Source organism: Streptomyces sp. NPDC054783 (genome assembly GCF_053611725.1).
This window is the reverse complement of record NZ_JBSHAY010000031.1, coordinates 1-53,992: the sequence shown is the minus strand read 5'-3', so window position 1 is coordinate 53,992 and position 53,992 is coordinate 1. Positions and strand designations below refer to the sequence as shown.

The window sequence follows — 53,992 nt, the reverse complement described above, 5'->3', positions numbered from 1 at the left end:
ACTCCGGTCGAGACCGCGTGGACAGGACAACCATGGCACCTCCGCCCGCAGCACCATGGGCTCGGGCGCCCCGTCCGACAACACCGTGCGCCCGCCGGTCGTATCAGAGGAAGGGACACGCCGTCATGACACCCAGCCGTCGCTTACGCCAAGGCCGCGCCACGGCCGTCACCACCGTGGCCGCCATCGCCATCGCCACAGGACTCACGGCCACCGGCTGCGACGCCGCCCACCGGACGCTGGACTGCGTGCGCACCGCCAATGCCATCGCGGACAGCGTCTCCGACCTTCAGCAGTCGGCACGGGACGCGGCGCTCGACCCCTCCAAGGCCGACACCTACTTCGCCCCCATCAACAAGAAGCTGAAGGCAATCGGCCACCAGACCGACAACGTCGACGTGAACAAGGCCGTGGACGACCTCGGCCAGGCCGTGGACAACGTCAGCGCGTCCATCAAGAACGGCGACAAGAGTCCGGACCTCAGCCCGGTCAAGGACTCGGCGGGCGAACTGACGAAGGCCTGCACACAGTAGCGGTACGTGCAGGACGGCGTACGCGCTCTTGCACGGATGTGCCAATCAGCGCGTTCTCCTTTTACGTCGTCTGACGGCGATGGCCTTTCGGCCCGCCTCAGGGTCGGCGAGCCCGTACGTCGCACCAGGGAGCGAGATCCGGGTAGCGGGGGCGAAGGATTCCTCATCGGGGTCGCCGGAAGGCGGCCTCATCGACCAGAGCAGGTCCATGCCGTCGACCTTGTCGTACGTCTCCAACTGCGGCCGCATCGCGGTGTGGCCGACAATGCCGTGGTCATCCGCGGCGAAGGTCGCCTGTGCTCGCCAGACCCTGCCGTCGTAAGCGGTCGCCGAGGGCCCCACGACGACGCCCCGGTCGTGGTTACAAGGTCCATGATCTTGATGTGTACGGGCTGATCGGCCAAGGCCACCGGCGCGTCTACGTCGGTGGTTACCCCTGCTCCCACCGCCTCAGGAATGATCCATTAGGTTCGCCACTGGTAACTGCGGGAGTCAAGTCGGCGCCGCTTCGGCAGGCTTGGCTCGGCCGTGATCCCGAGATGAACGGCCCGTGGGTAGCAGCCCCCCGTTCAGGAGCTGGAAAGAGCGACTGCGTCACGTCGGCATTGGCGAGTCGGCCAGCGCGACGACGCGACGGGCGAACGGTCACCAGCCGGTGAGCCACGGCTCCTTCGTCCAGCCGGGGACGGCCTTCTTCTGGGCCCGTAGCCTGGCCAAGGGGGTGAGGAGCGCCCTGTTCGGGCGGGCTTCTGAGTGCTGGGGAAGACGTTCGAAGTCGCGTGCGTCGCGTCGGGCGTTGTGTGCTTGTCGCGGAGGGAGCTAACCCGCCATGGACGGGGCGTAGGGCGCCAGGGGTGGGGCGAGCTGGATGCCGGGGGCCAAGCCGAGTGCGACGAGGGCATCGGGCAGGCCGCGGCCGACGCGAGCCGCCTCCAGCGTGCCTTGGGCGGCCAGTTGGCGGCAGCTGGCGGCGATGATCTCGAACAGGTGCTGCACCCTGCCCGGTCCGCGGGGCAGCAGCTGGCCGTGGAAGTCCTCGTGGTGGGCGAGAATGAGTGCGGCCAGGCCGGCGATGTGTGCCGAGGCCGTGCCGGTGCCGTCCAGGGCCGTGTAGCCGCCTTGCGGGGCGCAGGACAGGACCGCCACGCCGGGCGCGGCTGCATCGACTCCTGGGCCGTGGCAGCTGAACGGTGCCGCGAAGAGCCCTTCTGGGCTCAACTGCGGTCCCATATGGGTGGCTTGGGAGGTGTCCTGCGGGTAGGTACCGAGGGCTCCCAGCGCGCCCACGGCGAATACGGTGGGCAGCGAGGCCGGGAAGGAGACGGGCCCGCCGGTGTCCCCCGCCGGGGCCACGCAGGCGATGCCCGCCGAGTTGGCGTCGGCGAGCTTGCGGGAGAGCAGTGCTGAGGGGTACGGGACCGCCACCGCCACGTGGGCGATGTCGACCTCGTGCTCGATGCAGTGGTCCAGGGCAGCGATCAGGTCACTGAAGTGCCCGTCGGGCATCACCTGGCAGACCTCGATCTCGGCGTCGACCGCGATGCCGATGACGCCCTTGCCGGTGTCCGCCCCGGCGATGATGCCCGCCGCATGGGTACCGCTGCCAAGAGTGTCGTGCGCCCAGCCCTCGTCCGAGCCGCGTACGAGGTCGACCCCGGAGCGCACCCGTTGCCTCAGATCGGGGTGTTCGGTGCTGACGCCCGATCCGATGGCCGCGATTCTGATGCCGAAGGCACGGAAGGTGGGGGGCAGCCGGTCCACTCGCATGGCTTGCTGGCCCCAGCCGTACTGCTGCCGCTGCTCCAGATCAGGGTAGACCTTGGTGAGTGGGGTGAGGGTGACGAGGTTCTCCTGGGTTGCCGAGAGGTCGGGGCGGGGGATCCAGCGGTCCGTGTAGTCGCCCGTGGGCCGCACGTACAGGGACTGGATGGACTCCGCCGTGTCCGTCGCGAGCGTGATCGTGGCCGTCCCGTCGGTTCCGGTGATGCCCTGGGCCGGCCAGGTCGCACCGATGAGGAACACCCCTGCGCCGGCCAGCGGTTCGCCGTCAGGGCCACAGACACGCAGCGCGATCTCGACGGGTTGCTCCAAAGGAGTGACCAGCCCCGGGTCGGGCAGCGGCAGCAGCCCTGCCGGGGGCGCGGATACGGGCCCGGTCCCGGCCAGCGGCAGGTCCGGTTCGATGTGCACGTGCAGCGACCGCATCGCCGGCACCTGGGCCTCGGCCGCCTCGACCACCACCAGCTCTGGGCAGGCCGGGTATAGGCCGGCGACCTTCAGCTTCTCCGACGGCCGGAGCCTTCGGACGACCGTGACCTCGGGCATCTGCTCCAATTGGTCGCACACCGCGTCCATGCCCAGTTCGTGAACACCCGGTGGCAGGAGCTGCTGCGGCAGGGGCGTGACCATGTACCGCACCCTGCGCGGCTGCACCGTGATCGGTGACGGCGCGCCCGTACGGCGTGGTTGTGCTTCCATGCCTTCGGGTCCGGGCCCACCGGCCCCCGAGCCCTCTGATCCGCTCTCGCGGTTGTTTCGGGGTTTGCTCCCGGGCCTTTCCTTGACCATTACGTCCACCTTCACCACGCCTCTGTCGTTCTTGGTTCCTGATCCGGTGCCGGGCGGCTAGCGCTTCCACGGTGATGCGGTGTGCCCAAGAACCAGCCTTGAGCACACCGCATCGCGCGCCGCCGGATGTCAGCCGATGCCGAAGGACTGACCCATCGGACCGAAGCCGAAGCCGGGCTGCTGGTACTGCGGGAACTGCTGGCCGAACGACTGGGGGCCGTAACCGCCGCCCCACTGCTGCTGGCCCGGCATGCCCTGCTGGCTCTGCTGGCTCTGCTGGAGCAGCGTCACGATCGCCGTAGGCAGTGCCTGCTGCACGGACTGCTCCACCGCGCTCCGGACGCCCTGCTGCAGCGTGTGATGCAGCGCGAGGGCGAGGTAGGGGTGCGCCTGGTGGGCCATGCCCTGCTGCTGGAGCTGCTGCTGGACCTGCTGGATCTGCTGCAGCGTCTGCTGCATGCGCTGGGCGATCTGCTGGCTCGCCTGCTGGCAGGCCTGCTGGATGGCCTGCTGGACGACCTGTGCGAGCTGGCCCTGCGGGGCGCCGATCTGCTGGCCGAACTGCTGCTGGGGCTGCGTCCCGGTCATTACCGACATGAATGCTCCATTCGATGCCATGGGAAAGCCAACATAAGGAATGATGTTGGCCTTATCGGAATAAAACCGACGTGTCGAAGCTAAGTTGACGAGGTCGCGACCGCAATCGGACGGGTGGCTCGTGGGGAGGAACCCCCCGATCGGACGCGACCGGTGAACCGTTGGTGGAGCGGCAGGATGGGCTGCCACTGATGGCGCCGGCGGGCGATCGCTCACCCGATCGGGCCCGTAGGCGTCGTGGACGAGACCTGGCTTGGCCCGCGAGGCGCAGGAGCGTGCCGAGGAGGACTGCAGGCACCGGGAGGCCGCTGAGACCGGCAACCAGGCCGAACAGTTCGTCTGCTCCATTGCGAACCCCATCAGGGACAACCCGGACAAGATCCTGGCGGACGCCAAGAGCGAGACGGAGGGCGCGCTCACTGAGCTGAAGGTGAAGCCGGAGGGCGAGGACACGGCCGTGATCCGGCAGGCCATGGAACGTGCGGCCGAGGCGGCGCAGAAGGTCGGTACGGCGACGTACGAGCGGTCTCGCACCGAGAGCACGACGATGTCGGCGACCCGACGCTTCCACGACGGCCGCCTCGACCAGGTGGGGAGCGGCCGCATGAGTGGTGTGAGTCAAGCCCATGCCGTTGATGTCGACCTGGGCCGACATTCCCCGCGCGGGCTGGCGGACAGCCCCCGTGCGCCAGACCGGGTGGGTCTGGGCAGGGGGGCGCGGGGCCGGGGAGGCGGCTCAGCTGACGTGGCGCGTCCGCCGCACGCGGCGGACGCCGAAGCAGGCGCCAAGCAAGGCGGCGACGACGGTGACGGTGGCGCCCGCGGTGACGTCTGCCCTTGCGGTCGCCGCGGGTATGGCGGCCGCGCGCGGAGGCGCGGCCGTACCGCCGTAACCGCCTCCCTCGCCGGCCCGGTCGTAGGCGGATTCCGGGAGCTTGTCGCCGTATTTCGCGTGTACCAGGCGCTGATAGGCGGCCAGGGTCACACCGGCCTTCCCCACCGCGCGCCGCGCGTCGGGGTCGAGCGGCAGCACACGGCCGTCGCGCACCACGTACCAGGCGTCGATCTGCGGTTCCCGGAAGACGGTTCCCATGCCGTGCGCCCGGCTGACGTACTCGGTCTCGTCACCGCCGGTCGCGATGTTGACGACCTTCCACCCCTTCGCCGTCCGTACGGTCCACACCGAGGCGACCTGGCCGTCCGCGGAGACCGCCCTGCTCGCGACGAACTGCGGGTCGGCGACGGGGGCGCTCGGGCGTCCGGCGACGAACCTCGGGTCGAGGAAGTAGACGGTTACCGACGGGCCGAGCAGGTGTGGCCGGGCCGCGCTCTGCGCGATCGCGCCATCGCGGGCGAAGAAGCGCGAGAGGGTGAGGAGGGTGGCTGGGGTTGACGCCGCCTCACGCGCCTGAGCGGTGTCGGCGGTGGTGAAGGGCGGGGGGAAGTCGTCGGTGGCCGCCGCGTGCGCGGTGGTGGGGGCGAGTCCGCCGAGGGCCGCGGTGGCGGCGAGCATCGCGACTGCCGCGCTCTTGCGGACCGGGCTGCCGTCGGCGGGCACTTGCCAGTTCCGTGTGCGGCGCTTCGGTGGTGCCGGGGTTGGTGACGTGCCGCTCGATGACGTCTGGATCGGTGACGTGCGGATGGGGGGCATGGGGTCACGCTCCGATCCGGTAGAGCGAGTGGGTCCACGTGAACGAGTTGTTGTTCACGTAGAAGTCGTAATCCCCCCAGTTGTAGCGGTAGTTGGAGGGCCACGGGTCGCCCCAGTAGACTTGATCGTCTGAGGTGTCGTAGCCGTAGAGCACATGCATGTGCCCGCCCCCGGAGCTCCACTCGATGCGTGACTCGACGGGGCGGCCGGCGTTGATCTCCTGCTGCACGGTGCTGAAGCGCAGATAACCCCTCATGTACGTACCGGGGTTGATGCCCATCCAGTCGAGGGCGTTCTGCACGTCGTCCAACGCCGCCTGCCAGTTGCCGCAGGTGGTGCCCTGAGGTCGATTGAAAGCGGCGTCGCAGAACTGGTTCTGGGTGTAGTCGCGCCCGAACCATGACGCGATGGTGTCGCCGCTCGCCGCCCAGCACCAGTTGCTCTTCTCCTGCGCCTGCATGGTGATGTTGAGGCGCTTGGCTGCGGGAGCGGCGGTGTGAACGGTGGCCCGAGGTGCTATGTGCGGAGCGGAATGCTCAGCGGCGTGAGCGGTGGCCGTCGGCACGAGGGCCGGCGTCAGGGCGGCGACGGCCGCGAGGACCGCGGACGCCAGCGGTCTACGGTCACGGGTGGTAGGGGACATGGCGTTCCTCCCAGTCAGAGTGGGGGTGGAGGAGCGCGTCCGGACGCTGCGACAGCAGCATCGATCTCTTGTCGGGTTCCGGTCAATGAGGTTATCCACAGGGCTGGCCGCGAAGTGAACCACACCCGTACGGTTGTGAACGCACAGCAGGTACCAGCAGGTGGTAACGCACGTAGCACCCCGTTCCGGGACGGGGACAGTGAATGTTCACAGTTGAATGATCAGAGGGGGTGGGGGAGGGGAGGGGCTCAATGCCAGCACACGGTTCCGATCGCCGGGCCACCCCGCGTCCCGGTGACCCAGCCCTCGGCTCGTCCCGTCGCCTCACCCTTGAGGCCGAACTCGCCGAAGCCCTGCGCACCGGACCGTTCTCCGCCGCGCTCCGGGCCGCGCTTGCCGCACGCGGGCTGGCTCTGCAGCGTGTGCAACACCGGCTCGCCCAGCGCGGCATACGTGTCGGTGTGACCAGTCTCAGCTACTGGCAGCGCGGTGTGCGGCGGCCCGAGCGGCCCGAGTCGCTTCGTGCCGTCACCGCGCTTGAGGAGGTTCTGGAGCTTCCCCCGCACGCCCTCACTCGCCTGATAGGCCCGCGTGCCACCAGCGACCATCCACCGGCCCGCCCGTATCGCACCCTCCTCGAACCCGCCGCCGCGCTCGAGTCGCTGCTGGCGAGCCTGGCGGCACCGGCGGACGGTGGGCTGCACACCGTGATCCACTGCGAACACGTTCACATCGGTGCCCATCGAGAGCTCGCCGCCCGCGACTCGCAGCACGTCGTACGGGCCCACCGCGATGGCGTCGACCGCTATCTCGCCATCCACCACGGCGACCCGGGATGCGATACGGAACGGGTTCGGGTACGAGGTCTCGGCAACTGCCGGGTCGGGCGGATCCGGCGCCATGGCGCTTCGGGGGTGATCGTCGTTGAGCTCCTCTTCGACGGGCGGTTAAGAGTCGGGGAGACCGCCGTCCTGGGGTACCGCTTCGAGGACGGAACCGGCGCGCCCAGCCATGAGTACGTTCGCGGCTTCACCTACGGCGGCGGTCAGTATGTCCTCCAGGTCGGCTTCGACCGCGCCGCCCTGCCCGTCCACTGCCGCCGCTTCGCCCGCTCCTCGGCGACCGCCCCTCGCGAGGCGGTCGCCGATCTGACACTGAACGCCTATGGCTCGGTCCACCTCGTGGAGCAGCAGATACGGCCGGGCGTCCTCGGCATCACATGGGAGTGGGACTAGGGTGGTATATCGAACATGCAGGTCACAGCCACTCATTGATGGCCGCTACGAAGACCGTCGTCTCGTAGCGGACTGCGGCAGAACCGGTGGCAAAACGGCAGGCGGTGCGGTTTCACGAGTACGGCGGGATCGATGTGCTGCGGGTGGAGGAGGTGGAGCGGCCGGTGCGGGGTCCTGGGCAGGTGCTGGTCGAGGTCCGCGCGGCCGGGATCCAGCCCGGGGAGGCGCACATCCGCACGGGCGCGCTGCACGAACGCTGGCCGGCGGCGTTTCCCTCCGGGCACGGCAGCGATCTGGCTGGTGTCGGGACGATGCCGGTGCGTTCTTCGGTGCGGCCGAACACCTTCGCGGCGTGGACGTCGTAGGCGGCGAGGTAGGCCAGGGCACCAGCGCGTCCGTAGGTGCGATTGACGCGCATCGCCCTGGCCTTGCCGGGGGCGAGGGTGGGGTGGCAGCGGCACCGGGTCTGGATGGAGGCCTACTCGTCCGCGCTGATCACGTACTCGTCATCGCCGTGCTGTTCGCCCTGCCAGGTGCGGGCGTACAGGTCCAGCACCCAGGCGGCCTTCAGCCGGAAGCCGGGGCTGGTGGTGAAGATCCAGGAGCGGCGCTGCCAGGGCTTGAGCGCGTCCTGGGCCAGCCGGCGACGCACGGTCGACGCCGACATGAACGGGGCGATGCCCCGCCGGGCGGCCTCGCGGGCCAGTTCCGGGCACGGCCAGCGTGAGAGCGGTACTTCACTCTCGGCAGGCAGCCGGCAGGCCGGCGACTTGACCTCGTCGGCCTGCAGGGGTGTGAACGAGGAGGGACGGCCGCAGCGTTGACGGTCTTTGAGCCCGGGCAGGCCTGCCCGGGCGAACCGGCCACGCCAGCGGCGCACGGTGGCCACATGCAGCCCCGTCTCCCGGGCGATGCATACGGTGGAGCGTTCATGCGCGGCGTGCAGCACCACCTGTGCACGCACCCGCAGTCGGTGCTCGGTCTTGTGGCCGTAGGCCATCTTCTTCAACCCACGCGTTCGGCGGCACTCGGGGCTATCGGACAGGGGGTGCGGACGGGCATGGCGGGCTAACCGATCGGCCGAAGTGGATCAGCGGTACCCCCGCAGCCTGCCCCGCCCGTCACCGCCCGCCCCCGCAATGACCGGTGCAAGAGGCCACTTGGACAGGGAAAACGCAACTTCGACATGGCCCGCTAAAAGGAGCTACCTTCACCTGGTCTTCGGCGATCGCCCACGGTCGCACAGGAGTTCCTTCAGGCTCAGCCACCCGCGACGGGATGAGTTGGTCACGCCCCACGAATCCTCGCCCCATGCATGAGCCACCGAACCGGGTTCACACCAGGCACCCCAACCAGGGAGAGACGCATGCCCCATCTTGCTCTTTACACATTCGGCGTCCTGAAGTCACCACTTGCCGATCCCGCACCTCTCACGTGCGAGTTCTACGACATTGGTGAGGCCGTTTACCGGAAGATCAGTCAGCACGCCGGATACCTCGCGCGTGCTGAAGCGGCAGACGGTGACCGGGGCGCGCTCTTCGAGGCAGACTGGGGTGCATGGGGAGAGTTTGCCGTACCGACTTGGTACGGCAAGGGCCGTACGTTGGAAACCACCGCCCTGGCCGCGACCCTCTCACTCTGGACCGACCTGCGCCCCGCCTTCGACGCCGTCTACACCGGTCTGCACCGTGAGGCGCTGAACAGGCGTTACGACTGGTTCGAGAGGACAGGGCACCCAAACTACGTGTTCTGGTGGGTCTCCGACGGCGTGATACCCACCTGGCGGGACGGGGTTTCCAGGCTGGAGTACCTCCACGACCACGGCTCCGCGCCACACGCCTTCACCTTCCACGACTCGTTCGCCCCGGACGGAACTCCGACCAGGATCAAAGGCATCGGGCCGAAGAGCGACCAGGTTCGCTGACAAGGAAGCCTGAACGACTGGGTTCGCTGCCAAAGGCCTCGATCGAATGACGGCGAACAGATGCGTCTGCGCTACGGCGGATCCGCTACTACCTGGGGCTTCGCCCTCTACCTCGCGAGCACCGATGAGCACCAAGACGCCACCCTGCCGACCAACGGCTTCGCCGACACCCCCAACGACGCCCTCGACTGCGCCTGCGGCCTCTACCTCACCGACCCCAGCACCTGCCCCTCGCACCACACACAACACAGGCTCCACAGTCAACCCCCGAAGGATTTACGGAGCCGACCACTAAGTCGTCAAGTGGACGGAGTCGATGCCTGTGTAGTTGTGCCGACTGTTCGATTGCGGGCGCAAGGGGGAGCTTCGGTGGACGTGGTGCGCATCATGGAGTCGCTGGCCGGACAGGGGGTCACGGTGCTGTTCAAGGCTGACGCCGGGCGCATGCGCGAGGGCATGGAATCGGCCGATCATGCGGGCGGCGAGCTCCGGCTCGGTCTCGCAAGACGGTGTCCTCGTCCAGGCCCGCGGCCCGCATCGCACGTCCACGTGCGCGGGATGTACAGCTCCCGGTCCACCGCCGCGTGCCCGCGCGCTCCCGCGTGGACGAGGTAGACAGCGACCTGCGAGTTCTCGATCCTCCCGGCAGTACCGGTGTACTGGCGCTGTACACCCACGGTGTACGTGCCCTTCTTCACGTCTCCGGTCCCATCGACCACGAGCACCGCGTCCTCATGGTGCAGGCGCGCGACGACCTATTCGCGCATGTTGCAGGCGTCCCACTTGGCCCGGCCGAGCAGGCGCTGCATGCCGTCGGGGTGGCTTCCCCGGCCCGCTCGGCAATGCTCCAGCAGTTATTGCGCGGCAGGTCCGACAGCAGCCCCAGCACCAAGTTCCTCATCCGGCGCCGAGGTTCAACCCGTGCGAACCGGACCGCTCTCCGGCCCATGAGAACCTCGCGCCTCCTGCCAGCGGGCAGGATCTACACTGTGACCCGAGGCCACCGCATGGTCTTCAGTCTTCACACACCGATGATCAGCGGTGGCCGCAGCCTTCCCGCAGCCGGTCCACCCACAAGATCACGGTCTACGGCTGGAGTACCAGGTCGAGCTGATACCAGGTGCCCGGCTTACCGCCGAGGTCGGGCGGGTCTGCCGGGCCAACCGGGATGAACCCGGCCTTGGTCAGCACCCTCTGGGACGCGGCATTGTTACGGGAGGTGGCCGCCCGCAGTGTGCGCAGCCCGTGCCGCGCCACCGCCAGCCGGCACAGCTCCCGGACGGCCGCGGTCGCCACGCCGCGGCCGGCGACGTGCTGCGCGACCCGGTAACCGAGCTCAGCAGTGCCGTCCCCGAAGCGGTACAGGTTGAACCGGCCCAGAACCGAGCCATCCTCGGCAACGAACACGTAGAAGGCGCCAGTGCCGGCCTCTTGCTCAGCCAACAAGGCGCTGTACCGGTCGGTGAACTGGTCGAAGAACTCGTCACCGCGGTCGGAGACCGAGGCAGCGAAGTAGGCGCGGTTGGCCAGCTCGAAGGCCAGGACCGCCGGGGCATGGCCGGCATGCAGCCGCTTCAGCTCGGGCACCGCCCGACTCTACCCGGATGATGCGTTGAGGCCACCTGAGTTTCCGACAGCGGCAGACAGCCCCAAGACCAGGGCACGTAATGATCTACGGCTGCAGTACTGCGCCACGACCGTGGCGTTATCGCCTCCCGGGCTCTCACCGCCGTCTGCGCACCGCTCGTCGTACTGGCCGCGCCGCCGGGTACGAAACGCCCTGGACGCCGTGGCGCTGTCGTCCGCGTGCGCGGTCCCATGACCGCGCGCGGACTTTGGCCAGCCACAGAGCCTCTGCAGCGATGACGCGGCGCGTCCAGGGCCTACCAATCCTCCTGGTCATGTGGACCGGAAGCACTCGGCCGGGCACCGTCGCGGCAGCTCCATGCGGCGCCACCTTCTCAACGAACCCGCCTCGCAGAAGGTCACCGAAGCAGGGGTCATAGCCGAGTGTCGTCTGACGCCCGACGACGAACCGGCTGGTGGCGAACAGCCGCGCCGACGGACGCCCTAAGGCGCCATCGTCCATGCCGCGCTTCCAAGAGCCCGCGCTCGGGCGGCTGACCGGGTGGCACCGGATCGGCGTACGGACGGGGTATCGGGCCGAGCGGCGCAGCGCCTCCTGACGGATCCATCCGTCGCGGTGACCGGCGGGGTTCGTGGAGCTGCTGAAGTGTCGCCATGGCCAGGGCCGATCTGAAGGGCAACCTCTACAAGATCTGGATTCGAACGTCGTCGGGGACGTACCTCCCTCCTCCGGTGCACGCGGTGGAGATTCCGAAGCAGCAGGGAGGTGGCATGAGAATGCTCGGCATTCCCACGGTCGCTGACCGCGTTCCGCAGCCCTTGGCGGCCCGGCACCTGGGCGTCCGAGTGGATCTTGTTTTCCGTGAGGATACCTAGGGATACCGGCCGAACCGGTCGGCCCTGGACGCGGTAGAGCGTTGCTGTGAACGGTGTTCCCTCGGGCCACCCGACCCGAGCCCGGCGATGAGGTGCGCTCCCCTGGATTCCCGGTCGGTCCTTTCATGGAGCTCGGCACGGTTCTGGTCATAGCGGCCGAGCAGGAGAGTATGCGGGCGTGCAGGATGCTGGGGAACGAACTGCGGCCCCTACCGGCTCCCGTCGGTGGCGGCGCGGGTCATGTGCTGAGCGTGTCAGTTGTCGGCTTCGTTCTCGGGCCCGGGTGCGTCGCCGATGGCGACGCGGAGGTCATGTCTGCCTCGCAGGATGTCGATGAGGGCCTCTTCCGCCCCGCTCAGAATGCGGCCTTCCGGCCCGGTGGCACGTGCTCTGCCTCGGGTTCGGAGACGTGCAGCGCGGTGCGCTGCAGCCGGTTCGTCAGGACGTTGGCCGCGTGACCAAGGTCCGTTCCTACCTGTTCCCCCCAACCGAGCAATGCTTCAAGGACGTCCTCCATCCCCCCTTCCTCGGTCAGACGCGTTGCGGCGGTGATCTCAAGCTCCGTTTTCGTCGGCAGTCTGCCCAACAGGTGAAGGTGGTCTGCTTCCTGCGGGCTCTCGGGTCGCTTCTGCGGATCTGGCACCGGCTCGGCCACAAGGGCGGCCAGCGCCGCGTAAATCTGCTCAGCACCTACCGGGCGCTCGCTACTGCTGGGAGCGGGCACGACGCGTGCGCGGCGCGTCGACGTCGCCTGGGTGAGGGGCTGTTGGGTCCAGCGGTGCGGGTGTTGCGGCGGCGGCGCCTGGTTGCCCTGTCGAACCGGCGGGGCAGAGGCCGCACGGATGAGACGTTGGACGTGTCCGGTCAACCGATCGAATCGGTCAGCGACACCCTCATGTGCCGACTCGACGGCGAACGTCGGGGAGTTGAGGAGGCCCGGCCGGCGGCCTCGGCCCCTGTGTCTGTTGCTCCCTGGGAATGAATCCGTCGTCGTGCCGCGAGCTGGTTGCCCGAGTACCTGAGTGGACGTCATGACAATCGGCTTCGGCCGGAGTTGAGCGGCCAAGCGAACTGGAGACCAGGGCGGATCATATGACACGACTCACGTCAGGGACGAACCGACGAACCGGGGAAGGAGGGGGAAGACGGAGACTGCTGCGGCTGAAGGGCGCCGCGGCGGCGGGCCTACTACTGCTCGGGCTCGCCTCCCAGGCACAGGCCATCGACGCCACCGTCTCGCTGGACAACAAGCGCACGGGGTGGGACGCGAAGGAGCCGAACCTGTCGCCGGCTCAGGTGTCCTCGTCGAGCTTCGGACGGCGCTGGTCCACCGCGGTGAACGGCTCGGTGCTCGCCCAGCCGCTCGTCACCGGCAAGAACGTGGTCGTCGCCACCGAGAACAACTACGTCTACGGCATCGACGCCGTCACCGGGAAGACGAACTGGACCCGCCAGCTCGGCCCGGCCTGGCCCACCTCGGCGGTCAACTGCGGAGACCCCGCGCCGCACACGGGGATCACCTCCACCCCGGTGTACGACCCGTCGTCCAACACCGTCTATCTCACCAGCAAGGTCAACGACGGCGCGGACGTGAAGCACCCGCACTGGTACTTCCACGCGATGAGCGCCTCCACCGGCGCCGAGCGCGCGGGTTGGCCGGTTCGGATCGAGGGCACGCCGACCAACAGCCCCGGCCATCCGTTCAACGCGTTCACCGCCTTGCAGCGTCCGGGTCTGCTGCTGCTGAACGGCAGGGTGTACGCGGGCTTCGCCTCCCACTGCGACTTCGGTCCGTACGTCGGCCAGGTGGCCGGGGTGAAGATCGGCACCCGCGGCCTGACCCTGTGGTCCACCGAGGCCGGCTCCGACAAGCAGGAGGCCGGTATCTGGCAGAGCGGCGGCGGGCTGGTCTCGGACGGCTCCGGCCGGATCTTCCTCACCACCGGCAACGGCGCCGGCACGGGCTCCTCGCCGGGCGTCGGCCCGGGCAACAAACCGCCCGGCCACCTCGGCGAGTCGGTGGTCCGGCTCGGCGTGAACAGCAACGGCAGCCTCTCGGCCCGGGACTTCTTCAGCCCGACCAACAACCGGACACTGGACCACAACGACACCGACCTCGGCTCGGGCGGACCGGTCGCGCTGCCCGACGGCCTCGGCACCACCGCGCACCCGCACCTGCTGGTGCAGGTCGGCAAGGACGGCCGGATCTTCCTGCTGGACCGGGACAACCTGGGTGGCGTGGGCCAGGGTCCGAACGGCACGGACAAACCGGTGAGCGTGGCCGGACCGTTCGAGGGTATCTGGGGCCACCCCGCTGTCTGGGGCGGTGGCGGAGGCTACGTGTACACGGTGGCCACAGACAACGGCAACGGCCACTCGCCGCTGCGCGCGCTGAAGTTCGGGGTGAACAGTGCCGGCATTCCGAAGCTGACCAGCGTGGGCACCAGCAACGAGGGCTTCGGCTACGGCTCCGGCTCTCCCCTGGTCACCTCCAACGGAACGGCCCGCGGCTCCGCACTGGTCTGGGCAGTCTGGTCCGGCTCCGGCCCCGGTGGTGTCGGCGGTGAACTGCGGGTCTACGACGCGGTGCCCGTGGGCGGTGTCATGCACCTGCGCCGCGAATTCCCGATCGGCACGGCGGCCAAGTTCGTGGTCCCCGCCACTGACGGCGGCCGGGTCTACGTGGGGACCCGGGACGGCCACCTGGTGGCCTTCGGCACCGCCGCTCCGCCCGCTGCTTCGCCCGCCGCTCCGCCCGCTGCTTCGCCCGCCGCTCCGCCCACCGCTCCGCCCGCCGCCACTACGCCCGGTGGGTGCCGTCCCTGTGAGGAGTCGGCCAAGCACGTGTCCTGAGCCTTCGCCACGCTCGGGCCCGGCCCCGGACGCAACTCAGCGGAAGCGTCTGGGCGCCGGGGCGGCACCGGCGGCCACCACCGGGTCGGTGACCAGGTGGTGGTGCGGCGAGAGAGAGCAGGCCGGGTCGGTGGCGGCCGGGTCGCCGGTGAGCTGGAAGGCCTGGCAGCGGCAGCCGCCGTGGTCCACCTCGCGCAGCGCGCAACTGCGGCACGGCTCCGGCATCCAGGCGGTGCCCCGGAACCGGTTGAAGGCGGGGGAGTCGTGCCAGATCGCCGCCAGGTCCTCGGTGACCGAGCTGGGCACCGGCAGGCCGGGCAACTGGGCGGCGGCGAGGCAGGGCAGCACGTCGCCGTTGGGCGCGACGACCAGCTGGCGTTCTCCCCAGCCGTTCATGCACGGCTTGACCTCGTCGCCGTGGTGGTCGGCGGCAACGTGGACGATCTCGATCCGCCCGCTGTGGCGTTCCCGGGCCGCGGCGACGTCGAGCTCGGCCTGCCGGACCTGTTCCTGGCTGGGCGCGAGGTGGGCGCGATTGCGCCAGGCCCAGCCGTAGTACTGGGTGTGCGCGAGTTCGACCCGGTCGGCGCCCAGCGCGACCGCCTGGTCGGCGAGATCGCCGAGGCGGGCCAGATTGCCCCGGTGCAGCACGACGTTGACGGTCAGCGACAGACCGGCATCGGTGAACCGCCGTGCCGCGGTGAGCTTTCTGTTGTGCGCGGCGAGCCCGGCGACGGCGTCGGCGCGGCTCGCCTCGGTGTCCTGGAGCGAGAGCTGCACATGGTCGAGGCCCGCTTCGGCGAGTTCGGCGGCCCGCCGGGCGGCCAGCGGGATGCCACTGGTGACCAGGTTGGTGTACAGACCCAGACGGTGGGCCCGCTCGATGAGGACCGTCAGGTCGCCGCGCAGCAGCGGTTCGCCGCCGGTGAAGTGGACCTGGAGCACGCCCAGTCCTCGTGCCTGGTCGAGAATCCTGAGCCATGCGTCGGCAGTCAACTCAGCCCGGTAACGGGAGAGTTCGACCGGGTTGGCGCAATAGGCGCACTGGAGGGGGCAGCGGTAGGTGAGTTCGGCGATCAGGCCGAGCGGCGCGGGGGTGCGTACAGCGATGCCGGACGGGCCGGCGGCCGCGACGAGATGGACGGGCGTGCCGGTGCCGTCCAGGGTGAGCAGCCGCCGCTCGGCGAGGTCGGAGAGCAGCGCGCCGACCTGCTCGCCGTCCACCCCGTGGTACTCGTCGTGGAGCCGGGCGGTGACACCTCGCGCGTCCCGGTTCCCGTCGCAGTGCCGGAGCACGGCCGCGGCGCTTGCGTTGAGCAGCAGTACCCCCTCGGGGTAGACCAGCGCGGCCTGGTTCCGGACCGGGTCGTGCACCAGCCGCACCCCCTTGCGCAGGCCGGGGGTCACGGCGGGGGAGGCGGTGCTCACCGGACGGCCCCGTAGTCGACCGCGTCCAGCATGGCATGCAGGACGTCGCACTTGAAGGTCAGGGCGCCGATCGCGGCCTGCTGCTGCTCGGCGGTGACACAGTGGTCCAGGACGAGCTGAAGTGTGCGGGCACTGTCCTCGCGCGCGACGGGGATGCGGTGCTCGAAGTAGGCGTAGCCGGCCGGGGCGATCCACTCGTAGTGCCGGCGCCAGGCGGTGACGCGGTCGGCCATGTGGTCGGGCGAGAACATCTCGGTGAGCGCCGCCGCCACCCCTTCGGTCCACGGCCTGGTCTGGCAGAAGTGCAGGTAGCCGTCGACGGCGAAGCGCACCCCGCGGGCGACGTGCCGCTCGTCGAGGACCTCGGCCCGGTTCAGGCCGACCGCCTCGGCGAGCACCAGCCAGTCGGCCAGCCCGCCCTCGGTGCCGCTCGGACCGTCCTGCTGGCCGAGCCGCTCCGACCACACCCGACGGACCTCCGGAAGCGGACAGTTGGCGATGATCGCGGCGTTCTTGCGGGTCAGGCAGAGCTGGTAGTACCAGCGGTTGGCGACCCAGCGCCGCAACTCCGGCGGCGTACAGCCACCGGAGTGCAGGCGCTGGTGGAACGGGTGACTGTCCCAGTACTGTCCGCGCAGGTCGTACAGCCTGGCGGTGAACCGGTCGCGGGTCAGCGGTTGCGCCACGGGGCGGTCTGTCCGGCGTAGGCGGTGACCTCGGCGCCGGTGCGGTGGCACTCCACCACCGGGGCCGACCAAGCGGGCTTGGCAGCGGCCGGCCGGACCGGGCGCGCAGTGGTGACGGGTCGCCGTGTGCGGGTGGGAGTCACAGGAGCCTCCTTGGTGAGCGGGGCAGGAGCGGACCCGCGGGCCTGCCGATGCGGGACACGTCCTCTCGGCAGGACGCTACGAGCCCTCGCGCCCGGCCGCCGGTTCAACACCCTCGAACGGGTGACGGCCCCCCATCCGGACCGGGCTTTCGACGGGCCGGATGCCTGCCCCGCCGAAGAGGCCGCGTGCCCCCGTGCCCACTGCCCGAACGCCCCCGCCGCGCGGCTCAGCGCCTGCTCCACCGCTGGCAGGACCTGCCCAGCCGCACGCACGAGGACCTCCCGGACAGCGCGCACAGCGAGCCGGAGGTCCGGAAAACCGACGGGGTGTCGGCTGGTGTGCTGGGGTCGGGGCGATGAGGGATGCGGGGCTGGCTCAGCGGGTGGTTGGGCCTTTGCCGAGCAGGTCGCGATCGTGAGGTGGCAGGCGATGTCGAGGCGGGGTAGGAGGCGGTGGCCTCGCCGGGCAGGCTGTACACGCAGCGCGCCGGGCGCGCACGGCCACATGGTGACGACTGGCGGCGGGGCTGAACTGCGGGCCCCGGCCGAGCAGGTAATGGTGGCTGGACCGGGTGCGGCGGTCGGTAGGGGAGCGGGACGGTGGTATTCCTCGGCGAGGTGGTCCGGCGCGATGGCGTCGGGCTGCCGGTTCGGCACCGGTCCCGTCACTGGGCGCGGTTCCTGCTCGTGCTGCGGGCGGTTCCGCCCCGCCTACCGACTACGGCCTCACTGCACTTGGTGTGGCCGTACCCGGCCGTACGCCCGGAACGCGCCCGGCGCTCAGTCCGAGATGGATGTGCGGTGGCCGGTGGCCCGTTCGGCGTGTCCGGCTCCGGGGTGACAGGATGACCCCCATGAGCAACGTGTACTTCGACATCAGCATCAACGGTGCCCCTGTCGGCCGGATCGTCTTCAGCCTGTTCGACGAGGTCGTGCCGAAGACCGCGCGTAACTTCCGTGAGCTGGCCACGGGCCAGAACGGCTATGGCTACGCCGGTTCGGGCTTCCACCGCATCATCCCCCAGTTCATGCTGCAGGGCGGTGACTTCACCAACCACGACGGCACCGGTGGCAAGAGCATCTACGGTGAGAAGTTCGCGGACGAGAACTTCGAGCTGAAGCACGACCGCAAGTACCTGCTGTCGATGGCGAACGCCGGCCGCAACACCAACGGCTCGCAGTTCTTCATCACCACTGTCCTCACCCCCTGGCTCGACGGCAAGCACGTCGTCTTCGGCGAGGTCGTCGAGGGCCGGGAACTCGTCGACCGGATCGAGGCCCTGGGCTCGCAGTCCGGCGCTCCCAAGGGCAGGGTCGAGATCGCGGCCTCTGGCGTCGTCGACGGCCACTGATCCCGGCATGGGCAGCTGAGTCGGGTATCCGGCTCTCGGTCGGTCGCACCGGCCAGTGCTGGGACAATGCACTGGCCGAGTCGTTCGTCGCCACCCTCAAGAACGAACTCGACGGCGATCAGTTCTGGCCGAGCCGGGCCGCCGCCCACACCGCGGTGTGTTGGTCGACGGCGCCCGCCACCAGCTCGACCTGATCGCCGCAGAGACGGACCGGCGCGGCATCACCGTGCACGTCCTGGTGGACTTGGTCCATGTCGCCGACGTATGTCTGGGCCGTCGCCCATGGCTTCCGCAAGCCCGGCACCACCGAAGCGGAAGCCTGGGCCGTCAACTGCCTGACCGCGATCCTCGCAGGCCAGGTCGCCCACGCCGCCGACGAGATGACCGACCAGCCGATCGGGAACGGATCCCCGCCTCCCGACGCGAGGCATTCGAGGCCTGCCGCCGCTACCTGACGGGGCACCTCGACCAGCTCTCGACCAGCTCCGGTCACGAATCGGCGTTTGCCAACGGTTGACCGATCGCCACCGGCGCGGTCGAGGCCTCCTGTCGCCATCCGATCGCCGGCCGATTCGACATCACCGGCGCCCGCCGGGGCCTTTCCGCAGCCGCAGCCGCGTCCGGCTCCGCACCCTGGTCGCCGACGGCGACCTCGACTCATACTGGCGCTTCTACACCGGCCGTGAGCACGAGTGCATCCACCCCACCTCCGACCAGCAGGACTTCAACCTCACCGCTTGATCACGATCCTGCTTGCGGACAGACTGCGACCCATGAGGTTCAGAGGTACGCCCGTCGACGCACAGACCACCGGTGCCGAGACGGACCTCTCCTTGCAGCGGCAGGCTCACCAGTGAGCGCCGGCCTGCCCCACTTCCGCTACCACCCGGACCCCGTCGCAAGCGGGTCCGTCCGTGAGAGCGCAGAGACCTGCGCCTGCTGCAACCGCAGCACGGGGTGGATCTACACCGCTACCTTCTACACGGCACAAGATGCCAGCGGGAGATTCTGCCCCTGGTGCATCGCCGACGGCAGCGCGGCTGAACGATTCGAAGGTGAATTCACCGACGCATACGGGCTCGACGGCGTCAGCGCGGAGACCCTGGAGCAGGTCACCCGCCGCACCCCCGGCTTCCACGCCTGGCAGGATCCGCACTGGCTTGTCCACTGCAACGACGCGGCCGCCTTCATCGGCGAGGCCGGATACACCGAACTGGCGGCCCACCCCGAAGCACTCAACCAGCTTCAGCTCGACCTTCGGTTGGGCGGTTGGCACGACGCGTCCCAGCTCGAGAACTTCCTGACCCACCTGGGGCAGGGGGCAAGCGCCATGCTCTTCCGCTGCACAGTCTGCGCCGCCCATCTCGCCTACGCCGACGCTTCATAGCCACGGCCCAGCTCAACACGTGCTCATTCCCTTTGAAGCGATTTCCAAAGTGCGTGACACATGGCCGCGCCGCGGCTGGTTCTGACGAAACCCCTGGGCGTCGAGGCCCGGTCCCCGCTCGGGTGCTGGCGTGCGGATTCCGGGGGATCCTCGCACGGGCCCCTGACAGCGAGCCGTCGTCTACGCTCGACCTGTTCACGTACCAATGGGAGGGGGTGAGGTCCGTGCTGCTCACAGACCTGGTCGAGGTGACGTCACCGGACGAGTTGGGGGAACTGCTCGGCGAGCCGACACCGGGCGCGCTGGTCAAGGTCCGGCCGCGCCTGCACGAGCACGACCGCCAGTGGCTGGCCGCGTCGCCGCTGTGCGTGGTGGCGACCTCGGGCGCCGACGGCAGCTGCGACGCGTCACCGAAGGGTGACCCGGCCGGGTTCACGCTCGTGCTGGACGACACGACGATCGCGATCCCCGAACGTCCCGGGAACCGCCGGGCCGACGGGTTCCGCAACATCCTGGCCAATCCCCACGTGGGGCTGCTCTACCTGATCCCCGGCCGCCCCGACACGCTGCGCATCAACGGCCGCGCGCGCATCCTGCGCGATGCGCCTTTCTTCGACGACATGGTGGTGAAGGGGAATCGTCCACAGCTGGCCCTGCTGGTCGAGATCGACCAGGTCTTCTACCACTGCCCGAGGGCCCTGCTGCGCGGCGGAGTCTGGCAGCCGGAGACCTGGCGGCCGGAAGCGGCGCCGTCCCGCGCGGTGCTCGCGAAGGCGCACGATCGCCGTTCGGAGAGTGTGGAGGAGCTGGAGGCGTACTACGGCTCGCGGTACCTGGAGCGCCTGTACCAGTAACTGATCGTGTCAGAAGCGATTTCCAAGCCGCGTGACACGCCTCGCGCTCGATCGTTCGTACTGATCGATCGCGTTCGGGTGACGGCTCGGCGGAGAATGCGTAGGAGAAGGGCCTCCTGCACAGCTCGGTGATGTCGAGTCAACCGAACACCAGGAGGCCCCTGGTGTTCCACAGCGGCGTGAATGTCCTGCCCGCGTCCACTTGCGGCGTATCGCCGTGCGACTACCTCGCCCACCAGTTCGGCAACGCCGCCGACCAACGGGACGGCGCTCGCCGCTACACCTCCGACCTGACCGACGCAGAATGAGCCCTGATCCGGCCGCTGCTGCCGGTCCCGGCCTGGATGAACGAACGCGGCGGACGGCCAGAGGGATACTGCCACCGCCAGATGATCGACGGGGTGCGCCACCTGGTCGCTGAGGGACGGCGCTGGGCGAGCCTGCCGGCCGACTTCCCCAAGTGGCGGGCCGCGAACCGCGTCTTCCGCCGCTGGCGCGACAACTACCTGATCAAGGGGCTGTACGGTCCGCTGCGTGCCCGCCTGCGCCGCCTGGCCAACGTGAAGGACGAGCCTACTGCCGCGATCACCGACTCCCGGTCGGTCAAGGGCGAGGCCACCGTGCCCGCCGCCTCGCGCGGCTACGATGCCGGAAAGACGCGCACGCGAGCATCTGCTGCGGGCGCTCGCCGTCTACGAACGGATCGGTGACCGCAGCGAGGCGTCCAGCACCTACGACAAGCTGGCCATCGTCGCAGGCGCCCTCGGCGAGTACGACGAGGAGATCCGCTTCCACGAGGCCGCACTCGCGGACCGGAACAGGGACACCGCTCCCCACCTGTGGGCACGCAGCATGTCCAAGCTCGGTTGGGCCCTGCTCACACAAGCCGAGAGGGGCGGGGCAGAGGACCGGGTCACGACCGGACGGCGGGGGCTGGGGTACATCGAAGATGCCGTCGCGGCCTACGAGGGCCTCCCGACCCAGTCCGAACTCGGCTTCCAGCTGATCTCGTTGGCAAGGGCGTGCCGGCTCTGCCGCACACTGGACCCCTCGCGCGAAGCCGAATTGCGGGAACGGGAGCTGTCGGCTCTCCGGGAAGCGATGCACCGGGCGTACGGTCGCTGCGACCTGCTGAGAACCGCGGCGGAGAAGCTCGGCGACGCGCTCACCGAGCGGACCGACTGGTCCGCGGCGGCCGACGCGTACCAGCAGGCAGTAGAGGCGGACGACCAGCTCTTCCGTGTCTGTCTGGTGAGCTCCTCACGTGAGCTCCGACTGAGCGCGGCCGGCGATCTGCACCAGCGGGCCGCCTACGCGCTGGCTCGCGCGGGCCAGCTGGAGGAGGCGGTGCTCTGCCTGGACCGCGGCAGGACACGCACCTTCACTCCGGCCCTGTCACCGGACCACGACCAGCTCCAGCAGCTGGCGCAGACGGACCCGAAGGCCCACACCTCCTACGTGCGGGCCGCCGAGACCGTACAGGCCCTGGAGGCCCGCAACCGGGAGTTGCGCCGCCGCGAACTGCCGGGGGACGGCGGACGGGAGATGGACTCCGCCGAGTACGAGCTGGGCGGACTCCTCGACGAGGCCAGGGCAGAGCTGGCCGCCTCCCTGGCTCGGGTCAGGGCGCTGCCCGGCATGGAGTCCTTCCTGCGGGAGATGACGCGTGACGACATCCTGGGCGCCGCGCGACCGGGAGAACCGCTCTGCTATATCGCCGCGACGAAGAGCGGGAGCATGTCCCTGATCGTCCGTCACCAGAGGGATCCCGGGCCCCGCGTCGAAGCCGTCGAGTCCACGCTGACCGGTGCGGACGCCCGTGCCCTTGCACGCGCCTTCGCCAGGACCGTGCGCAAGAAGGGAGGGGAGCTGCGGGAACTGCTCCCGCGCCTCGGGCTGGAGCTGATCGGCCCGATCGCCGAGTCCCTCGGCACGGCAGCCGGTGTGGTCGTGGTCGCCTGCGGCCCGATCGCCCATCTGCCCCTGCACGCCGCGCTACTTCCTCCGACAGGCGAACCGCTCCTCGCGACGTACGCGGTCGCGTACGCACCGTCGGTGCGGCTGCTCCTCGCGGCCGGACAACGGGCCGCGGCACCGTCGTGCGAACCGGTCCTCGTGGCGGCGTCCGACGCAGGCCAGGACGGAGGACTCCTCGCCGCGCAGGAGGCGGAGACGCTCCGACGGCTGTTCGCCACGGTCGGCGAAAGCCGAGACGCGACCGGCGATCCGCACGGGACGGAGGACCGGTACACGACGGAGGACCTGATCGACGCGCTGTGCGGCGGTACCCACGTCCACCTGGCATGCCACGGCGCGTACGACCCCGCCGATCCGCTCGCGTCCGGGCTCGACCTCGGCGGCGGGCGCATCACCCCGGCCGACCTGCTGAATACCTGGCCCCGGCCGCTGGAGCGGGCCCGGCTGGTGACGCTGTCCGCCTGCGACACCGGGCTCGTCGACCCCCGGCTACCGGACGAAGCGATCGGGCTGCCCACCGGCATCCTGCTGGCCGGCGGAGCCGGGGTCGTCTGCACGCGCTGGAGGACGAACGACACCGCGGCGGTGCTGTTGATGATCGCGTTCTACCGGAGGCTGCTCGGCCACGGCATCGAGTCGTCCCCGTACGGCGAACCGCCCGGCGTTCCCGAATCGCCCGCACAAGCGCTGCGGCGGGCCCAGTTGTGGCTCCGCTCGGCGACTGTGACCGAAGTGCTCGGCCAGGACTGGCTCCCCGCCGAGATCCGATGGCGTCTGATGTCCCGCCGTGTGCCCGAGCGTCCCTTCCTGCACCCCTACCTGTGGGCGCCCTTCAGCCTGGTGGGCGCATGATGACGGAGCCGCCGGACCCGACACCGGGCGACCTCGCGCAGAGGCCCGCCTACGAGCGGGTCGCACACTTCGCACTCGTCGACAGCCCGGCCGTCCGGCGAAGGCTCTCGGACGGGGAGGTGGCCTCCGTGCTCGGCTCGCTCTGCCTGGCCTACGCCCAGGAGGAACGCTACGACGAGGCCGTCGTCGCCGGGCTGCGGGCGCTGCGGATCGCCGTGGACAAGGCGGCGGACGACTCCGCGCTGCGTGGGCACGTCCTGCTCAATCTCGGTGTCGCCCACAGCAGGGGAGGCGATCTGGACAAGGGCCTCGCCGCGTACCTCGAGGGCTGGACACACGCCCGCCGCTGCGGCGACGAGGAGACGCTGTTCAAGGCCGGGGCGAACGCCTTGCTGGCACTGGAGTCCGGGCGGCCGACCCGGGATGCCGAGTTCGCCTTCCTGGAGGAGTGCCGTGCCGTCTTCGAGGCGGCGGACAGGCAGCCGGAAACCGCGCGGGCCTCCCGGTTGCTCGGGGAGGCCTTGCTCGCCCGCGGACATGTGGCGGACGCGATCGCCGTCCTGGACCGGGTTCTGGTGCTGACCGAGTCGCTCCGGGGCGCCCGAAAGATGCGACGGGAGACGACACGGCTCCTCGAAGAGGCGGACCGGCGCATCAGCGACCGGCCAGGCTCGCCGCCGCTGGGACCCGGCGCTCTGCAAGAGGTGCGCGCTCTCGTCGACGACGGTGTGGAGAGCGCGTTGCGTGGGATCGTGCCTCGCACGAGGAAGTGCTTCTCCCGCGCCCTGAACCTCCTGGAGCGGCGCTGCCGGACACGGGAACGCGTCCTCGCCGCCTTCCTCCTGCTCGTAGTCGCCCGGCTCGCCTGGCACGAGGACGACGAGCCCACGGCGACCGAGCTGCTGAACCGGGCCGCGAAGGAGTTGGAGCTCATCAAGCCGGCACTGGGAACCTGGGTGAAGACCCGCGCCTATGACCTGGACCTCGGCGAACTGAGCGCACTGGCCCGGAGGGTGGCTGTCAGTGCGCGCGAACAGGAGGGCGGGGAATGACACCAAGTACTGCCCAGCAACTGGCGATCCTGGTGTTGCTGATTCTGCCCGGGACCTCCTACCTCTTCGCCAGGGAGCGGCTCCTGGGGATCCGCGAGGCCGAGCAGGAGGTGAGCAACCGCTTCCTGCGCGCCCTCGGCGTGGGTGTCCTGCTCGATGCCGCCTATCTGATCGCCGCCGGCCCCCAGCTGGTACGGCTGCTGCGGGGCGACGGGAAGGAACCCCTGTCCGGTGTCGCCGACCGGCCGCGGGCGGCCGGTCTGTGGCTGCTGCTCCTTGTCGTCGTCCTGCCGACGCTGGTGGCGTGGGCGGAAGCGCGCTGGGTCAGGCGTCGGCGCGCTGCCGTGCACGATCGGACGCCCACCGCGTGGGACGCTCTCTTCCAGGACCGCGGGGCGTGTTTCGTCCGGGTCCGGCTGAAGAACGGCGGATGGGCCGGAGGGTGGTACGGAACGCGCTCGCGCGCCTCCGCCTATCCACAGCCCGGTGACCTCTACCTGGAGTCCCAGTACCGCATGGAGCCGGACGGCGCCTTCGGCCCCCGCATGCCCGGCACGGGCGGGCTGTACATCCGTGCCGCCGACCTCGACCTCCTGGAGATCCACGAACCGCGCCGCCACGCCCGAGGAGACACCGATGACGGGGCCTGACACCGCCGAGTACGACGAGCTCGACGACGATTTCGCGGCCTGGGCGGGCCCGCCACGCGGCACCCATCACCCCAAAGAGGAGGACGTGACCGAGGACCAGGCTCTGCCTCCCGAGGGGCCACCCGGTGTCTCCACCCCCACGGACCAGACCGGCGATGCGTCGCCGTCGTGACCTGACCGCGTGCGCGGTTCTGGCCGGAGGAGCCTCTCTGCTCGCGGGAGGCGAGTGGATCGCTGACGCCCCGTCCTGTGTCCTGGAACACTTTCGCGTATGGCCCGATCCGCTGTTTCCAAAGCGGTGCCCATCTACGGAAACGACATTACGGCGGCTGCTGGGCCGCTTCGACTGCGACGCGTCCGCACCTACGTCGCGGAACGTCGTGACGAGATCCGGATCAGGCGGAAGGAGAACAGACTGCACTTGACCTGCCGGCCGGCCAGACGGATCGTCACGTCCCCGAAGTCGACCTCGGCTTCGGCACCCGGGTGCCGAGGGGGAGCCCGCGTTGGGGTGGGAGCGGTGCGGTATGCGCTTCGACCGGGCTGGCCGGGGGCCCGAGTGGACGGCCGTAAGGCGTGTGCGACGCTGGTGCGATGTCGTTCGCCCCTGCCCCTGTGGAGCCGATAACGCCCGAGCCGGTGCGCGAGTTGGCGGACACGCTACTCACGCAGTCCTGGCTCGACCTGTCCTTCCTGCACTGGGCTGCCGACCCGGCGGACGTGGCGCCGCTGCTGCCGGCCGGGACCGTGCCGGACACGCACGACGGGCTCACCTACATCGGCCTGGTGGCGTTCCGGATGTACCGGGTCGGCTGGTTCAAGGTTCCGGGTATCCCGTACCTCGGCACCTTCCCGGAGACCAACGTCCGGCTGTACTCCGTGGACCGGCACGGCCGGCGCGGCGTGGTGTTCCGCTCGCTGGAGGCCTCGCGGCTGCTGCCGGTGGCCGTCGCCCGCAGCGCCTTCCGGCTGCCCTACATGTGGGCCAGGATGGCGATCCGCCGCGACGCGGACACCATCAGCTACACCAGCAGCCGTCGCTGGCCGGGACCGCGCGGAGCACGCAGTCGGATCGCGGTGCGCATCGGCGAGCGGATCGCGGAGCCGACCGCCCTCGAAGACTTCCTGACCGCCCGCTGGGGCATGCACAACGCCTTCTTCGGCCGGCCGGTGTACCTGCCCAACACCCACCCGCGCTGGCCGCTGCACCGGGCCGAACTTCTGCATTGCGAGGATGAGTTGGTGACCGCCGCTGGGCTGCCGTCGCCATCCGGGCCGCCGGTGAGCGTGCTGTACTCGCCCGGGGTGCCGGTCCGCTTCGGCCGCCCCGCCCGCCCGGGCGGCCTGCCCACCCCCTGAGCCCGCGCACGCGGCGGCCGGACGGAAGCCGAGGGATCGCTCTCGGCTGCCTCTACCACTGCCTTCGAACCCGTACGCACTACGACCCCGACCGAGCCTTCACGACGCCCGTCGCGCTTGCCACCGATGCCTCGACTTGACCTGCCAGCGACATGAGATGTCTTCGACTGCTCCGCCACTTGGTGGTCGCGCGTCGGCGCTGGTGCAGTGTCAGCAGCGGTCCTGTGTGGTCGACGATGCGATCCGCCGCCGACTTGGAGACTCCGAACGGTTGCGCGAGTTGTCGCACGGTCAGGTTGGTGCGTCAGTACACGGCGACGAGCAGCACTCGGTCCTCAAGCGGCAGCGACCACGGCCGTCCAGGACGTGCCGCATCGACTGCCTCGCGTCGCAGCCGGGTGAGCAGTTTTCCAAATGCTCGCAGGCTCAGTCCGGTGAACGGGGCTGTCCAGGATGGTTCCGACGCGGAGATCACACCAGCCACGGCAAGATCGTCCCAGACACAGCGCGAGACCCTTGTGCCGGCCTCAGGGGATGATGCTGTCCGCGGAGAGCACCGGTTCCGCCCATGTAGCGAAACCGAAGATCGGTCGCTGAGTAAGCCTCCCCCCACTGTCGTCATACAGGGTCCGACGCACCCTTCGGCCTCGACGCACCAGGTATCGCAGGCCCTCTACGTCGACGATCCCGCACTCGCCAGCGTCCAGGTCGACGGAAGCCCCGTCGACGCGGCTGACATCCCAACCCGCCTTCGCGGCGAGATGCATCCACACCTGGACCGCTCGCTCGGGCTGCTCCGCGGAGAAGCCCGTCCCCACTCTCGCGATGATCTGCACCGGGTCAGGTCGCTCGTCAATGGCCATCACAGCCCCTCTCGCCGACAGGCGATCATGGCAGAGTCTCAGCCCGACCGACTCGGCGGGTCTCCGGGAAGCCTTTGCGGGACAGGCTTGAAGGGTGTTGCACAAGGCTCTGAGCTGGTCATCTCTCTGGTATGGCCGGGGTCTTACGTGCTGAGCGGGTGTGGGTGGAGACGTTCACGGGGCTGCGGATGACGCAGTTCTCGGGTCGGTTGAAGGTGGTGCGGGAGCGGGGTGGCAACGGCACGCTGCGGGGCCGGCGTTGGGCCTTGCCGTTGGGCGAGCGGGTGCTGATGGTCGCGGTGTACTACCGCACGAACCTGACCATGCGGCAGTTGGGCCCGCTGTTCGGTGCCTCCTCCTCCACGGTGTGCCGGGGCATCCAGCGGTGGGGACCGTTGCTCGCACTCGAGCCCGTCTCCCGCTCGGCGGGTATCCCGGAACGGATGTGGATCGTGGACGGCACGCTCATCCCGGTCCGCGACCGAAGTGTCGCGGCCTCCGGCCGTAACCACGGGCCCAGACCTGCCCGAGCACGGCCTTATACAACACCCTTTAGGCTGGGGCGGTGACTGATGACCAGGAGCGGGTGCAGCCGTCGGGAGTGTGGGCCACGGCGGTGGGGGTGGCCAGGGTGCGGGCGCTGGAGACCGAGCGGGAGAATGCGCTGTTCCGCGACCCACTGGCACAGGCCTTCGCCGCCGCCGGCGGCCTGTGGCCCTCCTCGCCGCCACCCGGTGACGAGGCCGCGCGACGTCGCCGGCTGGGCGTGGCGTTCTCCATCGTCATCAGGACGAAGTTCCTCGACGACCTGTTGCAGCAGGCCTCCGCGTCCGGGGTCCGGCAGGTCGTGCTACTCGGCGCCGGCATGGACAGCCGGGCCTTCCGGATGGACTGGCCCGAGGGCACCCGGCTGTTCGAGGTCGACACCGCTGCGCCACTGGACTTCAAGGCGTCGGTACTGCGCCAGGAGCGGGCCGTCGCACGCTGCGAGCGGATCACTGTCGCGGTGGATCTGCGTGAGGACTGGCCAGGCGCGCTGGCCGCCGCAGGGCACGACCCGGCGATGCCGACCGTGTGGATCGCCGAAGGACTGCTGATCTATCTGCCCGAGGACGCGGTGGAGTTGCTGCTGGCCCGGATCAGCGCGCAGTCGGCGGCAGGCAGTCGGATGGGGCTGACGTTGGGCTCGCGCGGCGTGATCGAGCGCTTCGGCGCGGACGCCGTGCCGGGATCGGCGCCGTCCATGTGGGTCTCGGAGATGCCCGACGACCCGGTGGGCTGGCTGGCCGGGCACGGCTGGGAGGCCGACAGTTACACCCTGCGCGAGCGCGCTGCCGCCTACGGCCGCCCGATCAGCACCCCGCCGCAGCGCGAGGAGCGGCCCGGCGGACTGATCTCGGCGGTCCGCCGGTAGAGCGCCTCCCGGTTCCCTTGAGTGATCACAGATCGACGTGCGGATCACCTCGTTCAGCTCCTTCGCCTGCTCGGGCGTCGGCTTGTTCGGGCCGTTGGTGAACGCCTCGACCGTACGCTTCACGGCGTCCGGACGGTGCAGCACGTGGAGCGTGAACCTCCTGCGCCAAATTGAGCCATCGAAATCGCCGAGACCGCCCGTCTGCGGAAGGACTTCGCCCCGTCGAGGTGCCCACGAATCTGGCCGCTGACCTGGCTCTGCTCACGACCCACCGCTCCGAATTGATCGCCGACCGGGTCCGTCTGCTCAACCACCTCCACGACATGCTCACCGGCATAAGCCCCGCTCTGGAAGCGGCCTTCGACTACGCCGACCACAAAGGCGCCCTCGTCCTGCTCACCGGCTACCAGACCCCCGCCGCCCTACGACGCTGCGGCCGAACTCGTCTGACCCGCTGGCTCGCCGCACGAGGCGTGCGCCACCCCGAAGCGGTCGCCGCCGCCCTGACCGCCGCGCACGCGCAACACATCCAACTGCCCGGCCAGGGCACGGCCGCGGGCATCACCGCAGACCTAGCAGCACAAGTGCCGGCCCTGGACGAACGGCTCAAGCAGCTCGACCGGCAGATCAGCGACACCTTCCACACCTACCTGCAGGCCGCCGTCATCGAGTCGATGCCCGGCATCGGCCCCATCCTCGGTCCCATTCTCGGCGCCGAATTCCTCGTCGCCGCGGGCGTTCTGGCCACCTACCCCGACGCCGGTCACCTCGCCTCCGCCGCCGGCCCGGTCCCCGTCGCCAAAGGCTCCGGACGCCGCACGGGCAACCTCCGTCGGCCCCAGCGCTGCAGCCGCCGCCTGCGCAGAGTGTTCTACCTCTCCGCGCAGACCAGCATCATCCGCGACGGACCCAACCGCACCTACTACTGATTTTGAAAGCGTGATGTCGTCTGTGACTGCGTGCTTTAGAAACTCCGTCGAACGGCAGGGCTGCCAGCACCTACGATGACACCCGTGCGCCCACTCTGGTTCGAGTTCGATGAACACGACAAATCTCCGGAGAACTGCGACACGTCCCAGCGCGAGTTCCTGCGCCTGGTTCGAGAGGGCGCCCGGGAATGGCCCTGCCGGCCTGGCGACACCTACGTACTGTTCTTCCCCCGCGACGAACTCGATGAGGACGGCAACACCGCGGAGCACGACGAGATGCGTCTGGTGGTGGACCTCAGCCATCAGCGAGTGCACTTCCTTGCACTCGGTGCCTCCCTGGAGGCGGACACCGTACGGTGCAGTCAACTGCACATCTGCAACTTCGCGTTGACGCAGGAGCGCCCGGACATCGTGCCGCGCGAGCGTACCGGACCGGTCGAGGACCTGGCGGCCTTCACCACCGACTGGCTCGGCGAGATCCTGCGCCGACCGGCGCTGCAGTACGACGGCCGCCGATACTGCCCCCCGTGCTGCTAGAGCTCGCGCTCAGTCCGACGCCGGGCATCTCCGCATCCGGCCTCATGAGCGCCGCCCTTCGTCCGAGCGCTCTCTCATCGATGTTCCGCTCGCCAACTGAGGCGCTCAGTCACATCGTCATCGTGGGGCGGGCACCAGTCTGGTTCGGTGAGGCAGCCGTCGAGGACGTCGTGGCGGTATTGGAGCCGGCGTAGGCCCCGGCGGACGGCGGTGATCAGGCCGTGCGGGTCGGCGAAGGCGCGGTTGGCCGTAGTGGTGCGCCGCAGTACCGACCAGATGCCTTCGACCGGGTCGAGGTCCGGTGCGTAGGGCGGGAGTCGGTAGACGGTGAGCCAGTCGCGTCCGGCGATGGAGCGGCGCATCCCTGTTGTCAGGTGGGCGTTCAAGTTGTCCCAGACCAGCACGATCGGGCCGCCAAGCTGCTGGTCTGCGGTCTGGACCAGGTCGCGGTAGTTCTTACAGGAGAAGCTCTTGCGTCCATCTGGGCGGGCGTCCGGACAGGGCCGGTAGACCAGCCGCGAGCGTTCGCCGGGTTTGTAGCAGGCCAGGGCAGCGACGGACAAGCGGCGGCGGGAGCGGCCCCGCACGCGCACGACGGGAGTGCGGCCACGGCGGAACCAGGTGTGGCGGGTGGGCGGCGTCATCGAGAGGCCGGCCTTGTCCTCGAAGACGAGCCAGGCATCGAGCGCCGCCACGGTCCTCCCACCTGGGGCCAGGTCTCCTTCACCCAGCTGGCCGCTGCCGCCTCGTCGGACTCTACCGCCCGGCGGGCCGGCACCTGGCAGCTCCAGCCGTGCCGTTTGAGCAGCGCGGCAATACCCTGCACCGTGCAGCTCTTGTGGAACCGGCGCCCGATGAGGGTCTTGATCCGTGACAGGGTCCAGGTCTGGTCCGGCCAGCCGTGTGCCACCGGCCCCTTGGCCAGTTCCTCCTCCAGCACGGCGAACAGTTCGTCACTGAGCAGCGGCAAGGACGCCGGTCCCCTGAAGGCCAAAGCTCTCGGCCCGTCCTGGGTCCAGGCCCTGCGCCAACGCTGCACCGACCGGACACTGACCCGCAGGTCGTGCGCGATGACCGCGTTCTCGTCGCCCAGGGCGAACCGCTCGGACGCTTCCATCCTCAGCTTCTCGCGGAAGACCCGCCGCTCGTCGGTCAGCCCGCCCCCTTGCGCATACCTCATGCCGTCGGCCTACCGCAGGGATCACGAGCCGTCAGTCCCTGCCGACACCACGCTTTGAAGCTCGGTACCTGAAGAAATGAGCCCAGGGCCACAAACACATCCCCGCCGTCATCGCCCTCGCCCGCCGCCGCGTCGACGTCCTGGGGGCCCTGCTCTGCGACAACCGCCCCATCACCACGAGCCCACCAGCAGGCAAGCGCACCACCACAGCAGCCTGACTCGGTCGTAAAGACTCCGCCGACCGCGATCGCAGGTGTGCCGTGCATGATGACGCAGTGGAAACAGCTTCCGGTCAAGGGCGGACGACGGGGGAATCGTGGTCTACCAGCTCAGCTTCTTCTGCCGCTCTGGAGAAGACAGAGGCGACGAGGCGCTTGATCGCCTGCTGGACTACCTCCTGGAGAGCGGCGACCGTCTGGTGGGCGAGTGGTTGGGGCCGTTGGAGGATTCGGTGGCCGCGTTCAGGCTCGGTACTGGTAGCGGCGACAGCGACAGGCCAGTCGCGGACTTGCTGACGCTGGAAGTACACGTGGGCGTAGCCGAGATCGCAGAGTCTGTGATCGCTGCATCGCCTGATGACGAGCGGGGCATCTGGGGATGCGACCTGCTGGCCACCGTCACTCTCAGCGGTGACAACCCCGACTGGGCTCTGGCGCACCGCATTTGGGCTGCCGTGGTGAGCCTGTGGGGGGCGGTTCCGTGGGACGAGTCCTCCGGGTTCGAGATCGCTGCCAGGACGCCACAGCTCTGAGCTCTTACTCAAGCGAGCCATGTACGGCCGCGCCTCGTTCGAACTCCTCCGGACCCGGATCCTGGGCGTGCCGCACGGCCTTCTTCACAGCCTGCTCCACCTCGTACGGCTGGCCTGGGCGGCTTCGCCGTGCGCGGTGATGACCGTCTGCACGGCCTCGAAGGCCTCGCGCCAGCGGCGTCACTGGGCGTCGTACTCGTCACCGGTGAGGCGCGCGAGCTTCGTGCGTTCCTCCTCGGTGGATCGTTCCAGCTTGATCAACTCATCGGGGACCTCTGCCACAGGCACTGATCCTAAAGCCAGGTGTGAGGGGAGGCCGAGACCCGTCGTGCGTAGCGGGGGCCCAGAAACGCCAGGACTATGTGTGGCTGGGGGCAGGCACCTCGTGAGGATCCGTGCGCACCACGTACACCCCCGGCCCGATCCTGTCCGAGGCGCGCCGGATACGGTCGTCCCAGCTCAAGGGCCACGAGGTCCGCACGTCCCAGGTGACACCCGCCAACGGCAGATCGTCCAGGACGGCGTCCGTCAAGGCGGCCCCCCGGAAGTCGTCGCGCACCCGAGTGAGGGCTTCTGCCGCGACGGCGAACTCCTGAGCGAGGGCGAAAGCCTGGGCTCTGGCCTTCTCGACAGCCGTCGGGCTGACGTGGCGTCCCTGCTGGTAGGTGGACACCCGATGCATCGAAGTGGCCGCGTCGAACGCTTCTGCAATCGCCGCGGCGAAGGCGTGAATGTCCTGCCGGACCTGGCCGTTCTCAATCTCCACGGCCACGGCGAACGCCCGCTCCCGGGCCTCGGTGACTGCTGACGCACAGTCTTCCGCCGCTCTGAAGGCGTCACCGAACGCCTCAATGCGGGAGAGTTGCCAGTGCACCCGGGCCAGGCGGTCCAGCGAGTCGGCCACCGAGTAGGCGCGGTCTCGGGCGACGTCAACGACTTCGTGCAGGCGGTCGACCCGGGCTCTCATGACGATCCGCACGAGCGGATCCCATGCGTACATGCTTGCGGTGGTCCGGGCGATGCCCGTCGGGTCGGGGGCGGAGACTCGGGCGATGCCAGTGGAGGCGGAGACTCGGGGGGAGGCACGGAGCCAGTGGCGCAACGCCCCGGCCACAGTGGCCGGCTGGCCCGGCCGAGGCCGGAATGCCGGCGAGCGGCGGGAGAGAACCGCGAGCACCCGCCCGGGAAAGGTGTCCGCGCGCACTACTCGGTCCTCCGTCCCGTCTCGGTCGCCTCCGCGGCGGCTGTGCCGTCGGCGCGCTCGGCCTGGCGCTCGCCCGATGTGCTTCGAGGCGCCTCCTCGGGTGGGCCGTAGCCCGGCGGCAGCGTCAGGGGCAGCGCCCGGCTGAGCTGGCCCAGCACCATCGGTGCGGCCGCCCCGATGGCGAGCGCCCCCAGCGGACCCGAAACCTGATGGGTGTCGGTTGCGGCCCACGCCAGACCGGCTCCCACCACGAGGCGGATGATCTCGGCCACAGCGAACGCCCACGGACCCGCCTCAGGTAACGGGTCGTCGGGCGAGGCCCGCCACGGCACCCGTCGGAGGCGGTGCACAGCGTCGACGAAGTCGAGTCCCTCGACCGCGAAACCGCCGAACAAGCCCCACAGCCCAGCCTCCAGCCCCGTCATGGGGACACTCTAGGCGCGGCGCTCGCCCCCGCACGCGCAAACGGCGTCTTCGGACGGTGGCGGAGACGGCGACGGGCCGCGGGCGGCCCGGTGGTCAGTAGGTTCTTGCTCGGGGGCGCATCGAGCATTCGTACAACTTGCACCGAGTGCACAGCAGCCTCGCCCATCGCAGTCCCGCCGACTACGAGGCCGCCGCCCTGGCGGCCTGACCACCACATCGATGGTGCCCGTCAAAGCGGAACAAGCTCACTGGGTCAACGCGTCAAACATCCGGGCCAGTTGAGTACGGGTACTCATGTCACGCCTTCTCTCGCGCACCCATGATCGGTCTCCGGGGCAGGCTCGCGGAGGGGACGGCAGAAAAGATGGCATCGGTACGAGCTGGAGGGGCTCGGGGACCCGCCCGGTGGCGCTCGTTCCTGCAAACCCGTGTGGCCAGGTCGTCGGCGGTCGGAGCCGGGCTCGGGACTGCTTTGGTTGTGCTTGCCGCCGCGCTTTCCGCTTGGCCCTCGGGCGCATTCCTCCCGTGTGGTCACCAGGAGTGGGGCTGCCTGGGGTCGGCTCTTCTGCTACTCAGAGCGGCGGCGATGGTCGGCTTCCTGACGAGCTGGCTGCTGCTCCGCTTCGCGGGTGTCCGGCCGGCCTGGCCGGTTGCCGTGCTCACCAGCCTCCTCTTCTGGTTCGGGGCCGAGCTGAGCGATCGGGCTCTCGTCGGGAGCCTCCCGACAGCGGTTCTCCCGCTGGCCTCGGCCGCCCTGTTCGCACTGGCCACTGTCCTGACCGCGCCCCGTCCCGTCTTCTGGCGGCCCCGGATCGTGCTGCTTGTTGCTCTTGGTCTGTCGTGGCCGCTTTCGGGGTTCGTGGGTGACCACCGCACTGAAGCGAGCAAGCGCAGCGAGCTCGCGGACGCCGGCGTCCCCCTGCTCGCGCCCGACGTCACCGGTTACCGCCTCGACCATCCATGGGCCACCCGGTACGGTCATGAGCTCGTTTACCGACTGTGGCCCGAGCGGGCCGGCGTCGACGCCAACGATCCGAATGACTGGGCCATCCATGTGACCGTGGCACCAGTGGAGTCCGGCTTCCACCCACCGGTCTGCGAGGCGCAAGGCGATAGCGGCCCCTTGTACCACATGCCGTGCGAGCTGGTGGCCCCGAACACCTGGCGCACTGTTAGGCAGCACGCCGTCTTCTACTTCGTGCGCCGGAATGGTGCCGTGACCGTGCTCGCTTCGTACGGAACACGCATCAGCGATGGCGAACTGCGCGCCCTGGCGTCCACAGTGGCCGTAAGAGAGCCGGGCTTCTTCCTCCGATAACCGGGCTTCTTCCTCCGATAAGTCGATGACCGGTGACCTTACGTGCAAGTCTCGTCCTCCAGAGTGAGCGCATCCTTCCGGCCGGAGCAGGGTCGCCGGGGTCGTCCTGTCGCTCATGACAGGTTGTGGCCGGCTCGCAGGCCGGCCACAGCGCCGTCTCGGCCAGGCCACCACCTGGAAGAAGACCGTGCGCCTCGCCTTCCCGGCGGGCACCGACCCGCGAATACCGACACGCACCAAGGTGGCGTCAGGCGGGCTGCGGGGCGGGCGTCGCCGGAGCGGCCGCGACCTTGCGGGTCTCGCGCATTGTCAGCAGACCGTTGACCACCATCAGCGTCGCGGTCAGGCCGTGGACGCCGAGCGCGGTGGCCACGGAGCCGTGGTGGGTCAGCACGGTGGCCATGTCGCCGTACGCGGCGAGGGCCTCCACCAGCAGCACCCAACCCAGCGCCCGGCGGTGGCCCGTCACCAGCAGGATGCCCAGGACCAGGGCCAAGACGACGTCGCGGATTCCCTTGATGATCAGGAAGCCGTCGCCGTCGCCGGGCGGCCAGCTCGGCAGGCCGAAGCTCGGCGCCGTCGTCTCCGGCCTCAGGATGAACTCGCCCCCGAACCAGAGGATGAAGAGGATGAAGGCGGCGGCCAGGACGGTGTTGAACTGCTTCAGCGACATTGCTCTTCTCCTTGCGGGTCTTCGTGAGCTTGGTGAGCTTCGTCGAGCCTGCTGAGTCGTGCGGGGCCTGATCAGGCCGCGCGGACGCGGCTGATCGAGCGCCGTAGTTTGTGGGGATCGCAGTTGTGGGATCTGAGCGGCAGCTGCATTCCCGGATGTCGGGATTTCGGTGGCCCGCTGCCGCCAGGGGAGTGGCGATTGTGCGCCACCGCCGCGGTGTCGTCCCGCGGGGGCAGATGACGGCGGCGACCAGCAGGTCGCCTACCCCCGGCAGGGCGCCAGGATCGCCTTACTCGGGGCGTCTCTGACCGCGCTGGGCTGCCGGTTCGTCTTCGCCGATGCCGATTTGCCGGACGTCCGGTCGGTGGGCGGGACCTCGAGCCGGCGGGGCTGACCGCGCATCTACGAACGCGATCCCGCCACCGCGAAGCCGTGATCCGCTGAACCGCCATCGGCTTCACGACCCGGCGCCGCCCGGGGTGAGGATTTCCATGAGATGTCCGTCGGGGTCGTGGAAGTAAGTGCCCCTGCGGCCTTTGGAGCGCTCGCTGTGATAGATCTGCCCAATCTCTTGGCATGCGGGATCGCCGTAGTGGGTGATTCCACCGTGCTGGATGCGGGCGAGGGCGGCGTCGAACTCCTGCTCGCTGACCATGAACGCGTAGTGGTGTGGCTCAAAGTCGTCCAGTTGGTCGTAATCCAGGCTGACCTGGTTGGCCAGCGTGACCGGCGTGAAGTGCGCCACCGGCGGATCGACACTCAGGCCCAGGATTTCGGCAAGGAACTGCGCCGAGGCTTGCGGGTCACGGGCGGGGACGATGGTGTGATTCAGTTCCACGGCCATAGGGACTCCTTTTCAGGGGCGGGGCGACGCGTGGTGGGGTGCTCGGTGGCCTTGGCGATCCGGCATGGGGCATGGATGCGTGACTGCCCGGGAAAGGGCAGGGCTTCTCCGGCTGCCCCCTGGCCGCAGCTGCCGTGTCATACGTCGATCTGCTCGAAGATGTGCGGGTACGACACGATGTCGTCGGGGAACTCGGCTGCCATACGCTGGAACTCCGGGCTGCCGAATGCCGTGGCGAGCGCCTCGGTCGACTCCCAGACCGCGACGCTCAACAGAAGCTGACTGTCCGCCGTTCCCTTGTGCATCTGCAGCGCGACGAATCCCGGCTGAGCCTTCATGAACTCGGCCTGCCTGCGAAAGAGGGCCAGGAACGATTCGGTCCTCTCCTTCGGGACGACGAAGGTGTTGGCCAGGACGATGGGCCCGGTCTTCTCCTTGAACTGCGCGAACATCGGCGTGTGCGGGTCGAGACTCTGCAGCATGGCCATCTTCGGTACTTCCTCCCGCTATCGGTCAGTGGGTGTCGCTGGGCCCCCGTCCTGCGATACCAGCGGAGTTCGAGGGTGTCGGTGTCCGGGTTCCGGATGTGGATGGCGGTGCTGGTGCCGCACTTCAGGCGCACGGCCGAGCGGTTGCGGCTGGCGACTGGGCGGGTGAGCCCGTGGGCTCAGGTGAGGGCGGTGACCAGCACGGCGAAGGCGGCCATGATGACGGCGACGCGGACGTAGTGCCAGCGCTCCCAGCGGTTCAGCTGCTGCTTCCAGTCCTCGGGCCGGTTCTCGGGGGTCCACGTCTTGTTCTGGTTGTTGATCGGGACGAGCAGCAGGATCGACATGACCACGCTGAGGATCAACAGCGCGCCGGCGATGACGACGAGGCCGGCGCCGTCGTGGTGCCGTCCGGCGATGGCCCAGACCGCGACGAGGACGAGCGAGCCGATGTACCAGACCGGCATCACGGCGCCGAGCATCCGGCCCCCGTGGGCGTGGCCGAGTTGGCCGCTGTCACCGGGGAGTGCGTTGAGGATCGGGTTGATGACGAAGGCGACGGAGAACTCCACCCCCACCATCACGCCGACGACCACGGTGGTGACGACCTCGAGTGCGTTGAGCATGATGACCCTCCCGGCATCTAGCGTCGCTAGCTGATGAGGCAACGCTAGACCTGCTGCCGCTCTCTTGTCTAGCGGTGCTAGGATCGAATCATGTCGGTACAGGAACGCAAGGAACGCGAACGGGCGGAGCGCGAGCGCCTCATCGTGGCGACGGCCCGCGAACTCGCCGAGCAGCAGGGCTGGGACGCGGTCACCACCCGCCGGCTCGCCGAGCGAATCGAATACAGCCAGCCCGTCCTCTACAGCCACTTCCGCGGCAAGCGCGAGATCATCGGCGCCGTCGCCCTCCAGGGCGCCACTGAGATGGCCGCGGCGGTGCGGGCCGCGACCGCCGCCGCGGACGGCCGGCGCGCCCGGGTGTACGCCCTCGCCCGCGCCTATCTCGACTTCGCCGCACGCAACCCGGCGGTCTACGACGCCCTCTTCCAGCTCGACGGCGGTCTCGCGTACGCACAGGAGGACACCCCGGAACCTCTCAAGGACGCTTTCGCCGCGCTGCTGGAGTGCCTCGGCGAGGTCGCCGGGGACGGCGTCGACCCGGGGCTGTTCACCGAGGTGTTCTGGGCGTCCCTGCACGGGGTGGCGACCCTGACCCGGTCCGGACGGCTGCCGCCGGAGTACACCGAGCCGAGGGTGGAGCTGCTGGTGGACCGGCTCGCCATGGTCTGACACACCATCCCGGCGGGCACGCAGCCGGAGCCCCCGGGCCCCGCTGCCTGCCTGTGGCAAGGCTTTTGGCCACTCGCGCCCACACGGCTCAGGCATAGATCGCCGGGCCTTGACGAACGAATCGTGGACGCCGCGCTCGCCACGTACTGCCCGGACATCAGCGAGCCGAAGACGCTGCGCGGCCTGCTGCCGGCCTGCCGCCTCTACACCGCCCGCTGGTCGCTGGCCGATCTCGAACCTGCCCGCCGCCCGCCGACCGCCGCACCGGACCGGGACCGGCAGCCCCCGGCCGACCCGGCCACACCGGCCGCGCCCCGGCCTTCGGACCGGGAGCCGGGGGAGTGGGAGATACCCCGCGTCCCGTTGCAGTAGGAGCGGGCCGTCCTCGCCGGCGCAGTGGTCCGCGAGAAGCTGCGCACCACCGTCGCCGCGCAGGACCAGGCGTACGACGTCATCGCGCACCAGCAGGCGGCGATGCCCGAACAGCTGCTCGCGCCCCCGGCCGCCGACCCCGAGCACGGCGACCAGGAGCCGGAAACCGGACCCCGGGAGGCGATCGACCTGACGGCGCTGCAGGTCTTGCGGGAGTCACGCACGGACGTGGAAGCCCTCGATCCGACGGCCGAGCGGCTGCGCCACCTTCAGGACGTGTTCACCAAGGCGGCCGACGACTCCCGCGCCCGCGTGGAGCGCTACGCCGACCGGGACGATGCCGACGCTGTGCACCCGGTGCGCGAGGGCGACCAGCGGGCGCACAGCCCGCAGCAGCCGGGACCGCACCGCGGCCGGGGGGCAGCCACCGAGTGCACCCGATGCCGCGTACCCGATGCCGCGGTGCGCACCGGCGATGCCCGGCATCCAGTCCACCGCGCTTTGGAGGGAGTCGGAGTCGAGACAACTTCCGCTCGGCGTGTGCGTGGCGCGTGCGGCCCCGATGGTCGCAGGCGGCCGTGGAGCGGTCGGCAGCCTCGGCGGTGATCCACGCTGACATCGCGCCGGTGGCCGTGCAGACCGCCCCACCGGCCACTACCGCGGGGGCACTGGCGCCGGGCGCGAACGCCACATACAGGGTCGACACGATCTTGATCAACCGGCTCAGCGAGTGCGAGTGGGCCACCGTCCGCGTCAAGGCCAGTCGATGGTCGATATCCCCTGGATCGATGACGGGATCCGCAAGCTCCGCGCCCAGGGCGGCCATTACGGCGACCCGAACGGCGGCAAGCCGCTGCACTGGTGATCAACACCAGGCAGAAGAGCAAGAACCGGCAGGCGGTCTGCGGGGGCCGCACAGCGCCGCCGGACATGAAGCGGGCGGGGCGCACGTGCTGGGGCGGGTACCCGTTCGCCTCAACCTACGAGGGCGGCACCAGGCTGCCCGCCTCGCAGCGCGAGACGACGTGGGTGAGCCCGAACGAGAACAACACCCAGGTCGCCGTCCGGATCACGAACTGGCGCCGGCCGATGCACGTCATGGACCATGACCCGTTCTACGTCGTCGCCTGACGGTCTGACATGTTGGGTCGAACGGCAACATGGGGCACCCCCGCAAGCCGGGGGTGCCCCTCTGCGTGAGGAGACCACGATGATCACTGCTGAGACCATCCTGGAGCTGGAGACCGGCGAGTACGGCTACCTCCTCGCGCTCGGCGAGAACTACGAATGGCCGCCCGAGTGGCCATACGGCTGGCGGTGCGGGCCCATCGGCAGCGACACGGCGCACATCCTCACCGACACCGATACCGGCACCCTCACCCTCACCGTCCAGACCCACGACGAGCCGCCCCCACCCGAGACCGACCAAGCCTGGGGGCCGGCGGAAGAGATGAGCCTGCACGCCACCGACGACACCCCCGTCATCTACATCCTCGGCAGCGGAGACTTCGAAGAAGCCGAACCCGAAGACGGCCCGCTCCAACTGCCCACCGACCACGTGCCGGCGTGGATCCGGATGCGCCTGTACTGCCACACCCCCAACCCCGAGCCCGGCGTCGGTGACCGCGGTGAACGCCACCTGATCCAACTCTGGGCCGCCCCCCAGCAGCCGCCCGTACACCCGCAGCTGACCGAATCCGACCTCACCCAGCGCCGCGCCTATGAAGAGGACTTCGACCAGAGCGCCGCCGCCTGGCAGCAGTAGCGTGCGGAGAACAGGTGCAAGACGCAATACTTCTTACACACCTGTGCTGACCGCCGTGTGATGCCCCCCCGCGCCTATGTCGCGGGGCGGGCGCTCAGGCCGGCGGGGCGGCCGGCTGCGACCACCCGTGGCAGACGGTCGATGGGCTCTTCCGCCGCTGGCAGCGGGCTGGCGTCTGGCAGATGGTGTTGACCGGCCTGCAGGCCAGGGCGGATGCAGAGGGGCTGATCACGTGGGAAGTAAACGTCGATTCCACGATCTGCCGGGCTCACCAGCACGCGGCCGGCGCTCGCCGGGACGCACAGAGCCAGAAGGCGCCGCCCGGCGGCATCGGCGCTGAGCCGGACGACCACGCACTCGGCCGGTCCCGGGACGGCTGGACCACCAAAATCCACCTGGCCTGTGAACGAGGCCAAAGGCCCTTGTCGCTCCTTGTCACCGCAGGACAGCGGGGTGACAGCCCGCAGTTCGTGGCCGTGGTGGAGGCATTCGCGTGCCCCGGCTCGGGCTTGGCCGTCCACGCCGGCGACCGCTGCGGGTGCGCGGGGACAAGGCGTATTCCTCGCGCGCCAACCGCGCCTACTTACGCAAGCGCGGGATCCGCAGCACCATCCCGGAACCGGCTGACCAGGTCGGCCACCGCAAACGCCGCGGCAGCAGCGGCGGACGTCCTCCGGCCTTCGACCGGGATGAGTACAAGGCCCGGAATGCTGTCGAGTGGCGGCATCAACCGCCTCAAGCGCAACCGGGCGGTGGCCACCCGGTTCGACAAGCTTTCCGTCCGTTTCCAGGCCGCCGTCCACATCGCGGCGATCAACGAATGGCTGTGACCGCACAGTGGTGTCGGCCCCTCATGCCATGCTGACCACGACCGGGTTCCGGCAAAGAGAGGGACGTCCGATGGGTGCTCAGTACTACTGCGCCGACAGCGAGGACGGCGATCACATCGATGACCCCTCCGAGGACGCCCTGTTCATGCTGATCGACGACCTCAACGACACGGACAACACCTTCGTCGTCATCCAGCCCGACGAGGACGATCCAGCCTGGTTCGCCTCCGTCGCCGTCCAGGACGAAGGCGGCTTCGAGATCGTCCGCCGTGACACCGCCCGCCGTGAGCACGAGGTCACCACCGACACCGACATCAGCCGAGTTGCCCGCGGCCTCACCATATGGATGGCCGCCCGAGACTTCCCCCGACGGCCAAACAAGCAGGTCAGCAGGTTCCAAAACACGGCCAAGGTGCCGACGTCCGGAGCCGTCGCGCCGACTGGGATGACGACGAATTTTGTCGTCCTTGCCTTCGATCCGGTGGACGATGGCGAGACAGATCCCATGGGCGACGAGCAACGGCACCCGTGGGGTTCGCCGAGTAGGCGAGGTTGGGGGCAGGGATGACTCCAGCCGTAGGGCCGGTCGAGTGCTCCACCGACCGGCCCGGGTAGCCCCGCGCCAACCGCAGCCACGTGGTACGGCGTTGGCCGGGGTGCTTGGTGGAATAGTCCCCGTTTGGGGACCGGGTTCCCGCAGAACACTTGCGTAGCGTCACCCTGCGAGGCTGGAACCTGGCTCTACCGCGGGCTTACAAGGACGCGAATAAGTCCACGCCCCTTGTGAAGTGGCGTCAATGCCTTACCGATGACGGTGCCGAGGGCTCGATCGTTCTCGCTGACCCGCCGACTGTGCCCAACTGTCGAGGAAGTCGTCAGCAGGTCGCCTGGGTGGATCGGAGCCGGATCGACCACCTGCTCGCCGGCCTGGAAGTGCTGATGCGTGATGTCCCGGGCCGGGGTGAGAGGTCGGGAGTCGGCGCGCAAGCCGGGGTGGACGGCAGAGTCCAGGAGGGCGGGAGCATGCGGGTCCTTCCACGCGGTGCGGGTGGTGTCTGGAAGATCAATGGTCCGCAGGATCGCCGGTTTGGCCAACCGGCCATCTGCGGCAATGTTCCGCACGGCTCGGCCGAGCCAGTGGCCCGGTGACGGCCGGGGCCCCAGCAGTACCGAGATGGCCGGGTCCCTGGAGGTCGGACTCATTCGGTCAACTCGCCCCTCGGGCCATGGCAGTCACTAGCGGCGAGCTCCCCGTCGCCGGGCATGCAACCATCGACCATTCCTCTGTGTCTCACCCCATAACAGCATGACGATTTACCAAAGGGAACAAGGGGACATCATGCGACGAATAGGGGCAACGATTGTGGCGCTCGCTGTGGCGGGTGCCGGGTTGGGAGTGGCGACGACGGCCGCGGACGCCGCAACGGCAGCCACTTCCCGTGTCACGGCCTGCCCGACCGGCTGGGGCAGCGGCGCGAAGGGCGGCGTCGCCACCGGAACCGTTCCGCTGAAGAACATCAGGACCGGTCGGCATGACTGCTTCGACCGCATGGTCTTCGACGTTCCCGGCGGCGGCGGTTCCATCGGCTACTACGTCAGGTACGTCGACCGGCTGTCCCAGAACGCCTCCGGTCGATACATCCCGGTCCGCGGCGGGGCCGTACTCGACGTCCATGTCGGCGCGCCTGCGTACGACCCGGCCAGTGGCGCGCCCACCTACCCGGGACAGGCGGGCCGCCCCCTTCCGGGCGTGAACATCAGTGGCTACCGCACCTTCAAGGACACCCGGTTCGCCGGCAGTTTCGAAGGAGAGACGCAGATCGGTATCGGCATCCGCGCCCGCCTGCCGTTCCGGGTGATCCAACTGCGCGACCACCTGGTGGTCGACGTGGCGCACAACTGGACGGGCAGCCGCTGACCGTCTGACCGACCGCGGTTGCGGCACGTTGGAGGAGTCAGCTGGTGGGCGCTGCCCGTGGGAGCGCTCAGCGCCCACATCGGCCCGTCGTCGGCGGGCACAGCTCGGTCGCCCTGCGGGGGCTGTGCGCTACGGCGAAAGGGCCGGCCGTGCCCCCGCTGCCTCAGCCACGCGCGGCCACGTACAGGGTCTGGGTACTGCGGCCGAGCGGGCCCTTCTCGTCGTGCAGGGCGGACTCGGCGAGCCCAATGCCCGCGCTGTCCACGACCGTCCGGGCATCCAGACAAACCCACTCACCCTCGGGGTGCCGGTGCAGGCTTACGGTGAGATCGGTGTTGACGAAGACGTAACGGCGGAAATCCAACTCGGCGCTGACGCCGTTGCCCGAGTCGGCAGCCGTCAGCACCCGGCTGAGCGGAGTGATCTCCTCGCCCGCGACCAGGGGCACCGCCATGCGCATCCAAGCCGTGGCCGGGCCGGGTTCGAGGAACGAGCCGGCGGCGAAACGTACTTCCATGGCGGTGTGGTAGCCCTGCTCCCAGGGGACCGGGAAGAACGCCTTCGTGGGTACGGCCCCAGGTCCGGTCACCTGTCGGCCCGGCGACACCTCCGGTACGGAGTCCGGCGCGGTCTTCATCAGCAGAGCCGTCGCCCGCATCACCTCCTCGCGACCATCGGGCGTCAGACCGACCTCCACGAGCTCGACGCTGCGCCCGGCGCGCAGCACCCGCGTGGACACGGTCAGCGGCCGTATCGGGACGGGCCGCATGATCTCGAAGGTGAGCCGGGCGACACGCATGTCCGGCCGTCCGCCCGGTCGTTGCTCAGCGGCCAGCCCGAGCAGTGCGGCCGGCGGTCCAGCGTGCTGGGAGTCCACGTCCCAGGGTCCCCGGGTGTAGGCGGTGGGGAGGAACCGGTCCTGGGCCTCCCGGTCGTAGAAGGCCTCGGCTTGCGACGTCGACATGACTGTCCCTCCATGGCACACGGACTACCGATCAAGACACCTTACTAAGCGCTTGCTCATCGCGCAGCCTACGACTGATGGTGCCGTCCGCGTCAGCGGTCCGGGGGGTGGGTCCTGCGGGATCCGGTGTAGCCGGGGCAGTGTCCTGCCGTACATGGCGCACGCGTCGAGGCCGTGACCGACCGGGTGACGCGGCGTGCTGGGCGCACAGGCGTGAAACATGCCCACACCGCGCCTCTGTGCGCTCTTCGCCCGGATCACCTCCGGCGGGACGATTCCGAAGCCACCGCGACAGGCGGCCCTGGCCACGCGTGTGCAACGGGCCGGGACCGTCAGCGGTGGGACGGCTCGTCGTACACGCGAGTGGGAGGGCCGGTCATGCAGGACGAGAGTGACGGGAACGGCGAACACGGCGAGAAGAAGGAGCAGAACATGGCTGTGGTGATGTCCCTGAGCTGGGCCGGGGTGACCCCGGAGCAGTACGACACGGTGCGCGACACGGTGGACTGGGAGGAAAACGCCCCGGCGGGCGCTCAGGTGCACGTGGCGTGGTTCGACGCCCAAGGGCTCCACGTCGTCGACGTCTGGGAGTCGGAACACTCCTTCCAGACCTTCTTCACCGAGCGACTGGCGCCCGCGATCGAGAAGGCAGGCATCAGCAGCGCACCCGACAGCGCGTTCTCTGCGCTGCACAGGCGCTTCATCGCCCCAGGAGTCAGCGGCGCCGAGTGAACGGTTCAGGTGGCCAGGGGCAACCGAGCACTGCCGACGACGAATTGCCCCTGGCCGCCGCCGGTTCCGCTGCTCCGCCTCGCGTGCCTCGGCACGATGCACGGCCGCGGGACGGCTGTCCGAGACCGGGGACATCCTCCGGCCTCGCTGATGATCCAAGACCGGTCGCCCGCACTGCGGGCACGGCGAGGCCGGGCAGCGCTGCCACATGTCCACCGCGATACAGGCACACCGCACCGCCGCCGGCAGTGCAGCGCCTCCGCTGACATCCACGACTCACGTCGATGACGCCGCACAGGTAGCGTCCCCCACACTCTCATCGGGCGGGGCGACGGCACCAGGACCGACCCCCGCATCCTGCGGGCAATGCTGCGAGACACGCGGCCGCTCGACTCGCCCATCGAGACCGCGTCTACTCGGCGCTCTACCGGAGGCTGAGTCCCGGGGCGTCAGCGCAATGCAATCTCGCCTGCGTGGACAGCACGCATGGCGCGCTCGACGGTTTCCTGGCTTTCGCCGACCGGAGCCACATAGTCGATGACGTCGCGCGCGGCGTCCGCCCCGAGCATCCGGGTGATCACCCAGGTGGCGAGGTACTGTGACGCGAGACAGCCGCCCGCCGTGGCAATGTTCCCCCCGGCATAAAACGGCGCGTCCAGCACGGTGACGTCGCAGGCTTCGACAAGGGCCTGCTCTTCATGTCCGTACAGGCGGGCATGCCGGCCAGCAACCCGAGCCGCGCGAGCACCAGCGCGCCGGAGCACTGCGCGCCGATCAGCTGTCGCGAGGCGTCGAGCGGCAGCCTGGAGACCAGCCGGCCGTCAGCGACTACGTCCCGTGTCTTCACCCCGCTGCCGATCAGCACGACGTCGGCTTCGGTCACGAACTCCATCGGGCGCTGACCGGTTGCCTCAACGCCGTTCATGGACGTGACGACCGGCGTCGGTGTCGTGATGAAGGCCTCCAACCCGTCCTTCCGGCACCGGTTGATCAGCGCGGAGGCGATGAAGCTGTCGAGCTCGTCGAATCCGCCAAAGGTGACGACGGCTACCTGCATGGCATCTCCGCCAAGTACGACACTGGAGGCGCAGCTTCTCAGGCGCGCTGTGCGCAGGTCGCGGGCCAATTCGCCGTCGGCGGCTCATCTCTCAGCGCTGCGGTCGCTGCCGGGCTGTACAAAAAGGGCTCAGCTCCGCTCGCTCGTGGGAGTCGAAAATGCTCCGAGTCGCGGTGTTCGCCGCCCTCATGCCCAGAGTTGATGTCCAGTCCGGTCGCGGCTGCGGCACTTCCTCGGCCAAGCCCACCGCAGGTGACTCCGCAACTTTTCCAACACCGCCCCCGTCAGAGCAGCGCGTTGCTAGCCTGAGCCGACGAATTCGGGACTCGGCCGGTGGGGTGGCAGAGCGCTGGGGGGATCGTCGTCGTGGGTGGGATGCCACTACTCATCAAGCTGTCAGTCTCCGATCCGTCGGAACTCGTGCGTCTGGAGCAATGGCTCCAGGAGGTACCCGGTGTCAGGGTTGATCGGACCGCGGCAGGGGCTTCACCATGGCGTACGCCCGCTCGGCCGGCCATCTCGCGGCCATGGGCCAGGGCGACTTCGAGGAAGCCCACACCCAGGTGGCGCAGATCGACCCGCCCAGCGCCCCCAGCGCCGGCATCCCCAACCGGTGGATGGTGCTGGACCTGGTCGAGGCGACGATGCGCACCGGTCGGCGAGAGGAGGCCCGCGCCCATGTCGTCGCCGCCCAGGAGGCAGGCCTCCATCGCATCGGCACCCGCATCGCGATCATCACGGCGGGAGCCGCGGCCGTAGCCGCGGACGACGACACGGCCGGCCCTCCGTTCGCGGCGGCCCTCGCTCTGCCCGAATCCGGCCGCCTGTAGGTGGGGTGCGGGCCACGGACTTCCCGGCTATGACTCGCGTAGCTGCAGCGGGCCGTGGTGATGCTGCAATAGAGCCAGTGACCTGGGGACATATCGCTGCATGGCCCTCGCAGGTCAGCTCGTCCTGTGCCCCCACTGCGGGCCGACCAGGTTCCACTCCCTGTCCCACTGCGCGAGGCGCCGTCGGTCGAGGTAGCACCGCCCGATGCTTCCGCCGCCGAACACCGCGCCGCTCAGAGCTGGGGCAGCCGCGGTCCCCATGAGCCCTGCCTCCACGGCAGCCCTGGCCGGGGTCGGCGGCTGGGTGCTCAACCTCCCCTGAGCGTCGATCCAGATCCTGACCGTGGAGTCGGCCTTCCGGACGGTGGACAGCAGCGTCGTGCCGTTGTGCGCGGAGCCGTTGGGTGCTGTCCAGCGAACCCGCACCAAGGCCAGGTCTCTGCCCGTCCCCGAGGTCGGCGTGCGTGGGACATCGTTGAGAAGTACGGCGCGGACGGGGATCCGCTCGGCGCGTTGCTGGGCGAAGACATGGTCGGCTGCACGGGCGGTCACCAGGCCGACGATCGTGCCGCCCACCGCGATGAGGGCCCACAGGACCAGCAGGAGCCATGCCTCAAGGATGTCGTCGTGTCGCCGGATCGGATTGCTCCGCCACCGCCACAGCAGCGGCCTTGTCCGCCTGCGCTTCCTGTTCGCGGGCTTGCTCTCGCGCATCTCCGCACCTCCTCGTGGTCACACAGAGGAAGGTGGCAGTCCGAGCGGTGCCACCACACGGGCCGATGAGGCTGATGAAGGGGTCCGTTCAGGGCCAAGTCCGAGGCCACCGCGGGACGTTCGGCCCGTGACGCGCACGTGGCGTCGACACTTCTGTGGGGTCCTGCCCTTGATGTCGCCGGTCGTACCCTGCCCGGGCCCCGCAAAGGGACCATCGGCCCCTCACCGTGTCGCTGCGGTGCTCTCACGCTCGTAGGACACCCGTATCTGTCGCATGCCTGCACGGAAGGAGGCCATCATGCGAACCGTGCCGGCCCTCGACGCCGCAACCCTGGAAGCCTGTATCTCGGCCGCCGTGGCGGCGCCCTCGATCTACAACACCCAGCCGTGGCGCTTCCGGCTCGATCGGGAGACCGTCACGCTGGAGGTGCGCGCCGCCCCGGAGCGCGGCCTGCGCCACGCGGATCCCGTCGGACGGGCCCTGCATTTGTCGGTCGGTGCCTCCGTCTTCAACCTCCGCGTCGCGGCAGCCCACTTCGGCTGGGCGCCTGTCGTACGCCTGCTGCCGGATCCCGAGGATCCAGGCCTGCTGGCCAACCTCCGGCTGTCAGGGCCGGGCCGGCGACACCCCATGGGGCACCGTCCCGACCTCTACCCGGCCATCTGGCGTAGGCACAGCAGCAGGTTTCCCTTCTCCCGCACGCCGATTCCGGCGAACGTTCGAGCCGAACTCGCCGAAGCTGCTCACGCGGAAGGCGCATCGCTCACTCTCCCTCGAGCGGCCGAGACGGCACGGCTGCTGCGCCTGGCCAAGGAGGCGGAGCACCGCAACCGCACGGACCCCGACCGGGCCATGGAGAGCCGCCGATGGGTGCATCGGGACCCGGGCGACGGTGCCGAAGTCGGCATACCGCGAGCGGCGCTGGGGCCGCAGGACACGCGCGAGCAACTGCCCATGCGTGATTTCACCGCTCAGCGGCACGCCGAGCGGCTCGCCGCCCAGCCCTTCGAGACCCTCCCTGCGGTAGCTCTGCTGGCCACCGAGCACGACCGCCGTAGCGACTGGCTGCGGGCCGGGCAGGCGCTGGAGCACGTTCTGTTGGTGGCCACAGCGCATGGTGTGCGCGCTTCCCTGCTGCACCAGCCGATGGAGTGGGCCGACCTGCGCCGCGACCTGAATCCCGCACCAGACCGCACTGGGCATGCGCAGATGCTGATTCGCCTCGGCTACGGCCCGGAGGGCCCGGCCGGCCCGAGACGTGCACCGGAGCAGGTGTGCGATGTCGAGTGACAGGTCGGCCTGGCGTTGTGCGGCGATCCCGTGAGGGCCTGCAGAGCTCGTCAGCCCACTGCGGCCGGGAGGCTCCTGCCGCAGGCCCCGGCGAGGGTTTCGGGCAGGTGGTCGTGGATCTCGAACACGCCTTCCAGCCCGGCTCCGCGCAGTATCCGCAGGGAGCGGCCACTGTATGTGACAAGACGAAGCCGGCCGTGCCGTGCCATGACCCGGTTCCGCGCCCGGCACAGCAACCTAGGCGGTGCCGCGAGGATGTCGATCTCGCCGCGCAGCTCCACGACGGTGGTCCCGCCGACGGCGCGTTCGATAGGACGCGGCGCGGACTGGGCGAGAGTTTCGGCCATGGTCAGAGGAAAGCCGGGCCGATGGGCGCGTCGGAAGGGCCGGTCGACCCCCTTCGCCGCCACGCCTCCCCGGGCCGGTCTCCGGTGAAAGCGGGACCGGTGGCCACTCACGCGTGGCCGCCGCCGCGCTCAGCATGGAACGTAACCCCCTGCACCGGGCGAAAGACGGGTTGACTCATGTACCCGAACGATGGTTTCCGCGAACTCGGCCGTCAGGAGTGCCTGCGCCTGCTGGCCACGGTGCCCGTCGGCCGCATCGTGTACACGCGCCAGGCCCTTCCCGCGGTCGTGCCGGTCAACTTCCGGCTCGACGGTGACGGGACGGTGCTGCTGCGCACCTCCGCGAGCTCGCAGCTGGCCCGTGCGGTCGACGGCGCGGTCGTCGCCTTCGAGGCGGACGCGGTCGATGCAGTCGCGTGCTCGGGCTGGAGCGTCGTCGTCACCGGCCGGGCCGTTGTCGTGACCGACACGGCCGAGCTGGATCGGCTGGACCGGATCGGCCCGGACTCCTGGGTTCCCTCACCCCAAGAGGCCTTCGTACGTATTGAGCCGGAACTGGTCACCGGCCGTGAACTCGTCCGAGGTCGCACGATGTACGGCTTGCACCTCTCCGCCTGAGGGCCGGTGCCGACTGCCAAGCCATGGGACCGATCGGCCCCATGGCGAAGGGGCCGGACGGCGCGGCAACGGGTTCTCGCGGGCCCTGCATCGGGCGGTGACGAGGGACGAGCATCGACAGCGGAGCCGCTCACGGGACGGTCCGTGAGCGGTGTCGCGAACGATGCGGAGGCAGTGATGACCGTGGCAACCCGTGCAAGCGTGGACGTACCCGACGAGGCCTGGCGCGCTTTCGCCGGCACGCACTGGCGCGGCACCATCGACGTACGCGACTTCATCCAGGCCAACTACACGCCGTACGAGGGCGGTTCCCAGTTCCTCACCGGCCCGACCGAGCGCACGCTCGCCGTCTGGAGGAAGGTCAGCGCCTTGTTCCCCGAGGAGCGGCGCAAGGGCATCCTCGACGTGGAAACCGGCATTCCGTCGACGATCACCTCGCACGCCCCCGGTTACATCGACCGGGAGCGTGAGTTGATCGTCGGTCTGCAGACCGACGCCCCGCTGAAGCGGGCGATCATGCCGAACGGCGGCCTGAGGATGGTCGAGAACGGGCTGAAGGCGTACGGCTACGCGCCCGACCCGTTCGTGACCAAGGTCTTCGGAACCTACCGCAAGACCCACAACGACGGCGTCTTCGACGCTTACACGCCTGAGATGCGGGCGGCGCGCAAGGCCGGGATCATCACCGGGCTGCCGGACGCCTATGGTCGCGGCCGGATCATCGGCGACTACCGGCGGGTGGCGCTGTACGGCACCGACCGGCTGATCGAGGCCAAGCGGGCGGAGCGCGCCCTGCTGGATGGCCGGTCCTCCACCCCGGACGTCATCCGCGACCGCGAGGAGCTGGCCGAGCAGATTCGCGCGCTGGGCGAACTGGGGCGGATGGCCGCCTCCTACGGCTGCGACGTCACCCGCCCCGCCGCCACCGCACACGAAGCCGTGCAGTGGCTTTACCTCGGCTTCCTGGCCGCGGTCAAGGAGCAGAACGGCGCCGCGATGTCCCTGGGCCGCACGTCGACGTTCCTGGACGTCTACCTCCAGCGCGACCTGGACGAGGGTCGTGTCGACGAGACCCGCGCGCAGGAGCTGATCGACGACTTCGTGATCAAGCTGCGGATCGTCCGGTTCCTGCGGACCCCCGAGTACGACGCGCTGTTCTCCGGCGACCCGACCTGGGTGACGGAGTCGATCGGCGGCATCGGCGCCGACGGCCGTCCGCTGGTCACCCGCACTTCCTTCCGCTTCCTGCACACGCTGTACAACCTGGGGCCGGCCCCGGAGCCGAATCTCACGGTGTTGTGGTCGCCGCGGCTGCCGGAGGGGTTCAAGCGGTTCTGCGCCCAGGTGTCCATCGACACCAGCTCCATCCAGTACGAGTCCGACGACCTGATGCGCCCGTGCACCGGTGACGACACCGCGATCGCCTGCTGCGTCTCCGCCATGGCCGTCGGCAGGCAGATGCAGTTCTTCGGCGCCCGGGTCAACCTCGCCAAGGCCCTGCTGTACGCGATCAACGGCGGCCGGGACGAGATGACCGGCGAACAGATTGCACCCGCGACGCCTCCGCTCACCGGCGAGTACCTGGACTACGAGGAACTGTCGGCGGCGTACGACCGGATGCTGGACTGGCTGGCCGAGACGTACGTCGACGCGCTGAACGTCATTCATTACATGCACGACAAGTACGCCTACGAGCGTATCGAGATGGCGCTGCACGACCACCCGGTGCACCGGTTCATGGCCTGCGGGATCGCGGGGCTTTCGGTGGCCGCCGACAGTCTGTCCGCCGTCAAGCATGCGAGGGTGAAGGCGATCCGGGACGAGACCGGGCTCGCCGTGGACTACGAGACCGACTGCGAGTTTCCGGCGTACGGCAACAACGACGACCGCGCCGACGGGCTCGCCGTCCGTCTGGTGGAGTCGTTCATGGCCAAGGTGCGCAAGCACCCCACCTACCGGGGCGCCGAACACACCCAGTCCGTGCTGACCATCACCTCGAACGTGGTCTACGGCAAGCACACCGGCAGCACCCCCGATGGTCGGCGCGGCGGGCAGCCCTTCGCGCCCGGCGCCAACCCGATGAACGGCCGGGACCGGCACGGGGTCGTCGCATCGGCGCTGTCGGTGGCCAAGATCCCGTACGAGGAGGCCCGCGACGGCATTTCCCTCACCTCGACCATCACCCCCGAAGGACTGGGCCACGACCCCACGGAACGTGCGGGCAACCTGGTCGGCATCCTCGACGGGTACACGACCTTCGGCGGCTTCCACATGAACGTCAACGTCCTGAACCGGGCGACGCTCGAGGACGCCATGGAACACCCGGAGAAGTACCCGGAGCTGACCATCCGGGTCTCCGGGTACGCGGTGAACTTCGTCCGCCTGACGCGTGAGCAGCAGCTCGACGTGATCAGCCGCACCTTTCATGGATCGCTGTGAACGCCACGACGACGGCACCGACGACGACCGGCCGGATCCACTCCTGGGACCTGTCCACCGGCGTGGACGGACCCGGGACCCGGTTCGTGCTGTTCGTCAGCGGCTGCCCGCTGCGTTGCCTGTACTGCGCCAACCCCGACACCTGGCACCTGCGGGACGGCCAGGAGACCTCCGTGGACGAGGTCATGGCGGAGATCGAGAAGTACCGGGGCTTCGTGACCACGGCCGGGGGAGGCGTGACGATCACAGGCGGTGAGCCGCTGCTCCAGCCGGCCTTCACCGGCTCCGTGCTGCGACGCTGCAAGGGGGCCGGACTGCACACGGCGCTGGATACCTCCGGCTTCCTGGGCGCCCGTGCCTCCGACGGACTCCTCGCCGACACCGACCTGGTGCTGCTGGACATCAAGTCCTTCGATGTCACCACCTACCGCAAACTGACCGGCGGCCGACTTGCCCCGACCCTCAGCTTCGCCACCCGCCTCGACCGGCTGGGCGTCCCCGTCCACATCCGCTACGTCCTCGTCCCCGGCTGGACCGACGACCCGTCCGCCGTGGACGGTCTCGGCGCCTTCCTGGCCGGGCTGGGCAACGTCGACCGGGTGGACGTGCTGCCGTTCCACAAGCTCGGCGCCCACAAATACGACGCCCTCGGCATCGACTTCCCGTTGCGCGACACCCCCGTCCCGGCTCCGGACATGACGGAACGGGTGCGGGAACAATTCCGGGAGCACGGCCTGCGGGCGCTGTGAGGCGGGTCGCTCGGTCGGGCGTGGGTGCGTGCAGCTCTCGGCATGCAACTGCCCACCGCCGCATCGTGCGGCCGCCCAACAGTGCCGATCTCTGCACCGGCGGATGTTTCGCCGCTCGCTGCCCGACCGCTCACGCCTGGGCCGGCAAGCCCCGATGCAGGGACCAGCGGCTCCTGCAGCCCCAAGTACCGTGCGCGGAGACCGAATTCGTATCTGTGAAGGAGGCTCAGGATGCCCCGCACCATCACCGCAGGGATGGACGGCTCGCCCGAGAGCCTTACCGCCGCCGAATGGGCGGCCCGGGAAGCCCTGCTCCGCGAAGTCTTTCTGCGCCTGGTCCACGCCCTTCGGCGACAGCCGTTCATGAACGCGTCTCTGGGCGGGATGCCCAAGGACCGGGATGCGCGGAGCCGTTGGGCCGACCACATGCTGCGCGAGGCCGAAGCGAGGATCGCGCGCCACCACCCAGGCCTGCGGATCGATACCGACCGTGTTTCCGACGAGCCCCTCCCCGCCCTGCTTGCGGGTCAACGTTGCGGAGCGAGCGATCGTGAGGCCGGGACCGCAGAGGGGCGAGACGGGCTCTCGTGGACCGTGATCAGGCCTTGCCGGGCTCGTCGGCGGCGGTTAGCCGAATGCCGGTGATCAGGTCCGGGCGGATGCGCACCGCGTAGTCCATGGTCTGGTTCACCCAGGGGTTGAGCAGTGCCTGGTAGCGGGCCAGTTCATCCGGATCGGTCACCAGGTGGGCGTAACCGGTGACCACTACGCTCCAGCCGAGGTGCGTATCGGGGTCGATGGTGTCGGCCTCGTAGGCGACGACCACGCCTGGGCCGGCGGCATGTCGGCCATGCGAGGTCAGCGCCGCGCCCTCGTGCGTGCGGATCACGATGTCCCCGTTGTCCAGAACGTGGTTCACCGGACGGACTGTCGGCAGGGCGTGGCGAGTGAAAACGACCCTGCCGAAGGACACGCTGTCCAGCAGTCGGAGTGCTTCGTCGCCGTCCAGCTCGATGCTCCGGCGCGGCCCGGCGGGCAGAGTCTGGGTGTTGTCGATGGTCATGGAGGGTTTCCGTACGGATTCGTTGCTCACTGCTGTGTGTCTCCGGCCGACGCGCGAAGGCTGTGACGTGACCCGTCGCTGTGATGACGACCGGAACGTCGGTACGGCATGTGCGCCGTCCTTCGGGACGTGGGTTGGTCGCCTGGCCGTGGGGGCGCGCGCGGGGGGGCCCGG

The 53,992-nt window shown here is 69.5% G+C and carries 58 protein-coding genes and 8 pseudogenes; 39 read left to right on the top strand and 27 right to left on the bottom strand.

Features of this window, described 5'->3' with window-relative positions; translation table 11 throughout:
* The first annotated feature begins 125 nt into the window (after positions 1 to 125).
* Positions 126 to 533 carry a hypothetical protein gene (locus tag ACWGJ5_RS36850; protein ID WP_453314031.1) on the top strand — a complete coding sequence of 136 codons (408 nt, stop codon included), beginning with the start codon at positions 126 to 128 and terminating at the stop codon, positions 531 to 533.
* 45 nt (positions 534 to 578) lie between these two features.
* On the opposite strand, the gene ACWGJ5_RS36845 is transcribed toward ACWGJ5_RS36850, so the two are convergent.
* The 3 genes from ACWGJ5_RS36845 to ACWGJ5_RS36835 all read right to left on the bottom strand — a co-directional run bounded on the left by ACWGJ5_RS36845 (position 579) and on the right by ACWGJ5_RS36835 (position 3,698).
* Positions 579 to 875: an acyl-CoA thioesterase/BAAT N-terminal domain-containing protein gene (locus tag ACWGJ5_RS36845; protein ID WP_453313985.1), complete on the bottom strand. Its 297-nt coding sequence runs from the start codon at positions 873 to 875 to the stop codon at positions 579 to 581.
* A gap of 477 nt (positions 876 to 1,352) precedes the next feature.
* Entirely contained in the window at positions 1,353 to 2,942 is a 1,590-nt protein-coding gene (locus ACWGJ5_RS36840) for a S8 family serine peptidase (protein ID WP_453313984.1), read from the bottom strand.
* Between the two features lie 288 nt (positions 2,943 to 3,230).
* Positions 3,231 to 3,698, bottom strand: coding sequence for a hypothetical protein (locus ACWGJ5_RS36835; protein ID WP_453313983.1), 468 nt, complete (start codon positions 3,696 to 3,698; stop codon positions 3,231 to 3,233).
* 253 nt (positions 3,699 to 3,951) lie between these two features.
* Here ACWGJ5_RS36835 and ACWGJ5_RS36830 point away from each other — a divergent pair.
* A pseudogene (locus tag ACWGJ5_RS36830) lies at positions 3,952 to 4,158 on the top strand (Hsp70 family protein); the annotation flags it as partial.
* A 276-nt stretch (positions 4,159 to 4,434) separates the two neighbouring features.
* Here the strand turns inward: ACWGJ5_RS36830 and ACWGJ5_RS36825 are convergent.
* Complete coding sequence (locus ACWGJ5_RS36825) at positions 4,435 to 5,256, bottom strand: hypothetical protein (protein ID WP_453313982.1); 822 nt, start codon at positions 5,254 to 5,256, stop codon at positions 4,435 to 4,437.
* Positions 5,257 to 5,353: 97 nt separating this feature from the next.
* The gene (locus tag ACWGJ5_RS36820; RefSeq protein ID WP_453313981.1) at positions 5,354 to 5,992 is read right to left on the bottom strand and encodes a papain-like cysteine protease family protein; all 639 of its coding nucleotides are present in this window, start codon (positions 5,990 to 5,992) and stop codon (positions 5,354 to 5,356) included.
* A 251-nt stretch (positions 5,993 to 6,243) separates the two neighbouring features.
* Here ACWGJ5_RS36820 and ACWGJ5_RS36815 point away from each other — a divergent pair, with 251 nt between their 5' ends.
* Both ACWGJ5_RS36815 and ACWGJ5_RS36810 read left to right on the top strand, forming a co-directional pair.
* Positions 6,244 to 7,227 carry a hypothetical protein gene (locus ACWGJ5_RS36815; RefSeq protein WP_453313980.1) on the top strand — a complete coding sequence of 328 codons (984 nt, stop codon included), beginning with the start codon at positions 6,244 to 6,246 and terminating at the stop codon, positions 7,225 to 7,227.
* Positions 7,228 to 7,331: 104 nt separating this feature from the next.
* Positions 7,332 to 7,592, top strand: coding sequence for a hypothetical protein (locus ACWGJ5_RS36810; RefSeq protein ID WP_453313979.1), 261 nt, complete (start codon positions 7,332 to 7,334; stop codon positions 7,590 to 7,592).
* A 113-nt stretch (positions 7,593 to 7,705) separates the two neighbouring features.
* Here ACWGJ5_RS36810 and ACWGJ5_RS36805 read toward each other — a convergent pair whose 3' ends face one another.
* A complete protein-coding gene (locus tag ACWGJ5_RS36805; RefSeq protein WP_453313978.1) occupies positions 7,706 to 8,227 on the bottom strand; it encodes a helix-turn-helix domain-containing protein in 522 nt (173 codons plus the stop codon).
* A 366-nt stretch (positions 8,228 to 8,593) separates the two neighbouring features.
* Between ACWGJ5_RS36805 and ACWGJ5_RS36800 the strand changes: the two genes are divergently transcribed.
* Positions 8,594 to 9,151 (top strand): DUF3291 domain-containing protein, encoded by a 558-nt coding sequence (locus ACWGJ5_RS36800; RefSeq protein ID WP_453313977.1) that lies wholly within the window; start codon positions 8,594 to 8,596, stop codon positions 9,149 to 9,151.
* A 462-nt stretch (positions 9,152 to 9,613) separates the two neighbouring features.
* On the opposite strand, the pseudogene ACWGJ5_RS36795 reads toward ACWGJ5_RS36800, so the two are convergent.
* The 3 genes and pseudogenes from ACWGJ5_RS36795 to ACWGJ5_RS36785 form a co-directional block, all read right to left on the bottom strand.
* Positions 9,614 to 10,100: pseudogene (locus ACWGJ5_RS36795) on the bottom strand (IS701 family transposase); the annotation flags it as partial.
* Positions 10,101 to 10,237: 137 nt separating this feature from the next.
* Positions 10,238 to 10,738, bottom strand: a complete 501-nt coding sequence (locus ACWGJ5_RS36790) for a GNAT family N-acetyltransferase (RefSeq protein ID WP_453313976.1) — start codon at positions 10,736 to 10,738, stop codon at positions 10,238 to 10,240.
* Between the two features lie 1,231 nt (positions 10,739 to 11,969).
* Entirely contained in the window at positions 11,970 to 12,338 is a 369-nt protein-coding gene (locus ACWGJ5_RS36785) for a hypothetical protein (RefSeq protein WP_453313975.1), read from the bottom strand.
* A 368-nt stretch (positions 12,339 to 12,706) separates the two neighbouring features.
* Between ACWGJ5_RS36785 and ACWGJ5_RS36780 the strand changes: the two genes are divergently transcribed.
* Positions 12,707 to 14,467: an outer membrane protein assembly factor BamB family protein gene (locus ACWGJ5_RS36780; RefSeq protein ID WP_453313974.1), complete on the top strand. Its 1,761-nt coding sequence runs from the start codon at positions 12,707 to 12,709 to the stop codon at positions 14,465 to 14,467.
* Between the two features lie 36 nt (positions 14,468 to 14,503).
* Here ACWGJ5_RS36780 and pqqE read toward each other — a convergent pair whose 3' ends face one another.
* The 3 genes from pqqE to ACWGJ5_RS36765 are packed head-to-tail and all read right to left on the bottom strand — an operon-like array spanning position 14,504 to position 16,724.
* Positions 14,504 to 15,895, bottom strand: coding sequence for a pyrroloquinoline quinone biosynthesis protein PqqE (gene pqqE, locus ACWGJ5_RS36775; protein WP_453313973.1), 1,392 nt, complete (start codon positions 15,893 to 15,895; stop codon positions 14,504 to 14,506).
* A complete protein-coding gene (gene pqqC / locus ACWGJ5_RS36770; protein WP_453313972.1) occupies positions 15,892 to 16,581 on the bottom strand; it encodes a pyrroloquinoline-quinone synthase PqqC in 690 nt (229 codons plus the stop codon). Before pqqC ends, pqqE begins: the two co-directional genes overlap by 4 nt.
* On the bottom strand, positions 16,566 to 16,724 hold the full coding sequence (locus tag ACWGJ5_RS36765; RefSeq protein ID WP_453313971.1) for a hypothetical protein: 159 nt from the start codon (positions 16,722 to 16,724) through the stop codon (positions 16,566 to 16,568). The genes pqqC and ACWGJ5_RS36765 overlap by 16 nt, the downstream gene beginning before the upstream one ends.
* Positions 16,725 to 17,578: 854 nt before the next feature.
* Here ACWGJ5_RS36765 and ACWGJ5_RS36760 point away from each other — a divergent pair.
* Entirely contained in the window at positions 17,579 to 18,076 is a 498-nt protein-coding gene (locus tag ACWGJ5_RS36760; protein WP_453313970.1) for a peptidylprolyl isomerase, read from the top strand.
* Positions 18,073 to 18,165: pseudogene (locus ACWGJ5_RS36755) on the top strand (hypothetical protein); the annotation flags it as partial. The gene ACWGJ5_RS36760 and the pseudogene ACWGJ5_RS36755, both read left to right, overlap by 4 nt.
* Before the next feature lie 29 nt (positions 18,166 to 18,194).
* On the opposite strand, the gene ACWGJ5_RS36750 reads toward ACWGJ5_RS36755, so the two are convergent.
* Positions 18,195 to 18,329, bottom strand: a complete 135-nt coding sequence (locus ACWGJ5_RS36750; protein ID WP_453313969.1) for a hypothetical protein — start codon at positions 18,327 to 18,329, stop codon at positions 18,195 to 18,197.
* Here ACWGJ5_RS36750 and ACWGJ5_RS36745 point away from each other — a divergent pair.
* From ACWGJ5_RS36745 to ACWGJ5_RS36700, 10 genes are all read left to right on the top strand, one after another.
* Positions 18,328 to 18,531 carry a hypothetical protein gene (locus ACWGJ5_RS36745; RefSeq protein WP_453313968.1) on the top strand — a complete coding sequence of 68 codons (204 nt, stop codon included), beginning with the start codon at positions 18,328 to 18,330 and terminating at the stop codon, positions 18,529 to 18,531. The genes ACWGJ5_RS36750 and ACWGJ5_RS36745 overlap by 2 nt on opposite strands.
* Before the next feature lie 398 nt (positions 18,532 to 18,929).
* Positions 18,930 to 19,463 carry a CbrC family protein gene (locus ACWGJ5_RS36740; RefSeq protein WP_453313967.1) on the top strand — a complete coding sequence of 178 codons (534 nt, stop codon included), beginning with the start codon at positions 18,930 to 18,932 and terminating at the stop codon, positions 19,461 to 19,463.
* A 224-nt stretch (positions 19,464 to 19,687) separates the two neighbouring features.
* Entirely contained in the window at positions 19,688 to 20,317 is a 630-nt protein-coding gene (locus ACWGJ5_RS36735; protein WP_453313966.1) for a pyridoxamine 5'-phosphate oxidase family protein, read from the top strand.
* A gap of 164 nt (positions 20,318 to 20,481) precedes the next feature.
* Complete coding sequence (locus ACWGJ5_RS36730) at positions 20,482 to 20,625, top strand: hypothetical protein (RefSeq protein ID WP_453313965.1); 144 nt, start codon at positions 20,482 to 20,484, stop codon at positions 20,623 to 20,625.
* A gap of 3 nt (positions 20,626 to 20,628) precedes the next feature.
* Positions 20,629 to 21,027 carry a transposase gene (locus ACWGJ5_RS36725; RefSeq protein WP_453314030.1) on the top strand — a complete coding sequence of 133 codons (399 nt, stop codon included), beginning with the start codon at positions 20,629 to 20,631 and terminating at the stop codon, positions 21,025 to 21,027.
* Positions 20,963 to 23,146, top strand: a complete 2,184-nt coding sequence (locus tag ACWGJ5_RS36720; RefSeq protein ID WP_453313964.1) for a CHAT domain-containing protein — start codon at positions 20,963 to 20,965, stop codon at positions 23,144 to 23,146. The genes ACWGJ5_RS36725 and ACWGJ5_RS36720 overlap by 65 nt, the downstream gene beginning before the upstream one ends.
* Complete coding sequence (locus ACWGJ5_RS36715) at positions 23,143 to 24,198, top strand: hypothetical protein (protein WP_453313963.1); 1,056 nt, start codon at positions 23,143 to 23,145, stop codon at positions 24,196 to 24,198. Before ACWGJ5_RS36720 ends, ACWGJ5_RS36715 begins: the two co-directional genes overlap by 4 nt.
* Positions 24,195 to 24,848 (top strand): DUF6338 family protein, encoded by a 654-nt coding sequence (locus ACWGJ5_RS36710; protein ID WP_453313962.1) that lies wholly within the window; start codon positions 24,195 to 24,197, stop codon positions 24,846 to 24,848. The genes ACWGJ5_RS36715 and ACWGJ5_RS36710 overlap by 4 nt, the downstream gene beginning before the upstream one ends.
* Positions 24,835 to 25,020, top strand: coding sequence for a hypothetical protein (locus ACWGJ5_RS36705; RefSeq protein WP_453313961.1), 186 nt, complete (start codon positions 24,835 to 24,837; stop codon positions 25,018 to 25,020). The genes ACWGJ5_RS36710 and ACWGJ5_RS36705 overlap by 14 nt, the downstream gene beginning before the upstream one ends.
* Positions 25,021 to 25,442: 422 nt before the next feature.
* Positions 25,443 to 26,207: a YqjF family protein gene (locus tag ACWGJ5_RS36700; RefSeq protein ID WP_453313960.1), complete on the top strand. Its 765-nt coding sequence runs from the start codon at positions 25,443 to 25,445 to the stop codon at positions 26,205 to 26,207.
* A 190-nt stretch (positions 26,208 to 26,397) separates the two neighbouring features.
* Here ACWGJ5_RS36700 and ACWGJ5_RS36695 read toward each other — a convergent pair.
* Both ACWGJ5_RS36695 and ACWGJ5_RS36690 read right to left on the bottom strand, forming a co-directional pair.
* A pseudogene (locus ACWGJ5_RS36695) lies at positions 26,398 to 26,691 on the bottom strand (helix-turn-helix domain-containing protein); the annotation flags it as partial.
* Between the two features lie 43 nt (positions 26,692 to 26,734).
* Positions 26,735 to 27,070 (bottom strand): hypothetical protein, encoded by a 336-nt coding sequence (locus ACWGJ5_RS36690; protein WP_453313959.1) that lies wholly within the window; start codon positions 27,068 to 27,070, stop codon positions 26,735 to 26,737.
* A gap of 131 nt (positions 27,071 to 27,201) precedes the next feature.
* Here ACWGJ5_RS36690 and ACWGJ5_RS36685 point away from each other — a divergent pair.
* The 4 genes and pseudogenes from ACWGJ5_RS36685 to ACWGJ5_RS36670 all read left to right on the top strand — a co-directional run.
* Positions 27,202 to 27,582: pseudogene (locus tag ACWGJ5_RS36685) on the top strand (helix-turn-helix domain-containing protein); the annotation flags it as partial.
* An 89-nt stretch (positions 27,583 to 27,671) separates the two neighbouring features.
* Positions 27,672 to 28,484, top strand: a complete 813-nt coding sequence (locus tag ACWGJ5_RS36680) for a class I SAM-dependent methyltransferase (RefSeq protein WP_453314029.1) — start codon at positions 27,672 to 27,674, stop codon at positions 28,482 to 28,484.
* A gap of 174 nt (positions 28,485 to 28,658) precedes the next feature.
* Positions 28,659 to 29,410: pseudogene (locus tag ACWGJ5_RS36675) on the top strand (transposase); the annotation flags it as partial.
* A gap of 87 nt (positions 29,411 to 29,497) precedes the next feature.
* Positions 29,498 to 29,950, top strand: coding sequence for a hypothetical protein (locus ACWGJ5_RS36670; protein WP_453313958.1), 453 nt, complete (start codon positions 29,498 to 29,500; stop codon positions 29,948 to 29,950).
* A gap of 74 nt (positions 29,951 to 30,024) precedes the next feature.
* On the opposite strand, the gene ACWGJ5_RS36665 is transcribed toward ACWGJ5_RS36670, so the two are convergent.
* Positions 30,025 to 31,130 (bottom strand): IS630 family transposase gene (locus ACWGJ5_RS36665; protein WP_453313957.1). Its coding sequence is split into 2 segments (ribosomal slippage): positions 30,025 to 30,684 and positions 30,687 to 31,130, totalling 1,104 coding nucleotides; the frame shifts between segments, so codons are not numbered across the junction.
* Positions 31,131 to 31,446: 316 nt separating this feature from the next.
* Here ACWGJ5_RS36665 and ACWGJ5_RS36660 point away from each other — a divergent pair.
* A complete protein-coding gene (locus ACWGJ5_RS36660; protein ID WP_453313956.1) occupies positions 31,447 to 31,881 on the top strand; it encodes a hypothetical protein in 435 nt (144 codons plus the stop codon).
* A gap of 358 nt (positions 31,882 to 32,239) precedes the next feature.
* Here the strand turns inward: ACWGJ5_RS36660 and ACWGJ5_RS36655 are convergent, their stop codons facing one another.
* Both ACWGJ5_RS36655 and ACWGJ5_RS36650 read right to left on the bottom strand, forming a co-directional pair.
* A complete protein-coding gene (locus ACWGJ5_RS36655) occupies positions 32,240 to 33,085 on the bottom strand; it encodes a hypothetical protein (RefSeq protein ID WP_453313955.1) in 846 nt (281 codons plus the stop codon).
* Positions 33,085 to 33,510 (bottom strand): hypothetical protein, encoded by a 426-nt coding sequence (locus ACWGJ5_RS36650; protein WP_453313954.1) that lies wholly within the window; start codon positions 33,508 to 33,510, stop codon positions 33,085 to 33,087. The genes ACWGJ5_RS36655 and ACWGJ5_RS36650 overlap by 1 nt, the downstream gene beginning before the upstream one ends.
* A 587-nt stretch (positions 33,511 to 34,097) precedes the next feature.
* On the opposite strand from ACWGJ5_RS36650, the gene ACWGJ5_RS36645 reads away from it, so the two are divergent.
* The gene (locus ACWGJ5_RS36645) at positions 34,098 to 34,829 is read left to right on the top strand and encodes a hypothetical protein (protein ID WP_453313953.1); all 732 of its coding nucleotides are present in this window, start codon (positions 34,098 to 34,100) and stop codon (positions 34,827 to 34,829) included.
* A 247-nt stretch (positions 34,830 to 35,076) separates the two neighbouring features.
* On the opposite strand, the gene ACWGJ5_RS36640 is transcribed toward ACWGJ5_RS36645, so the two are convergent.
* From ACWGJ5_RS36640 to ACWGJ5_RS36625, 4 genes are all read right to left on the bottom strand, one after another.
* On the bottom strand, positions 35,077 to 35,502 hold the full coding sequence (locus ACWGJ5_RS36640; RefSeq protein WP_453313952.1) for a DUF4267 domain-containing protein: 426 nt from the start codon (positions 35,500 to 35,502) through the stop codon (positions 35,077 to 35,079).
* A 457-nt stretch (positions 35,503 to 35,959) separates the two neighbouring features.
* Positions 35,960 to 36,346 (bottom strand): VOC family protein, encoded by a 387-nt coding sequence (locus tag ACWGJ5_RS36635; protein WP_453313951.1) that lies wholly within the window; start codon positions 36,344 to 36,346, stop codon positions 35,960 to 35,962.
* A 137-nt stretch (positions 36,347 to 36,483) separates the two neighbouring features.
* A complete protein-coding gene (locus ACWGJ5_RS36630) occupies positions 36,484 to 36,834 on the bottom strand; it encodes an antibiotic biosynthesis monooxygenase family protein (protein WP_453313950.1) in 351 nt (116 codons plus the stop codon).
* Positions 36,835 to 37,013: 179 nt separating this feature from the next.
* The gene (locus ACWGJ5_RS36625) at positions 37,014 to 37,460 is read right to left on the bottom strand and encodes an anthrone oxygenase family protein (RefSeq protein ID WP_453313949.1); all 447 of its coding nucleotides are present in this window, start codon (positions 37,458 to 37,460) and stop codon (positions 37,014 to 37,016) included.
* A 90-nt stretch (positions 37,461 to 37,550) separates the two neighbouring features.
* Between ACWGJ5_RS36625 and ACWGJ5_RS36620 the strand changes: the two genes are divergently transcribed.
* From ACWGJ5_RS36620 to ACWGJ5_RS36585, 8 genes and pseudogenes are all read left to right on the top strand, one after another.
* Positions 37,551 to 38,129 (top strand): TetR/AcrR family transcriptional regulator, encoded by a 579-nt coding sequence (locus ACWGJ5_RS36620; protein WP_453313948.1) that lies wholly within the window; start codon positions 37,551 to 37,553, stop codon positions 38,127 to 38,129.
* A 123-nt stretch (positions 38,130 to 38,252) separates the two neighbouring features.
* Positions 38,253 to 38,501, top strand: coding sequence for a hypothetical protein (locus ACWGJ5_RS36615; protein ID WP_453313947.1), 249 nt, complete (start codon positions 38,253 to 38,255; stop codon positions 38,499 to 38,501).
* Between the two features lie 24 nt (positions 38,502 to 38,525).
* Entirely contained in the window at positions 38,526 to 39,107 is a 582-nt protein-coding gene (locus ACWGJ5_RS36610) for a hypothetical protein (RefSeq protein ID WP_453313946.1), read from the top strand.
* Between the two features lie 255 nt (positions 39,108 to 39,362).
* On the top strand, positions 39,363 to 39,632 hold the full coding sequence (locus ACWGJ5_RS36605) for a NucA/NucB deoxyribonuclease domain-containing protein (RefSeq protein WP_453313945.1): 270 nt from the start codon (positions 39,363 to 39,365) through the stop codon (positions 39,630 to 39,632).
* Between the two features lie 79 nt (positions 39,633 to 39,711).
* The gene (locus tag ACWGJ5_RS36600; RefSeq protein ID WP_453313944.1) at positions 39,712 to 40,266 is read left to right on the top strand and encodes a hypothetical protein; all 555 of its coding nucleotides are present in this window, start codon (positions 39,712 to 39,714) and stop codon (positions 40,264 to 40,266) included.
* Between the two features lie 707 nt (positions 40,267 to 40,973).
* On the top strand, positions 40,974 to 41,096 hold the full coding sequence (locus ACWGJ5_RS36595; RefSeq protein WP_453313943.1) for a hypothetical protein: 123 nt from the start codon (positions 40,974 to 40,976) through the stop codon (positions 41,094 to 41,096).
* A 28-nt stretch (positions 41,097 to 41,124) separates the two neighbouring features.
* Positions 41,125 to 41,493, top strand: a pseudogene (locus ACWGJ5_RS36590) (hypothetical protein); the annotation flags it as partial.
* Positions 41,494 to 42,435: 942 nt separating this feature from the next.
* On the top strand, positions 42,436 to 43,014 hold the full coding sequence (locus ACWGJ5_RS36585; protein WP_453313942.1) for an AMIN-like domain-containing (lipo)protein: 579 nt from the start codon (positions 42,436 to 42,438) through the stop codon (positions 43,012 to 43,014).
* Positions 43,015 to 43,177: 163 nt separating this feature from the next.
* Here the strand turns inward: ACWGJ5_RS36585 and ACWGJ5_RS36580 are convergent, their stop codons facing one another.
* On the bottom strand, positions 43,178 to 43,978 hold the full coding sequence (locus ACWGJ5_RS36580; RefSeq protein WP_453313941.1) for a thioesterase family protein: 801 nt from the start codon (positions 43,976 to 43,978) through the stop codon (positions 43,178 to 43,180).
* Between the two features lie 378 nt (positions 43,979 to 44,356).
* On the opposite strand from ACWGJ5_RS36580, the gene ACWGJ5_RS36575 reads away from it, so the two are divergent.
* A complete protein-coding gene (locus tag ACWGJ5_RS36575; protein WP_453313940.1) occupies positions 44,357 to 44,710 on the top strand; it encodes a hypothetical protein in 354 nt (117 codons plus the stop codon).
* A gap of 449 nt (positions 44,711 to 45,159) precedes the next feature.
* On the opposite strand, the pseudogene ACWGJ5_RS36570 reads toward ACWGJ5_RS36575, so the two are convergent.
* Positions 45,160 to 45,767, bottom strand: a pseudogene (locus ACWGJ5_RS36570) (AraC family transcriptional regulator).
* Between the two features lie 491 nt (positions 45,768 to 46,258).
* Between ACWGJ5_RS36570 and ACWGJ5_RS36565 the strand changes: the two are divergent.
* The gene (locus tag ACWGJ5_RS36565) at positions 46,259 to 46,597 is read left to right on the top strand and encodes a hypothetical protein (RefSeq protein ID WP_453313939.1); all 339 of its coding nucleotides are present in this window, start codon (positions 46,259 to 46,261) and stop codon (positions 46,595 to 46,597) included.
* Positions 46,598 to 46,711: 114 nt separating this feature from the next.
* Here the strand turns inward: ACWGJ5_RS36565 and ACWGJ5_RS36560 are convergent, their stop codons facing one another.
* On the bottom strand, positions 46,712 to 47,311 hold the full coding sequence (locus ACWGJ5_RS36560) for an Rv1733c family protein (protein ID WP_453313938.1): 600 nt from the start codon (positions 47,309 to 47,311) through the stop codon (positions 46,712 to 46,714).
* A gap of 298 nt (positions 47,312 to 47,609) precedes the next feature.
* On the opposite strand from ACWGJ5_RS36560, the gene ACWGJ5_RS36555 reads away from it, so the two are divergent.
* Positions 47,610 to 48,602, top strand: coding sequence for an Acg family FMN-binding oxidoreductase (locus tag ACWGJ5_RS36555; RefSeq protein WP_453313937.1), 993 nt, complete (start codon positions 47,610 to 47,612; stop codon positions 48,600 to 48,602).
* A 50-nt stretch (positions 48,603 to 48,652) separates the two neighbouring features.
* On the opposite strand, the gene ACWGJ5_RS36550 is transcribed toward ACWGJ5_RS36555, so the two are convergent.
* The gene (locus ACWGJ5_RS36550) at positions 48,653 to 48,949 is read right to left on the bottom strand and encodes an STAS domain-containing protein (protein WP_453313936.1); all 297 of its coding nucleotides are present in this window, start codon (positions 48,947 to 48,949) and stop codon (positions 48,653 to 48,655) included.
* Positions 48,950 to 49,126: 177 nt separating this feature from the next.
* On the opposite strand from ACWGJ5_RS36550, the gene ACWGJ5_RS36545 reads away from it, so the two are divergent.
* From ACWGJ5_RS36545 to ACWGJ5_RS36530, 4 genes are all read left to right on the top strand, one after another.
* Entirely contained in the window at positions 49,127 to 49,567 is a 441-nt protein-coding gene (locus ACWGJ5_RS36545; RefSeq protein ID WP_453313935.1) for a pyridoxamine 5'-phosphate oxidase family protein, read from the top strand.
* A 177-nt stretch (positions 49,568 to 49,744) separates the two neighbouring features.
* On the top strand, positions 49,745 to 52,006 hold the full coding sequence (gene pflB, locus ACWGJ5_RS36540) for a formate C-acetyltransferase (protein ID WP_453313934.1): 2,262 nt from the start codon (positions 49,745 to 49,747) through the stop codon (positions 52,004 to 52,006).
* Positions 52,003 to 52,755 carry a pyruvate formate-lyase-activating protein gene (gene pflA, locus ACWGJ5_RS36535; RefSeq protein ID WP_453313933.1) on the top strand — a complete coding sequence of 251 codons (753 nt, stop codon included), beginning with the start codon at positions 52,003 to 52,005 and terminating at the stop codon, positions 52,753 to 52,755. Before pflB ends, pflA begins: the two co-directional genes overlap by 4 nt.
* 231 nt (positions 52,756 to 52,986) lie before the next feature.
* Positions 52,987 to 53,400: a universal stress protein gene (locus tag ACWGJ5_RS36530; protein WP_453313932.1), complete on the top strand. Its 414-nt coding sequence runs from the start codon at positions 52,987 to 52,989 to the stop codon at positions 53,398 to 53,400.
* Here ACWGJ5_RS36530 and ACWGJ5_RS36525 read toward each other — a convergent pair.
* Positions 53,354 to 53,818, bottom strand: coding sequence for a pyridoxamine 5'-phosphate oxidase family protein (locus ACWGJ5_RS36525; protein ID WP_453313931.1), 465 nt, complete (start codon positions 53,816 to 53,818; stop codon positions 53,354 to 53,356). The genes ACWGJ5_RS36530 and ACWGJ5_RS36525 overlap by 47 nt on opposite strands.
* Positions 53,819 to 53,992 lie beyond the last annotated feature (174 nt).

Bases quoted from the DNA above. Each gene is read 5' to 3' on its own strand.
- ACWGJ5_RS36850 (WP_453314031.1), top strand. From the start codon at position 126: ATGACACCCAGCCGTCGCTTACGCCAAGGCCGCGCCACGGCCGTCACC.
- ACWGJ5_RS36840 (WP_453313984.1), bottom strand. From the start codon at position 2,942: ATGGTCACGCCCCTGCCGCAGCAGCTCCTGCCACCGGGTGTTCACGAA.
- ACWGJ5_RS36835 (WP_453313983.1), bottom strand. From the start codon at position 3,698: ATGTCGGTAATGACCGGGACGCAGCCCCAGCAGCAGTTCGGCCAGCAG.
- ACWGJ5_RS36820 (WP_453313981.1), bottom strand. From the start codon at position 5,992: ATGTCCCCTACCACCCGTGACCGTAGACCGCTGGCGTCCGCGGTCCTC.
- ACWGJ5_RS36815 (WP_453313980.1), top strand. From the start codon at position 6,244: ATGCCAGCACACGGTTCCGATCGCCGGGCCACCCCGCGTCCCGGTGAC.
- ACWGJ5_RS36805 (WP_453313978.1), bottom strand. From the start codon at position 8,227: ATGGCCTACGGCCACAAGACCGAGCACCGACTGCGGGTGCGTGCACAG.
- ACWGJ5_RS36800 (WP_453313977.1), top strand. From the start codon at position 8,594: ATGCCCCATCTTGCTCTTTACACATTCGGCGTCCTGAAGTCACCACTT.
- ACWGJ5_RS36780 (WP_453313974.1), top strand. From the start codon at position 12,707: ATGACACGACTCACGTCAGGGACGAACCGACGAACCGGGGAAGGAGGG.
- ACWGJ5_RS36760 (WP_453313970.1), top strand. From the start codon at position 17,579: ATGAGCAACGTGTACTTCGACATCAGCATCAACGGTGCCCCTGTCGGC.
- ACWGJ5_RS36745 (WP_453313968.1), top strand. From the start codon at position 18,328: ATGTCGCCGACGTATGTCTGGGCCGTCGCCCATGGCTTCCGCAAGCCC.
- ACWGJ5_RS36750 (WP_453313969.1), bottom strand. From the start codon at position 18,329: ATGGACCAAGTCCACCAGGACGTGCACGGTGATGCCGCGCCGGTCCGT.
- ACWGJ5_RS36720 (WP_453313964.1), top strand. From the start codon at position 20,963: ATGCCGGAAAGACGCGCACGCGAGCATCTGCTGCGGGCGCTCGCCGTC.
- ACWGJ5_RS36715 (WP_453313963.1), top strand. From the start codon at position 23,143: ATGATGACGGAGCCGCCGGACCCGACACCGGGCGACCTCGCGCAGAGG.
- ACWGJ5_RS36710 (WP_453313962.1), top strand. From the start codon at position 24,195: ATGACACCAAGTACTGCCCAGCAACTGGCGATCCTGGTGTTGCTGATT.
- ACWGJ5_RS36705 (WP_453313961.1), top strand. From the start codon at position 24,835: ATGACGGGGCCTGACACCGCCGAGTACGACGAGCTCGACGACGATTTC.
- ACWGJ5_RS36700 (WP_453313960.1), top strand. From the start codon at position 25,443: ATGTCGTTCGCCCCTGCCCCTGTGGAGCCGATAACGCCCGAGCCGGTG.
- ACWGJ5_RS36690 (WP_453313959.1), bottom strand. From the start codon at position 27,070: ATGGCCATTGACGAGCGACCTGACCCGGTGCAGATCATCGCGAGAGTG.
- ACWGJ5_RS36650 (WP_453313954.1), bottom strand. From the start codon at position 33,510: ATGACGGGGCTGGAGGCTGGGCTGTGGGGCTTGTTCGGCGGTTTCGCG.
- ACWGJ5_RS36645 (WP_453313953.1), top strand. From the start codon at position 34,098: ATGGTCGGCTTCCTGACGAGCTGGCTGCTGCTCCGCTTCGCGGGTGTC.
- ACWGJ5_RS36640 (WP_453313952.1), bottom strand. From the start codon at position 35,502: ATGTCGCTGAAGCAGTTCAACACCGTCCTGGCCGCCGCCTTCATCCTC.
- ACWGJ5_RS36635 (WP_453313951.1), bottom strand. From the start codon at position 36,346: ATGGCCGTGGAACTGAATCACACCATCGTCCCCGCCCGTGACCCGCAA.
- ACWGJ5_RS36630 (WP_453313950.1), bottom strand. From the start codon at position 36,834: ATGGCCATGCTGCAGAGTCTCGACCCGCACACGCCGATGTTCGCGCAG.
- ACWGJ5_RS36625 (WP_453313949.1), bottom strand. From the start codon at position 37,460: ATGCTCAACGCACTCGAGGTCGTCACCACCGTGGTCGTCGGCGTGATG.
- ACWGJ5_RS36620 (WP_453313948.1), top strand. From the start codon at position 37,551: ATGTCGGTACAGGAACGCAAGGAACGCGAACGGGCGGAGCGCGAGCGC.
- ACWGJ5_RS36600 (WP_453313944.1), top strand. From the start codon at position 39,712: ATGATCACTGCTGAGACCATCCTGGAGCTGGAGACCGGCGAGTACGGC.
- ACWGJ5_RS36595 (WP_453313943.1), top strand. From the start codon at position 40,974: ATGCTGTCGAGTGGCGGCATCAACCGCCTCAAGCGCAACCGGGCGGTG.
- ACWGJ5_RS36585 (WP_453313942.1), top strand. From the start codon at position 42,436: ATGCGACGAATAGGGGCAACGATTGTGGCGCTCGCTGTGGCGGGTGCC.
- ACWGJ5_RS36580 (WP_453313941.1), bottom strand. From the start codon at position 43,978: ATGTCGACGTCGCAAGCCGAGGCCTTCTACGACCGGGAGGCCCAGGAC.
- ACWGJ5_RS36575 (WP_453313940.1), top strand. From the start codon at position 44,357: ATGCAGGACGAGAGTGACGGGAACGGCGAACACGGCGAGAAGAAGGAG.
- ACWGJ5_RS36565 (WP_453313939.1), top strand. From the start codon at position 46,259: ATGGCGTACGCCCGCTCGGCCGGCCATCTCGCGGCCATGGGCCAGGGC.
- ACWGJ5_RS36560 (WP_453313938.1), bottom strand. From the start codon at position 47,311: ATGCGCGAGAGCAAGCCCGCGAACAGGAAGCGCAGGCGGACAAGGCCG.
- ACWGJ5_RS36555 (WP_453313937.1), top strand. From the start codon at position 47,610: ATGCGAACCGTGCCGGCCCTCGACGCCGCAACCCTGGAAGCCTGTATC.
- ACWGJ5_RS36550 (WP_453313936.1), bottom strand. From the start codon at position 48,949: ATGGCCGAAACTCTCGCCCAGTCCGCGCCGCGTCCTATCGAACGCGCC.
- ACWGJ5_RS36545 (WP_453313935.1), top strand. From the start codon at position 49,127: ATGTACCCGAACGATGGTTTCCGCGAACTCGGCCGTCAGGAGTGCCTG.
- pflB (WP_453313934.1), top strand. From the start codon at position 49,745: ATGACCGTGGCAACCCGTGCAAGCGTGGACGTACCCGACGAGGCCTGG.
- ACWGJ5_RS36530 (WP_453313932.1), top strand. From the start codon at position 52,987: ATGCCCCGCACCATCACCGCAGGGATGGACGGCTCGCCCGAGAGCCTT.
- ACWGJ5_RS36525 (WP_453313931.1), bottom strand. From the start codon at position 53,818: ATGACCATCGACAACACCCAGACTCTGCCCGCCGGGCCGCGCCGGAGC.